Here is a 57,269-nt window from a genome sequence, read left to right as displayed (position 1 = left end):
AGCTGATCGCCCGGCGTCGCGACGGAGGAGAGCTGAGCGCGGGCCCTCGCGCTCCCGAACAGCCAGGGGAGGTTCGGGATGCGGTCCCCGGCCATCTCGGCGAATTCCCCCTCGGTGGAGGTGTTGCGGAGGTCCTGATAGGTCGCGCTCGCCTCGACGCTGAAGTAGGAGCCGGGCGACACCCAGCCCGCTTGCCCCTCGATCCCGAGCGCGCGCACCGAATGCACGTTTTTGTGCTGGAAGTACATGTTGCCCCCGCGGAGGTAGACAAAATCCTCGGCCCACCGGGCGAAGACGTTCACCTCCCCGCTGAACGCGCCGAGGCCGTTCTTTCGGCGGGAGAGCGCGAGTCCGAGGTTTCCATTGTGGCTGGTCTCCGGCTTGAGCTCGGGGTTCGGCTGGATGAGGATGCCGTTGCCAAAGATCTCGTCGGCGCCCGGCAGGCGCGTCGCGGCCTCGTACGACACCTTCGCGTAGAGCCAGTCGTTCAAATGGAGCCTCACCCCATCGCCGGCTCCCGCCCGGAGCGCGTCCACGGTCACAGGGACGAGCGCGTTGCCCGCGAGCACCTGATCCGACGCGGCGTGCATCAGGTAGCCTTTCACGAAGGCGACGTTCTGCAGGCGGTCCCCGAGGAAGCTCGCGTCAAACTCGAGGCCGCCCACGAGCTTGAAGAGATCGCGGCGGGTTGCGAGGGGGTCGGGCTCGTCGGGTGCGAGCTTCGCGCGCTCCACCCCCGCGCTTGTAACGAAGGTCGGCGAGACATTGAGCCGGAGAGCGCGCTGCGGTCCAGCGTGCCACGTGAGGAGCCCCCTGCCGAGAAAGCTCTCCTGCCAGATCGTCTGGTTCCGGGCCCGCCCATCGATCTCGCCCGCCCTGCGCCGCCCCCCCACGACGCGGCCCTCCCAGTCGTAGACGGCGCTGGAGATGTCCCGGAAGTCGGTCACGCGTCGCGAGCCGCTGGCAAGGAGATCGAGGTCCAGGCCATGCCACAGGGCCTCCGGCTGCGTGTAGCGGAGCGTTGCCCCGTAAAGCCCCTCGCCGTAGGTGACCGCCCCATACGGCGTCGACATGAGCACGTTGTGCTGCAGGTCCTTGTCATAGTGGGAGGCGAACGCGCGGAGCGTCAGCCGCTTCACCCATGCGCGATCGATGAGGCCCACGTCGAGCGAAGCGCCGCGCGCGCCGTAGGCATCGTGTCCTCGGCGCACGGTCGCCGATCGAGGGCGTCCTGTCGCCTCGTCCGGGATCTCGGCGTGGGTGGGATAGTCGTTCCGTGTCGAGTCGATGAACGCGCTCGCGGCAGCGAAGAAGCCGCTCTCCTCATGCCGGTAGCGAGCGCCGACGGTGGCACGGTAGGTCACGAACGAGCCAACCTGGTACGATGCGTCGCCGCCCGTGTCGTAGTAGCTCTTTGGAGTGATCAGATCGACCGCGCCGCCGAGCGCGTCGGCTCCGAAGCGGATCGGGACGACCCCTCGGTAGATCTCGATGCGTTCGACGAGGTTGACCGGCACGCCGGTGATCCCGAGGGCGAGCCCCGCGAGCTCGAGCGGCACACCGTCCAGAAAGACACGGATCTGGTCGTTGTAGAATCCGTTGAGAGAGAAGCGCGCACTGGTGCCGAGCCCGCCTGCGCGGGCGACGCTCACGCCTTGAGCCTGGTTCAAGACCTCGCCCATGTCCGCCGCCCGGCGCTTGGTGCGCGCGACCTCGAGGATCGAGACGGCCTCCGCGGACTCTCGATGCTCCTGCACTTCGCCCTTCTTCGCCCTCACCGTGACCTCTATCGGAACGGCAGCGCCTGGCTCCGCGGCGTCACGCGCGGGTCCGGCCGGTTCGGGTCCAGGTGCAGCCTGCGCCAGCGCGACCCGAGCCGGGAGCGAGGCAGACACCGCAGCGATCACGACACAAGCACGGGGAGACAAGGCGTTCCTCTCACGAGAGACGGTAGCACGATCTATAACAAACGTAACACGCAATAATATCGGTCATGGCGACGACCGCAAAACAAGGCAAAGACAGATGATTTTCCGCTCCTTCTGAGCGGCGGACATGGACGCACGTCGCGCGTGCCGCTCCATCCGGACGGCCTCTCGCACTCGGGGATCCTCTTGAGGCCTCCAACAAAGCTGCCAAATCCGCGCGAGCGGCTGTGTCGAGCATCACGGCCCCGGCGCGCACGCGCGCGCAACCATCCAGGCGACGCCCGTCATGCCGTGATGATATTTTTGGCCAGTGTGCGCCTCCTCGTTTGCGTCGTCGTCTGGGGCGGGATCGAACCGCTCACGCCGAATTCGCGAGAGAGAGGCCTGTCGACCGCGTAGAGTACGCTGGACCCATCCAGCGGCGCGCATCTTCGTGCTCTACGGGCTCATCCACGTCGTTCGGCGCGCTGCGGCGTACCTTCGCACGCCTCACTCGACTGCCTAGCGGCTGAGCCCGTATCCCACGAATCTGCACCCCACTATAGAAGAAGGCTTGGACAGACGCTTCGCCCCCGCGGGCGACTGGAAGACAACGCGGGGACGGGTCGGAACCGAGCCGGGCGCAGGACTACGCCGGATTCGGACCTACCCGCCTCCCTCGAGGCTTCCAGGTCGAACCGGCGTCGGATATCTCCCCGACGACCGGGCGCTGGTAGGTCTTCGGGCTCGTGAGCGTTCCGGCTACGCCGGGTTCCTACTGTCCACCGCTTCCCAGCCCGAGGGCCAGTGCTCGTCGTGGAGGTCGCTCTCACTTACCGCTGCGGGGCAGCCCCGGATTTTCACCGGGTTCCCTTTTAAGCCCGAGCCGAAGCTCAGGCACCAGCACGGGGCGGAGGATATCCTGATGCGCCTTGCACGTCAACCATGATCTCGGGCGGTCCAAGATCTCGGGCCGTGCAGCCATTGAGGAGGACGGCGCCACGTCCGGGCGATCGAGCCAGGAGCTCGGGCTCACCTGAGGAGGCCTCGACCGGTGTTCGCATACCGAGCGGGTCGTCGCGCAATGACAGCGGCAGCTCCCGGCTGCAACGCGGACATGCGGCGTACGTTTCTCTGTTCGTAGGCCGCAATCTATTCTAGAAGCCGCGCTGCCGCCCCGCCGCGGCAACGTGCCGTGCTCCTTCGCGTTGCGGAAACGCGACCTTGCCCTACGTCCCGAGGCGAAATGACATCGGACACTCCAGGCCGCATCGAGCGGTGGCTTCGTCACCCGTATGCCTTCAGAGCGGTTCTTTTCGTTGCGTTCGCATTGGCGCTGCCGTCCATCGCGATCGGCTTCCACACCGACGATTACATGATCCTCGGCTTCCTCGCGAGGTCATATCCTGGCAGTCCTCCATGGTACGATCTCTACAACTTTGCCCCTAGCGGCGCGCGCGACACACAGGCGCTCATCGAGGCATCAGGATTGCCCTGGTGGACACATCCTGAGCTCAAGCTCCACCTGTTCCGTCCCCTGGCGAGCGCCCTGCTCACCATCGAGCGCCTCGTCTTTGGCAGCGCTCCGCTCGGCTACCACCTCGTCTCTATCGCGCTCTATCTCGCGCTGATCGCCGCCGTCGGACGGCTGTTCCGGAAGGTGCTGCCGGGCGCGACCGCCGCCCTTGCGCTGCTGCTCTTCGCCGTCAACGAGGATCACGCGACCCCGTTCGGCTGGATCGCCTGCCAGCATCTGCTGCTCGCCACGCTCTCGACGGTGCTCGGGCTGCTGGCCTGGCTTCGTTACAGCGAAGAGGGGTGGCGACCGGGGCGTTACTGCGGCCCGCTCGGCATCGGCATCGGGCTCCTCGGCAGCGAGGCGGCGCTCGGCGGGGCGGCTTACTGGGTCGCCTATCAGCTCGCGGGTCCGGCGCGGCCCGGCTGCGTGGCCAGGTGGCGCGCTCGCCTCCTCCGCGCGTCTCCGGTGCTCGGCCTCGTCGCCTACTTCGCCGCCTACCGCGCGATCGATGGCGGCGCCGCGAACAGCAGCATGTACGTCGACCCGCTGTCGAGCCCCGGTGAGTTCGCGCACGCTGCTGCCGAGCGCCTGCCCATCCTCCTCGGCAATGCCGTGGCGCTCGTGCCCAGCGGCCTCTCGATCACGCAACCTAAGGTCCCTTTCATCCTCGCCGGGCTCACGGCCACCGCGTGCGTCGCGCTGCTTTACCGCGCGTGCCTACCCTTGATCCTCGACAAGGAACGGGCCGCGCTGCGCTGGCTCGTCCCGGGCGCCGTCATGGCGCTCGTCACGACCCTCGGAGGCTTTCCTGGAGCGCGCCTCCTCTTGCCGTCGAACATCGGCTTCGCGCCCTTGTTTGCCGTGCTCCTCGCGCGGGGACTCCGCCGCGGCCCTTCGCCCTGGACCTCGTCCTTGGGCCGCCGCGCCGGCGCCGCGCTCCTCGGTGTCTTGCACCTCGCGCTCGCGCCGTGCCTGTTGATCATCGGCACCCGCGCGCATGCCCAGCTCGCGCGCAAGGTCGAGGACGCCGCCCGCAACGCGGAGATCGGCGCCGCCCCCGGACAGCGAGTCTTCGTCGCCGCTGCGTCCGATCCCATGGCGGCCGAGTATCCGCGGGCGGTGTTCGCCGTAAGGTCTCCGGGCGTGCTCTCCTGCTGGTCGAACCTGTCGATGGCCAAGGTCGCACACCACCTCACGCGCACGGGCCCCTCGTCGTTCACCCTCACGCCTGTCTCAAGCACCCTGCTGACCGGACCGTTCGAAACGGTCTATCGCTCTCCCGGCTCGCCGCTCCACGGGGGCGAGCGGCTCCTTCAGTGCGGCGCCACGATCCGGGTCTCGGCCGTCGAGGAAGGGAGACCGTCACAGATTGACGTCGACCTGGGCGCTCCGCTTGAGGATCCGGGGCTCGTGCTCTTGGCATGGCGCGAGGGGAAGCTCCGCCGTGTCGCGCCGCCCCCCGTCGGCGCCACGGTGGAGCTCCCGTGGTCTCCAGGACCGCTCGGGCTCTAGCGGAGCTGCACGACGTCGTCCGTGCGCCAGCGTCGCCTACTCCCTGAACGGGATCGGCGAGAGATCGGCGAGCAGGCGCGATAGGCACGCACGGGAGATGTACGCGGCGAAAATCCAACGCGACGCCGCGTCATGTGCTCGACCGGCACGCTTCCCGCCAGGCAGCGCTTCACGGCAGACGAGCCAGCCGATCGCCCGGAGGTGGGCTCGGCACCGCGCGCGTCCCGCGCTCCGCCGCCACCCACGCGGCTCGCAGGCTGCTTGCAAGTTTTCCTCCCCCCTCCATCGGCGGTCCCATCCGCTTCAGCGCCTCCAGGCGTGCAGCCTCCAGCCTCGACCGGCGCGGCGCCGTCGCCCGGCGCTTCTCCACGAGCTGACCGAGCACCTGCTCCGCGCGCTCCCACTGCGCCGCCGCCCCCGGCGCGTGCGCGATCCTTCGCACGGCGTTCCAGGGTGCTTCAAGCTGATCACAGAGGTTGCCGATCTCGGGGTGCAGCCGTGCGATCGCGCGCAGGTGACACCGGGTCTGCTTGTTCATCTGGAAACACTCTTCCAGGACGTGGCTCGGCGCGCGGACAACTCCGCACGCGAGCTCGTACCAGCGCCGCGAGCTCATGCGTCTACAAAAGCACCGAACCACAAACCTGCCAGGGCGAGGCCTTCATTTTCCGTTCAACTTTAAAGAGCGTTAAAGCACAGTACAAGAGTCGGCGCCTGGCGAGGGCGGCGGCATTAAAGTCTGATGTAGCGTGCGACCAAGAGGACGCCGGTTCCCAAGTGGCACCGTGACCTGACTGGCATTCGCAGGGCCCGATCAGGTGACCTCGGTGTGCGCGGTGACCCCTCCGGCGATCCCACGGCCCGGCCGTCGAGCGGGGCCTCGCCCAGCGCCCCGGCCGCGAGCCGCGCTGCCGTCCACCTGGGCGAGCTCCGCCTTGCGCCAGCCTCCCGCCTGGACGAGCTCCGCGGCCCGTGCGCCGAGTTCGCGCCCCGCGGCGTGCTCGGCTCCATGCCCAGGCCGCCGCCCCGACGTCCGCCGGGACGAGCTCGCGCCGTGTGGCTCAGGCCGCCCCGCGGTCGTGTCCGCCGCGCGCCGCCGTGTTACAGACGTACGCGACAAAACGGAAGTCAGCGGCTTGCCGGAGACCATCAGCCGACCCCGCGCAAAATTACCAAATCGACCCCTTCGCGCCCCCCCGAAATCGGACCCTCGGGCGCTCCCTCGAAGCGGTCTAACTGCGCGTCACCAGAGCGGTTTCCACACCTGACCAGATCCCGGTAACTCGCGACGAGATACCAGGTCGTCAGAATTACCATTTCGGGCCTCCTCACGGGCTCTCGTTCAGGCTCCACCCCGAAACCGAAACCCCGCGACAACGGAGGTTCGATGTGGCAGAAGCGGCTACCCTCGCGCCGTCGGCGGATCCGGCCCTGTGGTCGTCGGGCCGCGCTGGCGGGCGACGCTACTGCAGAGGCGGCATCGTGCGCAGCCCCAGGCGTTCGGCCGTCAGCACGCGGTGACCGCGACCTGCCGGCGCGCTCCGACGAGCCCGCCGCGTGCGGAACGGCCACGCACGGGCGACGTCGTGCAGTTCCAACCCCGGCAGCGAGAGAGCCGACGACGTCCTCAAGAACGAGGTGAGGATCTGGCGCGCGCAGTGAACGGTCGCGCTCGGGCGTGTTGGATAGAGCTCGTCACGTCGAAGGGTGGAGGCATGAGCGACGTGACCTCGCGCTCGACACGCTACGCGAGGTCACGTCGCGCCCTCGCCGCTGGTTTTGCCCACCGGTGAGGGCGACGCAAGAACGAGCGTGAGCGGGTGGTGGCCTCCTTTGAAGAAAACTGGCCTCGTTTGATTCCCGCCCTCGCGTGACGGCCTAAGTTCGGCCGCAAGTAAGTGCAGCCGGCGACGACGGCAATCGTCCGGGCTGCGTGGCCGAACCCCGTCACCCGGAATCCGACGATGCAGTCGTACCTGATCCCACCGGATGGTGGGCAAGGCGGACGTGTACCCACACGCCGCGGTCCCCGTTCCACGTCCTTGACCGATGCGGAGGCGATGCGCCTCCGTGCCGCCCTACGCAACTTGCGCGGGCTGTTCGGCAGCTGGCCATGCCTGGCTGCCACCATGGCCGTCCCGAAGACGACCATCACCAACTTCGTGTACGGCTCGAACCCGGGCACGACGCACGGGCTCGCCGCGAAGGCTGCGCGCGCCGCAGGGACCACGGTCGAGCGGCTCTTGGGCCGCCCCGTCGCAGCGGATCGCTGCCCGACATGCGGGAGGAGCGGGTGAAGAACCGGCGGAAGGGGGCCGGACGCCCGCCTGCCACACGACATCCCCGGAAGAAGCCGACGACGGCCGCGATCCTCGCGGAGCGCGGCATCGTCCTGGCGACGCTCGCCGGTATCTCGAAGCGCGACCGCCGCGACGTGGAGGCCGAGGTGTTGCTCAACGCCTGGAACGCCATCCGCCGGGGGATGTACCGGCCCGACCCGAGGGGCAAGCCGCGCGACGCGCTGAGGAAGTGGCTCCACGGCATCGGGCATCGCATGGCGCCTCGCCTCGCGCTACGTCAACAGCGCGTACGTGCGCCGCGCTCCACCCGTCGCCGCTCGGCATGCTGCGCGTCGGCGTCGACCTGCACGCCCAGATCGAGGCGCGCGAGGTGCTCGACGCCATGGCCGAGCTCCCGCCCTGGCAGGTCGACGCGCTCCTCTCCGTGGACGACCCGGAGAGCATCTCGGCCTACGCCCGGCGGCACCGCATGAGCCCTCACACGGCGCTCAGTCGGCTCCGCATCGCGCGGGAGGCGCTCGCCCTCAAGCTCCGTAGCTGGAGACGCTGAGCAAGCCCAGGAAGCGGCGCCGCCAGCCGGCCGCGAACGTTACGCCACGTCTAAGCTCTCAGAATCACAGCACAATCTCGTGGCTGTTAGCCGCATCTAATATGAGCATTGATGCTCATAACCCGACTAGGGTATGATGCCCTAGTCGGCGCCGGCTCCGCCGCGCCCCTTGACGGGGGGAGCGGCGTGTGAGTACCGTGCCTTCATGCAAGTCGCCTAGGTGGCGGAAAAAGACGAAAGCCAGCGGGTCGCAACCGCTGGCTTTCGCCCCGACACCGAAGCGTCGTCACGGTGGATTAGGCCCCACCGAGATCAGGCGTATATCTAGCTTGCGCTAGATATAAACGTCAAGGGGCTTGATCCGCTTTTGCCAGCGGAGCAATCGTGGCCCCTCGACATCGTAAGAAGTCGGTCCATTCACAGACCTCGACTGATCATCATCCTCTCTTCAAGCTCCCGTTCGACGCTTCGAACGAGTCACGTGGCGAACCGCCGCACGTGGAGCACCGGCCAATGAAGCAGCTCGTTCTGCCCATCTTTGGTCCGGGCTGCCCTCCACCCATCGATCCGAGCCTGCGTCACGTAGCGCGACCGCGACACTATCGGTGTCGCTAGTCGTCCAGGTCGCCGAACAACGACAGCTGCCCCCCCCGCCTCGGCTTCGGGGCGGGGGGTGGCTCTGAGGGCGGCTCCGGCTCTGTAGGCGCCACAGGAGCAGCCGGCGCGCTGCCGACCAGCCGGAGGAAACCTCGACCGTTTGGCAGGGCCCTGGCGGCCGTCGTGGGCGCTCCGGCGGGCGGCTCGGGCAGCTAGGGCGCCCGAGGCTGCGGCGGCTCGCTTGGCGCCTCGGAGAGCGCCGCAGTGACGAGCTCCTCCACGCTCCAGACGTGATCGGTCAGCCCCGCCTCCATGGCGGGCGTCACGCGCAGCGCTCCGTGCGGGCGGCAGAAGTTGTAGAAGGCCATGCGCAGCGCGACGGCCGCCTTGCCTTTCGTCGTCGAGCTGGCACAATATTGCTCAATTGTCAATTCATTGTTCTCGTAAGAAATCTTACCGTCCACGGTGTCGCGGCCTACCCTGCGAGCTCTGCGACGTTGACGGGTCGCTCACACTGCGTGAGAAACGGCCTCGGGCCCCGAGATTGTTCCGGTGGAGAATGCAGCATGGCTGACAGCGAGAATATCAACCTCTTCGAGCCTCTCTACTTCGAGCGCGACCAGAGCGACTCGCTCGCGTGGTCAGAATCCAAGCTCATGTCGCACCTCGGCTACCGCGACTCCCGCAGTTTCCGTAAGCTCATTCAACGCGCGATGCAGGCGTGGGTCGCAGTAGGACGCGACACGTCGAAGGAATTCGTGCAACTCGAGGACGGAAGCTACATGTTCACTCGGACCGCGTGCTTTATGATTACTGCGGCCGCAGACCGGAAGAAGCCACAGGTCGAGCTGGCGCTCGCCCACTTCGTCGATGTGAATGAGATGGTCGCCGGGCGCTTCCAATCTGACCCCGGCGCTATCGACCGCATCGTGCTCCGCGAGGACCTGGCCGATGGGATGAAATCGCTTTCGCACACCGCGAAGTTACACGGCGTGATTAAGTTCGATCGCTTCATGGATGCTGGCTACAGGGGCATGTACAATATGCCGCTGGCGCAGCTCACGGAGTACAAGGGGCTCACGAAAGGCGAAACGTTGATCGACCACATGGGTCGCACCGAACTCGCCGCGAATTTTTTCCGCGTGACGCAGACGGAGGAGAAACTACGCACGGACATGGTCCACGGGCAGCAGGATGCCGAGGACGTGGCCCATAAGGTCGGTGCTGTGGTCCGATCCGCGATGAGCCAGGCCAGCGGGACTGTGCCAGAGGACCTTCCCGTCCATGAAAACATCTCGACCGTACGCAAGGGCCTTCGCGACACCCACAACGCTCTAAAGAAGCACGATCGCAACACCACAAAAAGGAAACGAATGATCGACGCTATACCGGAGTACGGCGACGCGCCCGATGCTGGTTTTACGCGCGACCCGGAGGAAGACGACGAGTGACCACTGCGTAGCGGCAGCAGAGGCGACCGACGCCGCGCAGCCCGCGCCTGTTCGGTAGCCTGCGCCGCGTCATCGCACCACCCCCCCCGCGCAACGGTGCCATCCGGCTGTGACATACCCCGTCCTGTCGGCATCTGCCGCGCCCCGATCCGAGCGGTTTTCCCCGGGAAAACAGCTACAATCCGAGGACCTTAGACGAAAACGCCCCGGACGCATGAGGCGGTTGTCGTATGCTTTCAGCAAAAGCCCCGAGCACCACAGGGCGGCCGTTGCCCTGCACTACACCTATTTCAACCTGTGCTTGACGGTGCGCACGCTGCGCGTGACCCCGGCGATGGAGGCGGGTCTCACCGGGCACGTGTGGAGCCTGGAAGAACTCCTGGACGCCATCCTGTCCGAGCCGCCCGGCGAGAAGCCGCAGCGGGAGCCCTTGGAGCACCGGCAGCCTGATGCGCCCGCCAGGGCGTTGCCCGGCGGCCGCGGCTTCTTGCGGCTCGTCACCGCGCCGACGCCCTCACTCCGCCGTCCGACCGTCCAGCCGGACCCGCCGCCCGTCGCGCCGGTTACGCCCGCTCAAGACGCACCTCCGGCCGGCTCGCCGCAGATGGATCTCTTCTCCTGGCGATCGAAGCCGAGGGCCCCCGAGCAGCTCTCCCTGTTCCCCGATCCGCCTCCTGAATGAAGGCCAGTTTTGAGGAGTGGCCTTTGAAGGCCACCACCCGTGAGCGCGTCTGCTCGGCCTTCGAGCGCGTCCCGTCGCGGCGCCGTCGGCTGGCTGCGTTGACGGCGCGCTGACGGCCGCGCGCCTGGAGGTGCACCACGTCGACCTTGCGCCAGCGTCGTCCTCGAGCGCAGCGCCGTCGGCCGGCTGTGTTGACGGCGCGCTGCGGGTCGTACGCTTGGAGCTGCACCACGTCGTCCGCGCGCCAGCGTCGCGCGTCAGCGCGGGCCGACGGAGATCTCGCCAGCTTCTCGAAGCATAATTATGTTGCGCAATTCATCGATGGCTATCGCCCGTCGCTTGTAAAGCGTGGAGAGAGGCACCCCTGCCTCTTGGGCTATCTGCGTCATCGAAGCTCCGTCCAGGTCGTGTGCCACGAGAACAAATCGCAGTTCTGGATCGAGCTCATTCACTGCGTCCCTCGTGCGAATCCTGACGTGATCGAACTCCATCACAGCGGCAGCATCCGGCGCTGGATCAAGCACCTCGATCACATCGACCAACTCCTCCTTGCGGTGTCGCGCACGCTGGTGGTAGTGGGAGGCAACGTGTACGGTGATCGCGTTCAACCAGCGCGCCGGCCTGCCGAGCTTCGGATCGAACCTGGGCCAGCTCTCGCACGCGTTGAGCCAGACCTGCCCTGCGACGTCGTCACGGTGGCACCGAGGGACCCCCAGCCTCTCTAACCAGCCCCACACGGCACGAATCAGCATCGGGCAAAACAAGCTCGCGTACGCCGCAGCGCGCTCGCCTTCATTCGGACGATCCATGGCTTTACCCCCTTAGGCGATCGCCCCCTATGATGAATGCGAGGCACGGCTACGCTCACCCACGGCTCCCGACTCCCGGAAGTGTCGTGTTCAGCGGAGAGCGCTCTACGTCCTCCCAATCGGCAGCCGTTGCGGAACCCGGACCCCCTTCGTCACGCTGTACCGGGAAGCTCGTCAGCGTCGCAGCGCGCCGGGCGGGCTCAGTCCCCGTGGCGACGCGGACAGGGAGCGGCGACCGAAGCCGCGGCAGTGGAGGCGGCGGGAGCTTCGCCCGCGGGCTCCTGGCCGCAAGCTCGGGAGACGGCACCACAGGTGGAGGAACGTCGAGCGCGCGGGGAGGTAGCGTCGGCGGTTTCGAGCTCTGCGCCGGCGACGAGGCGGGACGCGCCGAGCTCTCGCGCTTGGTGACGGGCTCGCCGACCTGGATCACCACGGTCTCCTCGGCGTCGGTCCGGTGGTCGTCGTGCAGCTGCCAGAGGCGCTCCCAGTACCGAGCAGGCGTGCCGGTGAAAGCCTCCAGCTGCCGGGCAAGGCCGGGCGTCATCGGGAGGTCGCTCCTCAGCAACCGTTCCACCTCCCTCGGCTCCAACCCCGTGCTCTCGGCCAGCTTCCTCCTCCATGAAGGCATCGTCGCGCAGAACGACTCGAGGACCCTTCCTGGCCAGGGGACGGGGCGCGCACGGGCGCCTGTCAGCTCCGCGAGCGCCGCGTCGACGTGACAGTCCAGAAGGCGCCGGTATCGGTCTCGCTCACCCGCTGCCTGCTCCTTCGCATCGGTGAGGGCTGCCTCGTCGTCGTCATGCGCGTGCTCGCGCGCCTCGCGAAGCCCGCGCTCGCGTCCGAGCGCTTCGCGCGCGGTGACCGCGAAACCGATCGCGACGCAGGCTATCATCGCGAGCCCGAGCGGCGAAATGAGCCACATCGCACCAAGTAGATCCTCCATCGTATTCATCGCGTTTCGTCTCCTGGACGTGAACGTCCCTGTCTGGACGCAAGGCAGATCTCGGCCTTGTGCCGTCCGACGACACCACCTGCGTCACCGCCTGCTGGCTGTCGGAGGGACGCCGAGGACTCAGCGAATCTGCGCTAGGAGTGCTTCGCGCTCCGCGGCGAGCTGTCCTTGCGGGAACTCCCGCGCGTGTGTCTCAAGCAATCGGCGCGCCTCTGCGACCGCGTTGTGGTCCTCGATGGCCCTTCGGGCCTCGTCGATGAGGCTCTGCTCGCGCTGGCTGACGGCTGGGACCGCGGCGCGGACGGGGAGCGAGGTACGACGAACCGGCGCGCCTGACGGAGCAGGCGCCCGTGCGTCTCGGTCCTGCGCCGGCGGCGCGATCTCCTGCGCGGTCGGCGTGGCCGAAGCGCGCAGGGGAAGTTGGGCCGGAGGCGGCGCGATCTCCACGATTGCCGGAGCGGGCGCAGGAGCGTGCACCACCGCCGCCCGCAACCACGACGCCGGGTTGAACGAGTCCGGCAACGCCGCGACGACGGCGCCGGTCAGCACGACGATCGCCCCCTGCACCAGGATCTTGATGCCCAGGCGGCCTAGCTTGCTCAGCCACCCGTCGCGGCAGCGCAAATGGAAGGCGAACGGGACGCACGCAGCGTCGTCCCATCCGTGCGAGCGCTGCCGCACCCTCCGGCGTTCCACGGCCGCGTAGAGGTCCTCCAGCGCTCGGCGGTAATGTGTCCTCACCGTCTTCGGATTGATCCCCAGCTCGGAGGCGATCTCGACGAGCGGCACCTCCTCGATCGCGTGCTTGATCAAGACGTCGCGGTACTTGGGGTCGACCTGGTTGATCAGGTCGTGGAGGAGCGCCTCCCGCTGCTGCCTGCGGAGCATCTCTTCCGGAGTCGGCTCCTCCGCCTGAAGCTCGTGGTCGTCGAACGAGGTCAGGACCTCCCCCCGACGGCGTGCGTTCCGGACGTGGTTCCGCGCCTGGTTCAGGACGATGGTGGCACCGTAGGACGCGCGGGCCTCCCCGAGCTCGACCCGCTGAGCCGCTTCCAGTTCCCGCAGCAAGGCGTCCTGCGCGAGGTCCTCCGCGTCTCGCGCAGGGACCCCGAGGCGCCGCGCGAGGCGCCGGAGGAACTCGAAGCCGGTGGGGGTGCTGGCTGGCTCGCCCATCACCGGTAGAACACCTGAGCCACCTGGAGGGCTTCAAAAAAATGCAGGGCGGCCCCAGCGTCCGTCGGACCATATGCGACATGTAGGACGCGGCGTTCGCGACTGCACGAGCAGCGGTGGCCCCATTCCCCGATCGACTGGGATTTTCTCATCCGAACGTTCAGGTTTCGACATTTTCAGCGCCGTTGACGCGCCACGGCTGGCGTAAGTACCGTCCGTGTATGCGTTTTGTCGCGCAGTCGCTCTGGAGTTGCCTGCTGGTCGGCGTCGTGACCGGCAGTACCTGTCCGGTCCGTGCGGAGGACCGCAATCCATCAACCGTACGGAGCGACGATTCGAGCGTAAAAGACCATCTTCGCCGCGCCCGACGAGCTCGGGCATCGGGAAAGTGGACCGAGGCACGCGCCGCCTACAAGGCGGCCTTCGAGGCGATCGACTCGACATCTGTCACAGAGAGAGAATCCGCCGAGATCGCTGGAGAGCTGGGCCTTTGCGAGCTCAAATTGCACAAATTTCGTGATGCGGCAGAACACCTGGCTTGGAGCCTTGAGCGGCACAAGGCGCTTTCTCCTGAACAGCAAAAAGGATTCGCTGATGGACTGGCCAAGGCCGTTCCGTTCCTCGCCACCCTCTATCTGTCGGTGGATCCGCCGGATGCCGAGGTGTTCGTCGACGACAAGCCCATCGGCTTACCCAGGCGGACCTACAGACTGTTCTTCGAGCCTGGCAAGCACATGGTGCGGGCCCGAGCACCGGGCCGCGAGGAAGGCTCCCAGACGCTGGACGCGCAGGCGGCGACCGAGCCGATCATGACGATCCAGTTACCGCGCTCGGCCGTGAGCGGTACGGGCGAGGGCGAGGCAGCGGGCCCAGCGAAGAAAGCGGCCACGGACGCGCAGGCGGCGAGGACCTCCACGCAGGCTCCGGCGCCGTCGGCTACCTGGCCGGGGACGGTGCGAATTGGCGGCGTCGTGCTCACGACGGCGACGGCGGCGGCCGGCGCGGTCTTCCTCCTGCGCGCTCACGTGGTGCACACCAACCTAGGCGAGGCCAATACTGTACGTCGCGAGCAGGGGTGGACGTCTGACGCCTGCCGCCAAGCGAGCGCGCCGGGGGCGTGCGCCGACATTCATGCCCAGGTCAAGGAGCGGGACCTGTTCGCCACCCTTGGCAAGGTGTCGCTGGCGACAAGCGCCGTGTTCGGGATCGCGACGGCGGCCTCGTTTCTGACGGAAGTTGCGATCTTCGGGGACGCGCGACCAGCGGAACGGCTCCGCATCGTACCCATGGCGACGAGCGAGCGGGCAGGTGTGATCCTCGAAGGAGCATGGTGAGGGGGAGGGACATGCGTCGCATATTGAAATCGCGAGGTCGAGAGCTCCTGCGTTCCCTCGCGCCCATCATGCTCGGCATGGCCGGCGCCTCCGGCACGTCTGGGTGCTATTCTGACGACTGTGCAGAGAGCTTCCTGTGCGAGAGCCCTCCTTCCCAACCGGGGCCCTGTGACGGCAATCCAGCCACGGCGCCGGCCCTGGATGAATGCGGCGTTTTCGTCAGCGAGCAAGGCGACGACAACAGCCCTGGCACGAAGGATGCTCCTGTGAAGACCTTGCAATACGCGGTCGGGCTCGCGGCGCATGGGCGAGGCCACGGCGAGCAAGCGACCCGGCGCGTGTACGCTTGCGGCGGGAGGTTCGAGGAGGCGATCGCATTGTCCTCGGGCGTCGATCTCTGGGGCGGGCGCCTCTGCGGTGGCGGCGGGTGGTGGTATGAGGGATCGTTCGGTCGCCCGGATCACCCGACGATCATCGCTCCGCCGGTGGGGATCCCGCTGCGGGTGATCCAGGGGGAGGGAACGTCGACGATCTTCGGCGTGCGCGCCGTGGCGGCGGATGCGTCCGCGGACGATGGAAAGTCATCGATCGCGATGATCTTGAGCCATGGGGCCAAGGCAAGGGTGGTGTCGAGCGATATCATCGCGGGGAGCGGTAAGCATGGGGAGGCGGGCAAGGACGCGCACAGCTATCGAGCGACGGATGGCGTGGAGGGGAACGATGGCGCGTCTGCCTGCACGGCGGACGCCGCCGTGGGCGCCCTGCCGGTTGTCAACTTCTGCGAAGACGGCATCGAGTCGACGGGCGGATATGGCGGCGACGGCGGACTTGACGGCGGCGGCGATGGCGCGCCAGGAAAGCCTGAACCCGCGGAAAATCCGCAAGGCTTCGGGGCTGCGGGGCTCGGCGCGGGCAGCGAGATTTGCTCAGCTGGAACTGACGGCGCGCCCGGTGCCAGCAGTGGCCGCGCTGACGGCGCGGCAGGTGAAGGCTATCTCGATATCCACGGATGGGTCGGCGTCCAGGGTAAGGATGGGATGAAGGGCGGCGCCGGCCAAGGGGGGGGTGGCGGCGGCGGGAGCAAGTCGCGCGGACCCATGGTTGCGTGCCCTGGAGGCCGCCCTCAAAGCGGTGCGGCCGGCGGCTCGGGGGGAAGCGGGGGCTGCGGCGGCGAGGGAGGCAGGGGCGGCGGCTATGGCGGCGCGAGCATCGCCATCGTTGCGCTGGAGGACTCGGAGTTGGAACTCGACGCCACGAAGGTTGTCGCGGGCAACGGCGGCGATGGCGGGGTCGGCGGAACGGGCCAACCAGGTGGCGTTGGGCTGAAGGGCGGTCGCGGTGGACGCGGCTATGGCGACATGTGGGACGCGTGCAGCGGCGGCCGTGGAGGCGACGGCGGCCACGGCGGTGATGCCAGCGGTGGGCTCGGCGGCGCTGCCATCGGCATCGCGTACGTGGTCCCCCATCTGTCCATCCTGCCCGGCACGACCTTCGAGGTCGGTGCCCCCGGAGGCGGCGGCTATGCAGGAAACGCCGCCTCAGGCGACGAGGTGGGCAGAGGCGCGCGCGGCCCACGGGGTCAACTCTATCGTTTCGGTGCAGCCAACGAGCCACCCCGTTGAGTCGCGCACCGCGGCGCCGCCGTCGAGGAGTACCGATGATGTCCAAAGGCACGATTGTCCTGTTCCTTGCTCTTCTTCTCGCCACGGTCGGCTGCGGGAGCGCGCCAGGCCCGATGGATTCCGATCGACCGCCGTGTGCGCTCACATCGTCGTGCCAGGACGAAGCACCGCCGGAAGCCGTCTGTCTCGAGCACCTTGCGGCCGATCGGTTCGACGACGGCTGTGGCGTGTTCGTCACCGGGCCCTTCTTTGGCGGCGACGATGCGAATCCAGGCACGAAGAACAAGCCGGTCCGCTCTCTCCATCGTGCGATTGCCCTGGCACGCGTCGGTCGAGGAAGGGTGTTCGCGTGCAACGACGCCTTCGAAGGAGCCGTCGTCCTACCGTCCGGCGTGGACCTCTACGGGGGCCTTGATAGCCAAACATTTGAACGCTTCAAAGAGGATGTTACGACCAGCATCACTGTCCGGGAGCGCCCATACGCCATTGTTCTGACCATCGAGCCGGCGGGCGCCGGCGACACCGGGGCGGCGGATGGAGTCTCGACGCTCGACCACATCGACATCTCGGACGGGCTCCATATCGGGATGCTCATTCAATCGGGCACCGCGGTGGAGGTTACCCGGAGCGAGATCCGCTCAGCCTACGGATATGGGCGCGGCCACGGCGAGCGCTGGCCAGGGCTCAATCAGGCACCCGACGGGCCGCACGGCATCTACGGCGGGGATGCGTGCTCGGCAGGCACCGTCGCCGGCGGGCCCGCGGTGGTGAACCCGTGCGAGGGCGGGATCCCGAGCGTCGGTGGCAAGGGAGGCGACGGGCGCGCCGACGGCGCTGGAGATGGGGAGGCCGGCGAGCCCGTACCCGCGCCGGACCCCGGCCACGATGGGCAAGGAGGACTCGGCAACCGCGCAGACGTCGGTTGCTACGATGGCTTCAACGGGAAAAGCGGCATGTGGGGCGCCGCCGGCGCACCTGGCGAGGGCATCGGGCGACTCACCGAGACCGGATGGGAGGGCGATAAGGGAGCCGAGGGCGGCCGCGGCATGCCGGGCCAGGGCGGCGGCGGGGGAGGCGGGCGTCGCGGCGGACTCGCCGTGTGCGACGTGGCCTCCAAGGGAGGTGCCGGCGGCGGCTCCGGCGGCGCGGGGGGCTGCGGCGGTCGAGGCGGCCGAGGGGGCGGGAACGGCCAGCCGAGCATCGGCATCGCCGTCCTTCACGCCAAGCTGACGGTCCGCGACAGCGTGATCGGGACGCTGGCTGCGGGGCCGGGCGGCGATGGCGGGGAGCCGGAGCAAGGCGGCGACGGCGGCAGGGGCATGCCAGGCGGGGCCGTGGGGGACGGCACGTGGTCGTGTGGCGGCGGCGAGGGAGGCCGAGGAGGCGACGGCGGCTACGGCGGACCCGGGCGCGGCGGCGATTCGATCGGCATCGCCTACCTCGACGAGGACCAGCTCACGCTGGAGCGCGTCAGCTACGAGCTCGGACCGCCGGGCAAGGGCGGCGTGAGCTGGGATTGGTCTGGCGACATGATCACGGGAGAGGACGGGAGAGCCGTCAAGACTCTCCGGTTTCCGGAGTAGGATCAGCGCGCATCAGGCCAACGCTGGGAGCCAAGTGCTGCACTTACGCCGCTGGCGGTCCTCCGTAGCCTAAGGAACGTCCGAACTGGGGGTGGCCAGGCGTCCTACGCGGGCGCCGCGGATGTATCACGGCGAAATCCTGCTGCTCGCGGCGCGCCTCGACGCGCGCGAGCGCTGGTCGCGTTCTGTGCGTCTACCGTAGCTCCCCCTCCGTGTCGCCTCCACGCGTGGTGTCGGCGGAGCGCCCGAAATTACCAAATCGGGCCCGTCGCAACCCGCCGTTTTCCAGGCAGTCCTCCGGCAAATTCGTGTCGAATTACCGGCGACGCAGAATTACCGTTTCGTGCCACTTCCGGAAGCGTCGGTCACGGTTGCGAACGACCCCAACACGGATGGAGGTACAGCATGACACGAGCGGCTCTCGCGCGTGCCTCGGCACCCCTTGCCCTTCGTCAGGCGGACAACAGCATGCGCGTGATCGAGAGGACATTCCCGGAGGTGTCCGCCAGAGGATCGTGCCCACCGAGGGGGCTTGCCCAGCCCGCCACGGCAACGGCGACGCTCGCGATCCCACTGGACGGGCTCACGCTCACGGCGCCGCAGCCGGAGATGCTCTCACAGAGGAACGTCGAGTCGGTCACCGGGATCCCGGCACGCGTCTTCCTCGACACGATTCGCGGGCTGGGCTTCCCGCTGCCCGTCACGAGGCTTGGCAAGCTGCGCCTGGTCCAGCGCGAGGCGTTCATCGCCTACCTCCAGGCGCTGGCCAGTGACCCGGTATCACGGCGTGCCGCGGAGGTGGATGAGCGCACGCGGGTTGCCGCCGTGCTGGCCTCTGCCGGCCTCGAATCCGCCCCATGTCCGCGCACCGGCCAGGCGAGCGCTCCGCCCGCAAGAACAAGCCGTGCTAGGCTGCCGCCGAAGTAGAGCGGGCCCGCTCGGCGCTGGAACGCCGGACGGGCCCTTGATCGACCCCCGCATCACCGGAGACCGACCCATGACCGACGTAGCCCACCGGCGGGCGCGCGCCAAGCGCTCGCCTGCCCTCTCTTCCTCTTCCCCTCCCGCAGCGGCATCGACCGAGCGGCGCGCGCGTCCGAGGCGCTCGGTTGGGCGCCCCTCGCAACCCGAGGAGGGAGCCACCCCCGACACGGCCGCGCAGGGCTCGGCGAGCTCGGCGGAACGCTCGCTGGCCGAACTCCACCCAGCGGCAGGAGAGAAGCGCGCCAATGGCTCCGGATCCGTCCGGTTGCGCGGAAAGACATGGACCGCGCGCCTCAGCCTCGGCGAGGCCGGTCGACCCACGTTCAGCCTGCCGACGTGCCGGACCGAGCACGAAGCAAACGCGCGCCTGGAGGTGCTGGCCGACCTCGCGGGGCGCTTGCTCGCTGCCGGTCAGATCGTGCTCGGCATACCGCTGCTGGAGCACGCTGCGGCGCGCGAGGGCAGCGCGCTCCGTGATGTCCGGCTCGCGATCGACCAGCTGTGCAAGGGCGAAGTGCGTGCTCGAGCAACCGGAGAATCCACGTTCGGCGAGTTCGCTGAGCGAGTTCTCTCTGGCAGCCTGACCGAGCAGTACCCGGATCACGTGAAGGCAATGCGGGGCGTGAGAACCTATCGACACAGGCTGAATCACGTGCTCGACGTGCTTGGTCCTGTCCCTCTCGTGCGCTTCACGCTCGACCACGCCGATCACGCGATGTCACTGCTCCCGGGACACCTGGAGCCCGGGTCGCGCAGAAACATCGCGAAGGTCATCCATCGTATACTCGCACTGGCCACCTATCCTGCGCGCCTTATCGGAAGCAATCCTTTGCCGCGCGGATGGATTCCGAAAGTTGATGGAGAAAAGGCGAAGGGATATCTCTACCCTGACGAGGACCATCGCCTCATGCAGTGCGAGGACATCCCGCTGTGCATTCGGATCTATTATGGCTTCCTCATTCGCGAGGGAATGCGCGCTGACGAGGCCGGCAAGCTGGAATGGTCGGATTTGGACCTTGACCGGGGAGCCGTTGTTCTCGACGAGAACAAGACGGACGATCCTCGCGCATGGGCGCTTTCACCCGATGTTGTGCGGGCGCTCCGGAAGTGGCGAGAGATCGGTCCGGAGAAGGCACGCGTCTTCGTAGGAAATCTGGGCACATCCTTGCCCGGGCACAACGGAGCGAAGGACTTTAGAGCGAACCTTCAACGCGCTGGCATCAATCGACCTGAGTTGTTCGAGACCACTGCCTCTAGGTTGAACATCCGCTTGCACGACACCCGTGCAACCTTCATCACCATCAGGCTTTCCACCGGTCGCACAGAGACGTGGATCTCCGATCGGACCGGGCACAAGTCGAGCAGCCAGATCCACCACTACAAGCGCGCCGCGCGCAAGGTCGCGGAGCTCGGCCTGGGCGACTTCGCCCCCCTGGATGAAGCGATCCCCGAGCTGACCGACAAGGGCGGCTCGGTAGCGGGCGGCGGCCCAGTGTCCGAGGAGACGGGCTCAGTGAGCAGCGCGATCTCCATCGCGGCCGCGCCGCTCCACCGGGCGCTGACCTGGGGCGACGTTGCCGTCCCTGCCACGGAAGAGGCGGATGCGCCCAAAGGCGGCCCGTTGGGCCCGCGTTGGGCCACGCATCAAGAGGACCCGGTCGCCAGCGAGCCAGAACCTATCGAAATTTTTGTTCTTTCTTCCGATCCCGCGTCGCCGCCAGGGAAGAACCATAAGGTCCCAGCGGGCTCCACGTCTCAGGCGCGCCTTGTGTGGCGCGCGACGAAACGTCCCAGATGGCATGGCCCGAAGGGAGACATGCCGGGCGGTGGTGCATGCGCAAGCTCCACGCTCCCGCCTCGGCGGATGGCCGAGCGCCCACCCGCGCCCTGCCGCGCGGAGACCCCCTCCGGCGCGTGCAGCCGGGATCTCCGCCCTCCCCTCTCCCCTCGCCCGAGCCTCAGTCCGGCATCGCCCGCGGCGCAGGCGGCGACGCGCCCTTCATCGTCTTCTGGTACTCGAGCGCCTGCTTCGCGTAGTCGTCCCGCTTCATCTTCGCGTACGCCTTGGCGAGCTCCCCGTAGATCTCCGCCGCGTCCCCCGGCTTCGGCCCGGACAGGAGCGCGCTGTTCAGCTCGTAGATCGCCGACACGTGCCGCCCCGTGCGCGCCAGCGCCCGCGCATAGAGCCGGTGGATCTCCGGGTTCGCCACGTCGACGAAGATCGCTCCCTCGCCGACCCTGCGCGCCTCCTCCCACGCGCCGCGCTCCACGAGCAGCCGGAGCAGCCGACGCCAGACCCGGCGATCGTGCTGGTCGAGGAGCGCGAGCCGGCGCAGCGCCGAGAGCTCGCCCGCCGCGTCCTTCTGCCGGCGCGCGAGGTCGTAGAGCCCCTGGAGCGGCTCGGCCTGCGTGGGATCCTGGCGCGACGCCGCCTCGAGGTTCGCCTTCATCTTCGCCGCGTCCTTCTTCAGCTCGGCGAGATCGGCGAGCTTCATCCGCACGACGTAGCCGTCGTTCCCGTCGGCGATCATCTTGCTCAAGAGCCTCGCCGCCTCGTCGGGCTTCTTCTCGGCGAAGGCCGCCCGCACCTTGAGGTAGGTCGCGTCCGGCTGCTTCGGGTCGACCCGGAGCGCCTCGGCGAGCACCGCCTCGCCCTCCTGGCGCTGCCCGTCCTCGAACAGCGCGAGCGCGAGCTCGACGAGCCGCTTCGCGTCCTTCGGAGCGCGCGCCGCCGCCTTGCGCGCCTCGTCGAGCGGCGGCGCATGCAGATCCGGGACGTACTGCTTCTCGTAGCGCTCGAGGCGGGGCTTCAGCCACGCGCGGAAGCGCCGGTCGAGCTCCTCCGCGCTGATCCCGAGCGACTCCTTCACCACCTCCTGCGTCCGCTTGCCCGCGGCCCACCGGGGCAGCATCGAGACCACCTTCGGGAAGCCGAACTCGCCCGCCATGAAGACAACGATCTGGCTCGCCGCGAAGTAAGCCATCGTCACGTCCTCGATGTCGTCGACGTGCGTGAACGCACGGTTGAACCCGTCGACCGCCGGGATCCTCCCGCCCTTCAGGGCGGCGAACAGCGCCGGATCTTCCTCGCGGTGCCACTCGGGCCGCCGCACGATCGTCTCGTACTCGCTGAGCCCCTCGGTGAACCAGCGCGGGACGTGGTTCTTCGACATCTGGATCGCGAAGACGTGCCCGAGCTCGTGCCACAGCACGTTCCCCCAGTTGAACTCCCCCGCCGCCGGGCTCAACGCCGCGAGCGTCTGGCCGAAGCAGACGCCCTGGATGCCCACGTTGGGCAGGCCGCTCGTCCTGACGCTGAAGTTCTCCGTCGACGCGTAGAGCTCGATCGAGACCGGGACCTTCGGCGTGAAGCCGTAGCGCTTCACCATCGAGCCCCAGGCCTCCTCGAGCATGCGCGGCACGTACCGCTGGAGGATCGCGCGCTCCTGCTTGTGGTAGCGGACGCGGAACGTCTGCCCCTCGACCGTCACGTACTGCGCCGCGATGTCCTTCTCGTAGAGGTTCAGCGTGTTGAAGACCCGCACGTTGAAGCGGTCCTTGTCCCACGCCTTCTGGAGCGAGAGCACGCCGCTCTTCTCGTCGCCGGCGCGGATCAGGTTCAGGCCGAGCGTGGCGTGCGCCTTCGCGTCGTTCGGATCGACCTGCGTCGCCTCCCCCATCATCTTGACGATGTCGTCGTAGCGATGCTCCCACTCCGCGAACTCGCCGACGATCTGGAAGAACCGCGAGAACTCCGGGTTCAGGCCGAGCACCTTCGCCTTGATGGCCTCGAAGCCGGCCGCGTCGTCGGCGAGGAAGCGACCCGCCGCCTTGATCGAGAGCAGCGCGAGGTCGTTCGGGTTCACCTTGAGCCCGCGGTCGGCCGCGGCGTCCGCGGCGTCGATGTCCATGTCGCGGAGCGCGAGCCCGGCGCGGACGAAATACGCCTCGGCGAGGTTCGGATTCACGGAGAGCGCCTGCGCGACCTCGCTGTCGGCGCCGCCGAAGTCCATCGCGCTCTCGAGCTTGACGCGCGCCATGGCGACGCGGCAAAGCGGATCCTTCGGGGCGAGCTTGAGCGCCTCCTTCACGACCTGACCGGCGTGGCCGGGGTCGTATTTGTCGAGGAACAGCTCGGCCCGCCAGAGCAACGTCTCGACCCGCTGCTTGCCGCCGACCTTCTCGGCCGCGTTGAACGCGTCATTCGCGTCGCGCGCGCTCCGGAGCAGGTGCGCCGCGCGCCCGACGAGCGACAGCCCCTCCGCGTCGCTCGCGGTGATCTTGTCGTCGTTGTAGTCGTCGATGATCGTCATCAGCGGCGCGCGCGCCTCGCCCCGCTTGCCCGACTCGATCAGGAGCTCGCCGAGCACGAGCCGCGCGCGGCGGGCCTCGTCCTCCCGCTCCACCTCGCGCACCGCCGCGATCGCCTCGGCCATCTTCCCGCGGCGCGCGAGCGCCTGGGCCCGGAGCGGCGCGGCGGCGATCCGCGCCTCCTTGCCGAGCGCGGCGGCGGCCTTCGCCGTCTTCGCCGCGTCGTCGTAGCGGCCCGTGAGCAGCTCGATCCGCGCCTTCGCGAGCAGCGCCGCGGCGCGCTCCTTCCCGCCCTGGAGGCCGAGGACGACCTTTTCGGCCTCGGCATAGTCGCCCTGCGCGAGGAGCGCCTCCGCGCGCGAAAGAGAGGGGGACGGCTCGCCGGAGGCGGGAGCGGGGGCCGCGCAGGCGGCGGCGACGAGGAGAGCGGCAAGAGAGCGGCGGATCGAGTGGTTTCGCATGTCACCCCGTGCGCAACCGTGCGCGACCGTTCGTCAATCGTGCACGACCGCACGCAAACGAACGCAAACCTACGCAAACTTACGCAAAACGAACGCAAACCTACGCTGAGACGCGGCGCCCGGTCGAGCCGGGTGAGGCCATCGTAACCGACGCCACCGGCGCGACCGAACGGCGAAAGGCCGAGCATGAGCGAGCGCGCGAGGGCGCGCCAGGGCGCGCGCTCCGGCGATCGTGGTATGCGGGCGTCCATGGCAAGCAAGCTCGCCGGGCGGGTCGTTCTCATCACGGGCGCGTCGTCGGGGATCGGCGAGGCCCTCGCCCGGGAGGTCGCGCGGCGCGGCGGCCGGGTCGTCCTCGCGGCGCGGCGGGCCGCGCGGATCGAGGCGCTCGCGACGGAGATCCGACGGTCCGGCGGCGAGGCGCTCGCGGCCCCGTGCGACGTCACGCGCGACGGCGACGTGGAGCGCGCCGTCGCGCAGGCGAGCGAGGCGTTCGGGCGGCTCGACATCGCCATCGCGAACGCCGGGTTCAGCGTGGCGGGGCGCGTCGAGGAGCTCGCGCTCGACGATTTCCGCCGGCAGTTCGAGACCAACCTGTTCGGCGCGCTGCGCACCGTGAAGGCCGCGCTGCCGGAGCTCAAGCGATCGCGCGGCGGCGTCGCGCTCGTCGGCAGCGTCCTCGGCTACCTCGCGGTCCCCGCGGTGGGCGCCTACACGATGAGCAAGTTCGCGGTGCGCGCCCTCGCCGAGACGCTGCGCGCGGAGCTCCACGCCGAGGGCGTCGCGGTCACGCACGTCGCGCCGGGGTACGTGGCGAGCGAGATCCGCCAGATCGACAACGCGGGCAACCTGCACGAGGGCGCCCCGGATCCCGTGCCCCGCTGGCTCGTCATGCCGGCGCAGACGGCGGCCCGACAGATCATGGACGGCATCGCCGCGCGGCGCGCCGAGGTGATCGTCACCGCCCACGGCAAGCTCGGGGTGTCGCTCTCGAGGCACGCCCCGGGGCTCCTCCGCGCGACCGTCTCGAGGCTCCCGCGCAAGCGCCGCGTCAGCAAGCGCTGAGCCGGCGCGGCGCCGCCTACGGCGCGGCCGGCGCGATCTCGCGCCGGACGAGCACCTCCAGGGCGTCGATGAAGCGCGGCCGCGTGTTCACGGCCGGCGCCCGGGAGAGCCGCGCGAGGCCCGCCTCACGGGCGAAGACCTGCGCCTCCACGTCGAGATCGTAGAGGGTCTCGACGTGATCCGCGACGAAGCCGATCGGCGCGATCAGCGCCTCCCGCACGCCACGCGCGGCGAGGCCGTCGAACGTCGACCGCAGATCCGGACCGAGCCAGGCGTCGCCGGTCATGCCCTGGCTCTGGAAGGCGACGAGCACCGGGTTCCCGCGGGCGGCGATACGGCGCTCCACCTCGGCGGCCATCGCGCGGAACTGGCGCTCGTACGGATCTCCGGCGGCGATGATCCGCTGCGGGAGGCTGTGGGCCGAGAGGATCACCGCCGCCTTCGCCCGGCCCTCCTCGGGGATGCGCGCGAGCGCCTCGTCGATCACCTCGACGAAGGCGTCGATCAGCGCCGGCTCGAGGCCCCACGCGGGCACGCACCGGACCTCCATGCCGTCGAGCGCGGCGGCCGCGTCGCGGACGACGGCGTGGTAGACGTCGACGGACTGCGGCGCGAGCGGCAGCGAGACGACGCGCCTCACGCCGCTGCGGTGGAGCGCGCCGAGCACCTCGGCCGGATACGGGTGCCAGAGGCGCCCCGCGATGGCGACCGGGAGACCGAGCCTCGCGGCGAGCGCGTCCGCCTGGGCCTGCGTGATGCGCATGAGCGGCGAACCGCCGATCGCCTGGAAGCGGCGGCGCACCTCGTCGATCACCTCCGGCGGGGCCGGCCTGCCGCGGCGGATATTGGTGACGAATGCGGGCAGATCGTCGAGCCGCTCGACGGTACCGTGGCAGCTGAGGAGGACGGCGGTGGTCACGGCGCTACTCTACATCGGCGCCGCGCGAGCAGCGCAGCCCTCGCCGGGGCGTGAGGGCGCCGCCGCTCGCTGCGCTGGCTCAGTCCGCGTCCCAGGCGACGACGACGCGATCATGGCCGATGAGGCCGTTCTTCTTGCGGGCCAGGTGCTGCGCGACGACCCGATCGCCGGCCGCATAGACGCGCACCTCCATGTACGCCAGCCCCTCGTCGGTCTCGATTCCGTCCAGGATCTCCGTCGAGTCGAGCTGGCGCTCCCAGCCCGAGACCGGATCGCGGAAGAGGTCGCTCTTGAGCCGCTCCAGGATCGCGTGCCTCCCGCTGGTGACGCTGGGGTGGGCCGGCGGATCGCGGCTGCTCACCTCCTCGATCACGGCGTCTTCCGCGTAAATCCGGGAGAGGGCCTCGATGTCCTTGCCCCTCAGGGCACGGGTGATCTCTGCGAGCAGCCCACCGTTCACCCGCTGGGCCGAGGGTCGCGTCCGCGCCGAGCCTTCCATGCCCGCTTGCATGGGACGCAGCGGCGCAGGCGTCGAGCCCGTGCCAGGGCCGCGCGGCAACGGTGACGGTGATGAAGCGATGAAGCGCCGCATCCCGGCAGCGACATCGGGGCCGCGACGCGACCGTCACGGATGCAACAGACGAGCGCTGAGCTCGGTGGGCAGCCCTCCTCCACATGGCCACAAGCCGAGATCGCGCGGCTGGCGGCGAGTTGCAGCGCCAGGACGGACGTGATGAATAAGGAAGGTTATGACGCAGCGCCGCACGGTCGTGCTCGCCGATCTCCATCTCGTGCGCCAGACGCCGCGCGACGTGACCGCCGATCTTGCCCGGTTCGTGGAGGCCCACCGGGGGGCACGCATCGTGGTCGCGGGCGATCTGTTCGATCTCTCCTCCGAGTCGCCCTGGATGCCCCGGCCGCGTGCGCTGCGCGAGGCGCTCCTCGCGCACCCGACCGCGCGGGCGGCACTCGCCGAGCACCTCGACCGCGGCGGCGAGCTCTGGCTGGCGGGTGGCAACCACGACGCCGAGGTCGGGGCGCCCGACTTCCCTGTGGCGCTGGCGGAGGCCCTCGAGGTGACCGGCGAGGCCCGGTCGCGGATCCGCACGACGCCCTGGTTCTTCCGCGAGGGGGCGATCCATCTGGAGCACGGCCACCTGTACGATCCGGACAACGCCCCGGCTCACCCGCTCGTGGTCGGCGAGCGCAGCCTCGGCGTTCACTTCGTCGAGGAGTTCATCGCGCCGACCGGCGCGCACCGCTATCTGCAGGCGAACGATCAGACGCCGCTCAGCTTGTTCCTGTCGGCGTTCACCTGGTACGGCCCTCGCGCGCCCTACGTCATCTACCGCTACTTCCACGCGGCGATCGGCGCGATGTTGAAGAGCGGCCCGCTCTACCGCGCGGGAGGCGAGGCCACGGTGGGCGCCGCGGCCATGGAGCGCTTCGCGCACGAGCTCGGGGTGCCGCGCGCGATGGCGGACGCGCTCGTCGGCCTCGGGGCCACGCCGACCCTGGAGAGCGCGGCGCGCACGTTCACGCGCCTGTACTTCGATCGCGTGATCGCGACGCTGTCGATGGGCGCCGGGATCGCGGCGCTCGGGCTCGGCGCGCGGGGGACCGGCGCCGCGGCGCTCGGGCTCGGCGCGCTGCTGATGGGCGCGAGCTGGGCGAACGGGCACAACCGCTACGCCGGCACGGTCGCCGAGCGCCTGGCCGAGAGCGCCGGCCGCGTCGCGAGGACGACCGGCGCGAAGCTGGTCGTCTTCGGCCACACGCACCGCGAGGCGCTCGGCGACGGCTACGCGAACACCGGGAGCTTCTCGTTTCCTCGCGCCGCGCCCGGCCGGCCCTACGTGGAGATCGAGGGGCCGCCCGACGCACCGCGCGCGATGACCCGCTTCTGGCGAGCCGTGGCGTGACTCTGCGCTCGCTCTAGCCTCCGCTGGCGTGCGCGGTGAGCGCGCCCTCGACGAGGTCGAGCGCGAGCGGGACGTCCTCTTCCGGGATCGGCGCGCCGCCGAGCATCGCCGCCAGCAGCCGCTCCCTCGGCTCCGGCCGCAGCACGACAGGTCCGCCGCCACAGGCCCGGCAGACGAGGCCGCCGCGCGCCGGGTCGGCACAGGCCGACTGCGTCGTGTCGCAGGCGCGCCCGCAACGGACGCACTGCATGAGCTCGAGGCCCCAGCCGAAGGCGACGAGCAGGCGCAGGCCGGTCTCCGCGAGCAGCGCCTGGGGAGGGGCCGTGGACACCTCGTCGAGGCGGTCGAGCAGCTGGTTCAACTCGCTCCACGCCGCCTGCTCGGCGGTGTGCGCCGGCGCGATCTCCCGCACCCAGCGCAGCGCGCGCCCGGCCACCTCGAGGCGCCCGAGATCCCCCGCGAGACGCAGGCGCGGGCGCTCGATCGCCGCTTCCGTGAGCTGGGCGAGCTCCGCGCCCGGGCGGATCTCCAGGGTCACGCGGAGCAGGTGCATCGGCTCGAGCGCCGGGAAGCGCTTGGCCGAGCGGCGCGCGCCGCGCGCTGTGGCAGAGATGAGCCCCCCCTGCTCGGTGAAGAGCCCGACCAGGAGGTCGGCTTCACCGAAAGGTACACGCCGGACCAGAAGTGCCCCGGTCCGGAGGCGCTCCGTCCGCAGGCGAACCGATCGAGGCATGGCAGGTACCGGCGGTTATGGCGCGAACCGCGCGCGAGCGCCCGGCGAAAATTTGGCCCTCAGGCCGAGAGGGAGGTACGAGCCCTCGCGAGCGTGCCCTCCGACAGCTCCGGCGGCATGTCGTGGCCGCGGGGCCTGAGCACGATGCTGAGCGCCAGCGTGAAGAGGATGAGCAGCAACACGAACGCGATCGCGACCCCGAAGCGCCTGCTCTGGGTGCGGCGCGCGGGCGCCGCGATGGGCAGCGGTGTCACCAGCGCGATCCGGCGGCTCGCCGTGTATCGGGCCAACACCTCCTCCATCGGGAGCGAGACCGCGCGAGCGTACGCCTTCAAGAACCCCCGAACGAACACCTCGCCGGGCAGGTCGTCGAAATGATCTGCCTCGATTCGTTCGATGGAGATCACCGGGATGCGCGTGGCGCGGGCGACTTCCTCCACGCTCATGGCTCGGGCCTCACGCGTGCGTCTCAGGTAGCGTCCGATCGACTCCATCCCATTCCACCCATCGTCATTCGGTCGTCACTCTACTCACCCTGAGAACCGTTGCTCAACCCCCTAGCGCGCCCCGCGGTACTTCTCGGACAGCGGCGCGCCGAGGCCCTATTGCAACGTCTGTAACTGTGCAGCGCAGCGTTGCCCCACGGGCGTCGTCGCGTTGATCTCCCGGCACCGCTCGAGATCGGCGCGCGCGTCGTCCACGAGCCCCCTCTTCTCGGCGATGCGGGCGCGCGCGTCGAACGCGTCCTGCAGCCGCGTGCACTCCGGCTGGTCGGTCTCGACCGCCCTCGTCAGCGCCTCGCGCGCCAGATCGAGCTCGCCTCGCTTCTCGTAGGCGAGGCCGAGCCGGTACTGCCCCACGCAGAACAGCGGCTGCGCGGCAATCGCGCGCCGTAGCGCGTCGATGGCCTCGTCGTTCCTGCCCTTGAGCAGGTACGCCCAGCCCAGGTTGCCCCACGACTTCTCCGGCGAGGCGTACAGGATGTCCTCGGTCAGCGGCTTGAGCACCGCGATCGCCTCGTCGTAGCGCCGCTGATGCACGAGGATGACGCCCAGCGCGTTCTTCGCGTCCCGCATCTCCGGGTTCGCCTCGAGGGCCCGCCGCGCCATCTTCTCGGCGCTGTCGAAGCGGCAGTCGCTGGAGTGAGCATCACCCGCGCAGAAGCCGAGCAGGATCAAGGCGCCGAGATAGGACGCCTCGGCGTTGTCCTCGTCGTGCGAGAGCGCCTGCTCGACGTGCGCCAGCGCCTCGCGCAGGCGGCCGCGCTGGAACGAGTCGCGCGCGAGATCATATTCCGCGAGCGACCGCGCGTCGCTCGTCTGCGCCGAGGGCTGCGCGCCGCCGCCGCACGACACGAGCGCGAGCGGCGCAACGAACGCGAGGGACGCAAACGACAACAGCGACCCCATCGACACGACAGCAGCCGCGCCGCGGATGCACCCCGCGCGGGTCGCTGCTGTCCTGTGTCGCTGCGAGGTCATGTGCGATCTTGAATCCGCTGCCGAACGATGCCGCGGCGCGGCACATTGTCAGGACGGGACTTCGCCTGCCCTGCGGGGACCCCTGAGTAAACCAGGCCGCTTGTCACGTCAACCTGCGAATCTCCCGGGAAGACGCGGCGCGTTCTCGGGATCCCGATTCGGCTTCCAGCAGTTATCAGGTCGGCGTAGGATGGTGGCGCAGGCGGTTCCTGCTCGTCACTGTTCGCCACGGATCTCGTCCTTGAGACCCAGCAGGCCGAACAACCTCCGCAGCGCTTCGATATCGGGGATCTCGAGGCGCTCGTCAGCGACGCGCAGGTACTGGCCCTCCCGGAGCTGCTGGACGGCACGCTTCACCGTGTCGACGTCGAGGCCGACGCGGGTGGACAGCTCCATCGGCGAGATCGCGAACGAGGCGCCGTTCGAGGCGGCGCCGCCGGTGGCGCGCGACTGCTGAGCGAGCTTGAGGAGCGCGTTCACGACCTTCGACTGCGTGTCGGTGAGCATCATGATCTCGATCTGGTCCTCCGCGTCGCGGAGCCGACCGACGAGCTGCTTGATGATGCGCATCGCGACGGCCGGGTTGCGCTCGACGAGGTTCTGCAGCGTGCCCTGATCGAGCGCGAGCGCGACCCCGCGGGAGAGCGCGATCGCCGTCGACGAGCGCGCCGCGCCGCCGAGGAGCGCGGATTCGCCGAACAGATCGCCGGGCTTCAGGACCATCAGGCTGCGCTCGGCGCCGCGGACCTTCTTGATGAGCCGGACCCGGCCTTCCTCGAGAAGGTACGCCTCGGTCCCGGGCTCGCCCTCGCGGAAGATGACGTCGCCGGCCTCGAACGGGCGGCCAAACCGGGCGCGGAGCCGCTCGGGATCGGGCCCCGCCTCGGCCGACTCCAGGGGGGCGGACAGGGCGACGGGCTCGTCGCGCGACGCGGCGGGGGCGGAGGGAGAGCCAGCGGGCTCCGCAGCCTCGGCGGGCGGCGGAGCGCGCTCCGCGTCGCTGGGGCTCGAGGCCTCGCGCTCCGCGTCCGGTGCGACGCCGTCCCCTTCAGGCGAGCTGATCATCGGGGCGGAGTGTATCCCAGCTCGGCCGGCTTCGCGTCCGGCGCGCGCACATAGAGCGGCTCCAGGAGCGCCGGATCGTGCGGGGACGCCGCTGGCCCGCGCTCGCCGCTCGCGGCGGCCGCCCGGAGCCGGTCGATCGCGAGGCGTCCGATCCATGTCGCGTCGGGGAAATCCAGGGCGTCGCCCCGCGCGGCGAGCGGCCGGAGCGCCTCGATCTCCTCGGCGACGGCGCCGACGACGACGATGCGGCGCCCCGCGGCGAGCTCGGCCACGACATCGAACGCCGCGTCGCGCGGCAGGTGGCGCGGCGGGATCGAAGGCGCCGCCGCGGGCGCATCGAAGGCGGCCAGAAAGACCTCCCCCTTCTTGGCGTCGATCAGCGGGACCAGGAGATCGCCGGGGCTCGCCGCGCCAGCAGCGAAGGCAGCGGCGGCCATCGCCTCGAGCGAGGTGACGCCGGCGACCGGGACGTCCAGCGCCAGCGCGACGCCCTTGGCCGCCGCGACCGCCACCCGGACCCCGGTGAACGAGCCAGGCCCCACGTCGCAGCCGAGCGCCTGCAGCGCCGCGGCCGGTAGGCCTGCCGCGGCGAGCACCTCGTCGACGGCTCCGAAGATGCGCTCTGCGTGCCCGTGCAGGTCGGCGTAGGTCATCGCCGCGAGCAGCCGCGCGCCGGCCGCCGGCGCCGCGGCGAGGCCGGCGGTGGAAAGCGCGCCGCCCCGCGACGCCGCCGCCTCGGCGTGCAGGACCACGTCCGCTGCTTCGAAGAGGGCGGCGCTGCCGCGCGGGGTCGAGGTCGAGAGGGCGAGGAGCTTCAAGGCGCGCTCGGGAACGTTGCAGCCGCGATGCTGTCTGGCAGAACCTCGGGCCAAGGGCAACGAGCTTCGGCGAGGCGCTGGGGCCGCTGTCCGTTCGACGGGGCCAAAGAGCGGGGTGCGAGCCGATGCGCGATCAACGAGCGATGCTGCCGGCGCTCCTCGTATCGGCGCTCGTCCATCTGGGCGCGTGGAGCTCGGCGCGGCTCGGACCGGAGGTGCCCGCCAGCGATCCCGCCGAGCCAGCGGCGGAGCGCGAGCCGATCGATCTCTGGACCGGGCTCACGGCCGCGCTGCCGGGCAGCGGGGGCGCGGCGCGCCCGAGCGACGCTCGCGGCGGGCGCGACGAGACCGGCGAGCGCGGCGAGCCGACGAGCATACCAACGGCGCGCGCTCCGGCCGATGCCAGCCGGCCGACGGCGCCTGCAGAGGCCGGCGGCGAGCCGGCGCCGCCCATGGCGGCCGCGCCGCGCGGCCAGGAAGCGCCTCGGCCGAATGCGACGCCCCGGCCCAAGGCGACGCCCCGGCCCGCAGAGCGACGCCGGGAGCCCGCGGCGAACGGGGAAGCCGGCGCACCGGCGCGCTCCGCCGCCGCGCGGACGAGCGCTGGCGCTGGAGAGGACGGCGAGGGCGACTTCGGGGCGGCCGGCGTCAGCGCTGTGCGCAACCTCGGGCGCGCCTTCACGAGGGCCATTCCGCCCGCGTGCCAGGCGGATCCGATCTGGGCGACGCTCCCGCCCGGAAGCGCGGGGAAGGCGCGCTTCGTGATCGACATCGACGACGCCGGGCACATCGCGACGTGGCGTCCGGAGCCCGGCGGGGAAGAGCCCGCGCGACACCTGAGCAACCTGGCGAAGCGGACGATCGCGCTGCTCGGCGGCGGGACGTTTGCAGTGGCGCGGGGCGCCGTGACGGCAGGGAAGCAGACGCTGGAGGTGAGCGCCGTCGTCCGCGTCGGCGAAGGCGCGGGAGAGACAGGCGCTCCTGCCGATCTGGCGTGGCGCTTCGAAGGCGGGCGCGGCAAGGCGTCGTTCGTCCAGCCCGGCGGTCGCCTGGTGGAGGTCGTCGTCCAGGTGGTGCGCACGGAGGCCGCGCGAGGCGCGCCTCCTGGCTGAGCGGCCAGCGGGCCGCGCGTGCGCCGCCTCGTCCGGCCCACGGAGCAGCTCGGCCGCGGCGCGGAGCGCTTTCCAGCGGCCGGTCCTTGCGCGCTTGCGGTCGCGCCTCGAGGCTCTACGTCCGGCCCGTGGGACGGCTCCGCGCTGCCGCATGGGCGTGTGTCGGGTTCCTCGGGACCGCACCGCTCGCTGCCTGCGACGACCGGGCAGCCGCGCTCTCGCCCCCTCCATCGCTCCGCGGCGTGGCGAGCGTGCCGTGCTCGGTCCTGCGCGCGGAATCGCCGCCCGAGCCGTCAGCGGCCCGCGGTGCGATGACCCTGCCTGCGCTGATCGAGCACGTGCGGCCGGTGGTGGTGACCATCACTACCCTGCGCGCGCCCTCGTTTCCAGACGGGCGCGCGGGCCCGGCGCTCCCGTTCGAGGGCCGTGTGCAGCGGGTGGAGCGGGCGATCGGATCCGGGTTCGTGATCGCCGAAGAGGGGCTCGTGCTGACGAGCGATCACGTGATCGGCGACGCGTTCGGCATCGAGGTGCAGCTCTCGGACGAGCGCGCCTTCGAGGCGACCGTGGTCGGGCGGGATCCGACGCTCGACGTGGCGCTGTTGAAGCTGGTCGGAGCGGGGTCGCTGCGGGTCGCCTCCCTCGGATCGAGCGCGCCGGTCCGGCCTGGCGACGGCGTCATCGTGATCGGGAGCCCGTTCGGGCTCGGACCGACCGTGACCCGGGGCATCATCAGCGCGACGTCGAGGCCCATGGGCACGGGGAGCCTCGACGGCTTCCTCCAGACCGACGCCGCCATCAACCCGGGAAACAGCGGCGGGCCGCTCTTCGACGCCACGGGGCAGGTGATCGGCATCGCGACGGCGATCCACGCCGATGGCCGCGGCATCAGCTTCGCCCTGCCGATCGACGAGGTGCTCGAGATCCTGCCCGAGCTGCGGGAGACGGGCCGCGTGGACCGAGGGCGCATCGGGATCAGCTTCCAGGAGGTGACCTCGCAGCTCGCGCGGGTGCTCCGGCTGCCAGGGCGGATGGGCGCGCTGATCACGGAGGTCGAGCCGGAGGGCCCCGGAGCGCGGCTGGGCGTCAGGCCGGGCGACGTGATCACGTCGGTCGAGGGGCGCCGCGTCGAGCACGCGCGCGAGCTCGCGCGCATGCTCCGGCGAGCCAAGCCAGGAGACGAGGTGGAGCTGATCTACAAGCGCGACGGCGCGGACCGGCGCGCGACGATGAAGCTCGATCCCTCGGCCCCCCACGAGCCGTCGTCGAGCTGGCGCGCGCTGGAGGATCGCGCGCCGAGGGGCGCCGAGCAGCCGCCGTTCGGCGTGCTGGCGAGCGACGCCCTGGGAGGAGCGCGCATCGAGTCGATCGCGCCTCGGAGCCCTGCGGCTGGCCGCCTGGAGGTGGGCGACGTGGTGCTCGACCTGAACGGCGCGCCGGTGCGGGGCGGCGCCGACCTGACCGCGCGCCTCGGCGCGGCGGCACACCAGGATCTCCTGTTGCGGGTACGGCGCCACGGGGCGCCCCGCTACCTCGCGGTCCCGGCGCGCTGAGCGGGCGTCGGTCCAGCGCGCTGAGCGCGGGCGACACACTCACCGAGCGCTGGCCACACGCCCGCCGAGCGCGGGCCACAGGCTGGAGAGCGCGGGCCACATGCCGGAGAGCGCGGGCCCACGGCTCACCGAGCGCGGGCTACATGCCCGCAATGGACGCTGCTACGTTACGCCGCATGGGAGCTTTGGCAGGCGCGAGGTGCCCGATTTGCCGCAAGTCGGCGGGGCCCAGGCCCGAGAACCCGGTCTTTCCGTTCTGCTCGCCCCAGTGCAAGCTGGTGGACCTCGGCCGTTGGCTCGACGGTGGCTACCGGGTGCCTGGCCCGCCCGTTTCATCCACAGGGGACGCCGAGATCCTGGAATCAAAGGGACGAACCGACGGGCTCGACGGGAACATCCAGGAAGAGGACGAATGATCGCTCGTCGCGCGCTTTGCCTGCTCACCGTTCTCACGTCGGCCTCCATGACGTCCGCGGCCCTGGCACAGCAGGGGCAGCCGCTCCCGGGGACCTCGCCGAGCGTCGGCGCCAGCGCCGCCTCGCCCTCCGGCGCCGCGGCCGCGCAGCCGAACCCGTACGATCCATCGATGCAGGCCGGAGGCCTGGCGCCGCCCCCTCCGATGACCACGCCCGAGCCGGAGCCCGCCGCCCCCGACGGCACAGAGCAGCGCCTCGACGAGGCCAAGGAGCGGGACTCGGGGCGCGGCCTCGAGATCGTCTGGCTGAACGTCGAGGGAGGCTACGAGAACGTCGGCCTCCAGACGTTCAACATCGACGAGGACGACTTCACGGCCGGGTTCGTTTCGAGCGCGGCCAACGGGGGCGTCATCGGCGCGGGGGCCGGCGTCAGGCTCCTGTACTTCACGCTGGGCGCCCGCGGACGGGTCGGGTTCTTCAGCGACTGGCAGCTCTTCACGCTGGGCGGCGAGGTCGGCATGCACCTGCCGCTCGGGAAGCTTGACCCGCACGTCGACCTGGGCTTCGGCTATGCCGGCCTCGGCAGCGTCAAGAGCGCGGTGAGCGGCGCGGCCGACGCCATCGCGATCCGCGGCTTCTACGGAAGGGTCTCCGGTGGGCTCGACCTCTACCTGTCGCCGGTCTTCTCGATCGGCGCGAACGCGAGCTGGGAGCTCCTGGCGCTGACCAGGCCGGGGCTCTCCGCGGCCGCGATCGAGGGGATCAAGGGCGGAGCCGCCGCGCCCCAGCAAGCCAAGGCCGATCTGCTCGCGGCCGAGGGCTCCAGCGTGGGCTCGGCGCTCGCCCTGACCGCGGTCGCCGGGCTCCACTTCTAGCCGCAGCGAAGCCAGCCCCGCCGCCCCGCCCCTCGCCCTCATGAACGCCGCCGCCGCGCTCCTCTGGCTCGCCACCGTCGCAGCGCCGCTCGGAGGGATGGCCGCGCTCCTCATCTGGTCGCAGCGCCTCTATGGCAGGCGCCGGTTCGCGGTGGGGACGGCGCTGCTCGGCGCGCTCGCGTTCGTGCCCGCGCTGCTCATCGAGACGTTCCTCCAGCGCTGGCAAGGCCTCGACAAGTCCGCCAGCGCGCTCGACGCCGTCACGCTCGTCTACATCTTCGTGGTCACGGCGCCGCTGGAGCAGGGCCTCAAGGTGGCGGCCGTCGCGCCGATCGCGCGGCTGCGCGCGGTGGAGGAGCCGTTCGATGGGCTCGTGTACGCGGCCGCCGCGGCGCTCGGGTTCGTGTCGGCCCACAACGCCGTGTACCTGTGGGGCCGGCCGCTGGAGCCGCTCGACATCGCGCGGGCCCTCCTCGCCGTGCCGGCGCACATCTTCTTCGCCTCGCTCTGGGGCTACGCGCTGGGCCGCGAGCGCACGCGGCCGCTGGGCGGCCGTCGCTTCAACGCCGCGTGGCTCGGCGCGATGGTGCTCAACGGCGCCTACGACTACATCGTCTTTGCGTGCCGCCCGGTCGCGCTCGTCATCGCGGCGCCGGTGCTCCTCGGCACCGGCCTCGTGACCTTCCTCGCCGCCCGCGACCTGCTCCGCCGAGGCGCGTCGCCGCACAGCTCGCAGCGCAGGGAGCGCCGCTTCCTTCCGCGCATCGCTCCGCCGTCGCTCGGAACGTTGCGGGAGGCGCTCAGGCGCACCGAACGACCGGTGACGCTCACGTGGATCGCCTTCGGCGCGCTCGTCACGGTCGGGGTGATGACGACCGCGCTCGCGATCGCGATCGCGCTCGGCCATCGCTTCGGCGTCGACTTCGCGGCGGTGGACCGGGGCGACGCCTCGACCGCCGCGGCGGCGCCGCTCCTCTTGCTCGTCGCAGCGGCGATCGCCGCCTTTCCGTTGGCTGGTTATCTGGTCGCCCGGGCCTCGTCGACGGGCAGCGTCCTGGAGCCGGCCGCCTCGGCGGCGCTCGCCATCCTGGGCTCTCTGGTGCTGCTCGGCCTCGCGGCCCCGGTCGCCGTCGTGTTCGCGGCCGCGCTCGCCCCCATCGCCTTCAGCCTCGCGTGCGCGGGCGCCTGGATCGGCACGACGCGCTGAGCGCGGCGCACGCTCGCGCCTGGCGCCAGAAATCCTGCCAGTTCGCCGGGCGCCGCGACGAGCCTGCGCGATCGCGACCTCGTCTCCGCAGCGCCGCCCCGCGCCGCCGCAGCGCTGGCCGGAGCTCGTGCGACCAGCAGACCTACGCGGTCGCCGCCTTCGCCGCCGGCGGGTGCTTGGCTACCTCGTCCTGGAACCTGCGCAGCAGCTCCTGCGCTGCGGGCGACAGGTTCCGCGGCACCTCGACCTGGATGACCACCTGGAGCGCTCCGCGGCCGCGACCGTCGATCCGGGGCGCGCCCTTGCCCTTGACCGAGATCACCTCGCCGGGCTGCACGCCCGCCGGGACCTCGACGTCGACGACCGTGTCGTCCGGCAGGTCGATCTTGACCGTGCTGCCGAGAGCCGCATCGGCGAAGGAGATGGGCGCCCGCGTGATGAGGTCGAGCCCGTCGCGCTCGAAGCGCTCGTCCGCGGCGAGATCGACGTCGACGTACAGATCGCCGGGCGGCGCGCCCTGGGCGCCCGGCATGCCCTGGCCCGGCACCCTGAGCCGCTGGCCGCCGTCGATGCCGGCCGGGAAATTGACGACGACCTTCCGCGTCTTCTCGACCGCCCCGAACCCCTTGCAGGTGGCGCACGGCGTCTTGATGACCGACCCCTCGCCCGAGCATTCAGGGCACGTCTGGGTGAACATCACGAACCCGCGCGAGGTCGAGACCTGCCCGGCGCCGCCGCACGTGCCGCACGGCTTGCGTTTCGTCCCTGGCTTCGCCCCCGAGCCGGAGCAGTCGTCGCACGCCACCGGCGTCCGCAGGACGACTTCCCGCTTGCAGCCGAGCAAGGCGTCCCGCAGCGAGAGCCGCTGCTGAACCCGGATGTCCTGGCCGCGCGCGGGCCCGCGCCGCCGGCGCTGCCCGCCGCCGAAGCCGCCGAAGAACTCCGAGAAGATGTCCTGGAAGTGGGAGAAGATGTCGCCGTCGGCTGCGCCGCCGATCCCCTCGAGGCCGGCGTGCCCGAACTGGTCGTACCGCCTGCGCTTCTCCTCATCGGAGAGGACCTGGTACGCCTCGGTGGCCTCTTTGAAGCGGGCCTCCGCCGACGCATCACCGGGGTTCCGGTCCGGGTGGTTCTTCAACGCAGCCTGACGATAGGCCTTGCGAATGTCGTCAGGCGTCGCGTCTCGCGCGAGGCCAAGAACTTCGTAGAAGTCGCGCTTTTCACTCATGAATCGTGGACCGCCGCGTCGATCCTGCCCGACAGCGGGCACAGGCGCCGGCTGACCATAAGTCGTCGTGCGCGCCTGTCAACGCGTAATACAGCGTGAACGCCCGCAGTGGCTGAGCACCGGGACTTCTTCCGTGCGGGCTGCGGCGCTGCTACTGGCCCCGGCGCTGGAACGCGGGCGTGTCCCAGTCGGAGTCGAGCGGAGGGACGAAGCTCGCGCGGTCGCGCGGGCTGCCGCCTGCCGCCTGGACCTGCGGCGCGGGCCGGCGGGTGGTCGGATACGCGACCTCCTCGTGCCGGTGCGGCTGGCGCTGCGTCATGGGCATCGGAGGAGCGCTCGGGGCGGAGCGGCCCGACATCGGCCCGGCCGCCGCGGCCAGCGACGCTCCGATGGAGTGCGCGGTGGCGCGAGGCTGCGCGGCGCTCGCGAGCTGCTGCGGGACCTCGGCGACGAGGTGGTCGAAGCCGGTCGCGATGACCGTGACCTTGATCATCTCGCCCATGTTCTCGTCGATCGTCGCGCCGAAGATGATGTTCGCGTCCTCGTGCGCCTGCTCCTGCACGAGCGTCGCGGCCTCCTCGATCTCGCGCATCCGCATGTCGGGGCCGCCGACGATGTTGATGAGCACGCCGGTCGCGCCCTCGACCGAGATGTCGTCGAGCAGCGGCGAGCTGACGGCCATCTCGGCGGCGAGGCGAGCGCGGCCCTGCCCCTTCGCGCAGCCGGTGCCCATGAGCGCGCGGCCCATGTTCGACATCACCGTCTTCACGTCCGCGAAGTCGACGTTCACGATCCCGTTCTGCGTGATGAGATCGCTGATGCCCTTGATCGCCTGATAGAGCACCTCGTCCGCCTTGCGGAACGCCTCGACGAACGAGAGGTCCTCGTCGCCCAGCGAGAGGAGCTTCTGGTTCGGGATCGTGATGAGCGTGTCGACGTGCTCCGCGAGCATCGCGAGGCCGAGCTCGGCGCGGCGCGAGCGCTGCTTGCCCTCGAAGAAGAACGGCTTCGTCACGACGCCGACGGTGAGGCAGCCCTCCTCGCGCGCGAGCTGCGCGATGACCGGCGCGGCGCCCGTGCCCGTGCCGCCGCCCATCCCCGCAGTGACGAAGACCATGTCCGCGCCCTGGAGGCACTCCTTCACCCGCGTCACGTCCTCGAGCGCCGCCTTGCGGCCCTTCTCGGGATCGGCGCCCGCGCCCAGACCGCGCGTGACGCTCGCTCCGATGTGGAGCTTGGTCGGCGCGAGGCTCGATCCGAGCGCCTGGGCGTCCGTGTTGACGACGATGAACTCCACGCCCTCGAGGCCGAAGTTGATCATCGTGTTGACTGCATTGCCGCCAGAACCGCCACAACCGATGACCTTGATCCGGGCGTCGTACCCGGTGTGCTCGTCGGCAAACTCGATGGAGAAACTCATGAACTCCTCCCGGGGAAGTACAGCTAGCCGCTCGGCCCGGCGCCGACCCCTACGGAGGTCGAGCGGCGCGGAACCCTCAGTGCGCGAGGACGTCCTCGCTCCGGACGGCATTCGGAGGGGCGCCTCTTCCCCTTCGAACACCGCGCTTCAAACCCTCTTGACTTCAAATTCAAGAGGGATCGCCAGTGCGTTATCGGACCCTCTCAAACCCAATTCTCTAACAACTTTCTCTTGCCACGTCATGCCTAGAATGCTGCTCGAAGCCAGTTCCAGAACCTCCCGCTCGACCTCTTTTCAATCGTCATTTCTTCGACGACATCACGACGCGACTCGCGCTCGCGGAGCTTCTCGCGACGGATCTCCGCGCGCCCGGCGTGGCCGGCGTCGAGCGTCACCGGCGTGAGCGCGCGCGCCTGCGCGAGTGCGTTGGCGCCGTACTGAACGAGGCCCACGCCCGTCGCGTACTGCGGGCCGGCCACCAGCTGCGTGATGCCTCGCACGCCGACCGGCACGCCGAGGCGCACGGGCATCCCGAGGATCTCCTCGGCGAACTCTGTCATCCCTTCCATGAGGACGCCGCCGCCGGTGACCACCGCGCCGGCCGAGAGCTGCTCGAGCATCCCGGTGTCCTCGATCCGCTTGCGGATGACCGCGAAGATCTCCTCGACGCGCGGCTCGATGATGTCCGACAGGACGCGGCGCGCCGCCTTGCGCGGCAGGTGCCCGCCGACGCCGGGGACCTCGATCTCCTCCTCGTCGCCCACCATCCGGCCCAGGGCGCAGCCGGCGTTGCGCTTCAGGCGCTCGGCCTCGCCCATGGGCGTGCGCAGCCCGGCGGCGATGTCGGCCGTCACGTTGTTGCCGCCCGCCGGGATCACGCTGGCATGCGCGATTCCGCCGTCCACGTAGAGGAGCAGGTCCGTCGTACCGCCGCCGATGTCGATGATGGCGACGCCGATCTCCTTCTCGTCCTCGGAGAGCACCGCCTCGGCGCTGGCGAGCGGCTCGAGCACCACGTCGGCGACGGTGAGGCCGCAGCGCTCCGCGCAGCGGACGACGTTCTGCACGCACGAGGTCGCGGCGGTGATCAGGTTCACCTTCACGCCGAGCCGGACGCCGCTCATCCCGACCGGGTCGCGGATGCCGTCCTGGTTGTCGACCGTGAACTCGCGCGGCAGGACGTGCAGGATCTGACGATCGGCGTCGACAGGGATGGCCCGCGCGCCCTCGAGGACGCGCTCGACGTCCAGCCGCGTGACCTCGCCGCCGGAGACCGCGGCGACGCCGTCGGACTGCTGGCAGCGGATGTGGCTGCCCGCGACGCCGGCATACACGGTGCGGATCTCGACGCCCGCCATCGTCTGGGCGGCCTCGATCGCCTCGGCGATCGAGCGCACCGTCCAGTCGATGTTGCTCACCACGCCCTTCCGCAGGCCGCGGCACGGGACGTTGCCCACCCCGAGGATGGTGATCCCATCAGCGTCGATCTCGCCAACGACCGCCGAGACCTTGGTCGTCCCGATGTCGAGTCCGACGACGATCTCAGTAGTCTCCATCCGGCTCTTCATTGCGTGCACCACCTCATGCGGGGACGAGCCCCATGCGCGTGTAAGGCGGGCACGACGCTGCCATGAGCCAGCAGCACCGGCCAAGTTTTGCTCGGCGATCGCCGGCGCGGAGAGCGAGCCCGACGGCGCTCATCTCATCCTCACCACGACGCGCTCGGGGTGCGCGTCGTTGTCGAGGAAGATCACCGACGCGTTCGCCTTTCGCTGGGCGAGCTCGGTGAGCACCCGCGACGCCTGGGCGACCTTGTCCCGGTAGGGCGGCTGCCCGAGGTGGAGCGAGATCGCCTCCTTTCCGATAGTGACGACGATCGACCCGTCCCGCTCGACGTGGAGCTCCTGGGTCGGATAACGGCGCGCGACGCCGGCGCGCTCCAGGTCCTCGACCACGTCGAGCAGGCGCCGGACCGCGATGACGACGCCGGGGCGATCCCGCGCCACCTGTTCGCCGGTGATCCCCGTGACGATCGGGAGGTCGACGGGGTCGTCCCCGGCGAGCTCCTTGAAGAGCTCGCCGTCGCGCGTCGCGAGGTAGAGATCGCCGCCGATGGCGACGAGGGCCTGCGCCTCCCGCTCGACGACATCGACGTGGATCGTCGAGGGGAGCCTGCGCGTGACCGTCGCCTTCTCGATCCAGGGGTCGGTGGCGATCGAGGCGCCGGCGAGCTCGAGATCGAGCGTGAAGATGTTCTTGCCCACCTCGATGCCGCCGGAGCTGGCCACCTGCTCAGCGGTCCGGCGCTGGACACCGTCGACGAGCACCGTGCGCACGGCGAAGCGAGGGCTCGACACGATGTAGCGGCGCGCGCCCCACGCGACGGCGGTCGAGGCGACGAGCACGACGGCGGCGCCCGCGAGCAGCTGCAGGGCGCGGAGGTGGCGCGCGATCGGACGCCGAGGGCGCGCCGCGGGGGGCGCGCCGTCCTTCGCCGGCGGGCGCGGCGGGCGCACGGAGACGCTCGTCGCGGGCGGGGCCGGCGACTCGTGCGACGGCGGGGTCGACGCGCGCACGCGCTCGTTCTTCGGCGGCACCGCCGCCACGGGCTCGGGCTTCGAGCCGCGCGCGGCGGCCGCCCGGACCGACGGCGCCGCGGGCACCGACGGCAGCGAGCGGCGGCGGTTTGGCGGGGGCGCGCTGGGACGCTCGGTCATGAGCTGCCCTCCTGCGGCGGCGACTTCGCCTCGAGCCGCGCCTTGAGCCCCCGCACGCACGCGTTCACGTCGCCCGCGCCGAGCGCGATGACCACGTCGCCGGGCCGGGCGATCTTCTCGATGGCCTCCGGGAGCTCGGCCTTGTCGGCGATGAAGCGCGCGTCGTGATGGCCGTGCTCCCGGATCGACTGGACGAGGCGCTCCGCGGTGACGCCCGGGATCGGCGGCTCGCCCGCGGCGTAGATGTCCGTGACGAGCAGGACGTCGGCCTGGTTGAAGGCGCGCGTGAACTCGTCGAAGAGATCGCGCGTGCGGGTGTGCCGGTGCGGCTGGAAGGCCACGACGACGCGGTGATCCTCGCCGGGGAACGCCCGGCGTGCCGCGTCGATGGTGGCGCGAATCTCGGCCGGGTGGTGGCCGTAGTCGTCGATCATCGTGACGCCGCCGACCGACCCGACGACGGTGAAGCGGCGAGCGACGCCGCCGAACGTGGCCAGCGCCTGCTTGGTGACGTCGAGCGGCACCTCGAGCTCGTCCGCGACCGCGATCGTCGCGAGGCAATTGAGGACGTTGTGCGCGCCCGGCATCTTCACCGTGAAGCCGCCGAGCGGCTCCCCCCGGCGGTACGCGTTGAAGCTCGTCTCGAGGCCGCGGAACTGGATGCCGCGCGCCGAGTAGTCCGACTGCGGCGAGACGCCGTACGTGACGTGGCGGCGCGGGATGCGCGGGAGCAGATCCTGGACGTGCGGGTGGTCGAGGCAGAGCACGGCGAGCCCGTAGAAGGGGACGCGCGCGGCGAACTCGACGAAGGCGTCCTTGATGCGCTCGTGCGTGCCGTAGTGATCGAGGTGCTCGGGGTCGATGTTGGTGACCACCGCGATCGTCGGGGTGAGCCGCAGGAACGATCCGTCGCTCTCGTCGGCCTCGGCGACGAGCAGGTCACCGGCGCCGAGCCGCGCGTTCGTGCCGAGCGCCGCCATCTTGCCGCCGACGACGACGGTGGGATCGAGGCCGGCGGCGCGCAGGACCGTGGCGACCAGGGAGGTCGTGGTGGTCTTGCCGTGCGAGCCCGCGATCGCGACGCCGTACTTCACGCGCATCAGCTCGGCGAGCATCTCCGCGCGCCCGATCACCGGGGTGCCGAGCGCGCGCGCCTCGGTGAGCTCGGGGTTCTCGGGGCGGATGGCGCTCGAGTAGACGACGACATCGACGCCGCGGACGTTCTCGGCGCGGTGGCCGATGTCGATCCGGACGCCGAGCGACGTGAGCCGCCGCGTCGTCGAGCTCTCCTTGAGATCCGAGCCGGAGACCTCGAACTCGAGCGAGCGCAGGATCTCGGCGAGGCCGCTCATCCCGACGCCCCCGATGCCGACGAAATGGACGTGGCGAACGCGACCGCGGAACATCAGCCTGCCTCCTCCCAGCCGAGGCCAGCGCCGAGCGGCGTGGCCTGGTTCGTCACGGCGCTGCGCTGCGCCTCGCCAGCGCGCGCCGCGCGCCCTCCGAGGGTGGGGAAGCGCAGCGCGCGGTGGCGCGGAGCCCGCGCGAGCTCGAGCAGATCGGCGGCGACGCGCGCCGCGGCGTCCCGCGTGGCGAAGGCCGCCGCCGCGTCCGCCATACGGGCGCGGAGCGCCGGCGCGGCCGCGAGCCGGGCGATCTCGTCGGCGAGGCGCAGCTCGGTGGCGTCGCCCTGGGCGATCGCGACCGCGGCGGAGGCCCGCTCGAGGGACTGCGCGTTCCTCAGCTGGTGGTTGTCGGCCGCGAACGGGTACGGAATCAGGATTGAAGGGCGCCCGACAGCGCAGAGCTCGGCGAGCGTCGACGCGCCCGCGCGGGCGATCACGACGTCGGCCGCGGCGAGCGCCTCCGCCACGTCGTCGATGAACGGGACGACGCGCGCGCGCCCTGCCAGGCCGAGCTCGGCGTAGAGCGACCGGACCGCGGCCTCGCGATCCCTGCCCGTCTGGTGCACCACCTCGAGGTCGACGCCGCGCTCGCGGCCTCGCGCGATCGCGCGGGGGACGACGTCGTTCAGCGCCAGCGCGCCCTGGCTGCCGCCGAGGACCAGCAGGCGGAGCGCGCCTTCGCGCGGCGCGTACGGGGCGCGGGCGAAGGCGCGCCGGAGGGGGACGCCGAAGAGGCGCACGGTGCTCGGGCGCAGCGCGCGCGCCGTCTCCGGGAAGGCGACGTACGCGCGATCGACGATGGGCGCGAGCAGCCGGTTCGACAGCCCGAGGACGCTGTTCGGCTCCAGGATCGCGACCGGGACGCCGAGCGAGCGGGCCGCGAGCGAGACCGGTCCGCCGGCGTACCCGCCGAGCGAGAGCGCCACGCGGGCGTCGAGCCGCTCGACGAGCCGCCTCGCCTCCGGGAGGACGCTGCCCGCGCGGGCAGCGCCGCGCACGAAGCCGGAGAGGCCGCCCCCGCGGAGCGGCAGGACGTTGAGCAGCTCGAGGTCGTCGCCGCGCTCGCCCATCACGCGCACCTCGATGCCGCGCGCGGTGCCGACGTAGACGACGCGCGCTTCTTCGTCGCGCGCCGCGGCGCGGACGGCGTCGCCCACGGCGATCATCGGGAAGACGTGGCCGCCGGTGCCGCCTCCGGCGATGAGCACGGTCACCATGCGCCGCCCTCCTCGGCCGACGCGGCGACCACGGCCGACGCGCTCGGCGCGTGCGGGACGGGCGAAGCGCCCGCCTCGCCGCGCCTCTCGGGGGCCACGACGGTCCGCGATCGGCTGATGCTGAGCAGGATGCCCGCGGCCGCGGCGTTCACGAGCAACGAGGAGCCGCCATAGCTGAGGAACGGCAGCGTGAGCCCCTTCGTGGGGAGGATCGCCATCGCGACGGCGAGGTTCGTCATCGCCTGCACCCCGAAGAGCGTCGCGATGCCGAACGCCATGAAGCTGCCGTAGTCGTCGGCCGCCTCGAGGGCGATCTTCACGCCCCGCGAGACGATGACGAGGTAGGCCGCGCACAGGCCGAGGATGCCGACGAAGCCGAGCTCTTCGCCGACGATCGCGGACACGAAATCGGTGTGCGCCTCCGGCAGGTAGAGCACCTGCAGCCCTCGCCCGAGGCCGAGGCCGAAGAGCCCGCCCGAGCCGAAGCTCATGACCGACTGGAACGGCTGGTAGGCGAGGTCCGCGCGGTTGTTGTCCATGTCGATCCACGCGAGGTAGCGCGCGTAGCGGTACCCGCTGAAGCGAACGAGCGCGGCGCCGGCGAACGCCAGCAGCATGGAGAACGCGGCGATGTACGGGACGCGCGCGCCCGCCACGAACAGCAGCGTGAAGGTCAGGAAGAGCAGCACGACCGCGCTGCCGAAGTCGGGCTGCTTGAGGCAGAGGAGCATCAAGAGCCCGACGACGAGGAGGTGCGGGAGGAAGCCGACGGAGAACGACTTGATGCGCTCGGCCTTCTTTGACAGCGAATAGGCGAGCCAGAGCACGATCCCGAGCTTCGCCACCTCGGCCGGCTGCACGTGGACAGGGCCGAGCGAGATCCAGCGGTAGGCGTTGCCGGCCTTGTGGCCGAGCCCCGCCACGCAGGCGACGAGCATCCCGGTGACGGTGATGAGCACCGGGTACGTGAGGACCTTGAGCCGGCGGTGATCGATGCGGCTCGTGATCCACATCGTGGCGATCGAGAGGACCGCGTAGACCGCCTGACGCTTGAGGAAGAACTGCGCGTCCTTGTAGCGGACCGTCGCCTCCACGGCGCTCGCGCTGTAGACCATCACCACGCCGAAGCCGATGAGCGCCGTGACGACCGCCGCGAGGAGGGCGTCGACCGGCCCCGACGGGCTCGATCGCACCTTCCAGAAGGCCTCGGCGGCCGCCGCGATCCCGCCCGGCGCCGCCTTCTCCTGGTCCGGGGGACCGACGTGCCGGTTCTTGGGTGCGTCGGCGCGCGCGCCGAACGCGCTGCTCCACGACGTCACGACGCCACCTCCCCTGCGGCCCCGCCGGAAGCTCCCTGGAGCTCGCGGACCGCGCGGACGAAGGCGTCGCCGCGGTCCTTGTAGTCGCGGAACATATCGAAGCTGGAGCACGCGGGGCTGAGCAGCACCGCGTCGCCCGGCCGGGCGAGGGAGCGCGCGGCGAGGACCGCCTCCGCCATCGAGCCCGCCCGCGCGATCGGCAGGACGCCGGCGGCCGCGGCGGCGATGCGGTCCGCGGCCTCGCCGAGGACGACGAGGGCGCGCCCCCGCTCGCGCAGCGCGGACACGAGCGGGGCGTAGTCGCCGAGCTTGTCGCGCCCGCCCGCGATCAGGACGGCCTTCGCCTCGAGCAGGCCGGAGAGCGCGGCGACGGAGGCGCCGACGTTGGTCCCCTTCGAGTCGTCGTAATAGCGGACCCCGTCGACGTCAGCGACGAGCGCGGTCCGGTGCGCGAGCCCCTCGAAGCTCGAGAGCGCGTCGCCGATCGCCGCCGCGGGGGCGCCGAGCGCGGCGGCGAGCGCGACGGAGGCGCAGGCGTTCGCGAGGTTGTGCGCGCCCGCGAGCCGCACGCGATCCAGCGGGTAGCGGGCGCCGGCGACGCGATCGACGATCGCGCCCCCCGCGGCGCTCACGTCCGCGCCGGCGTCGCGCGCGCTGAACGTCACGACGCGGGCGCGCCCGCGCGCCGCCTGTCGGGCGACGAGCTCGTCGCCGAAGGGGACGACCGCGACGTCGTCGGGCGTCATGCGCTCGAACGGGTTGCCCTTCGCGTCGGCGTACGCCGCGAAGCTCGCGTAGCGATCGAGGTGATCGTCCGTGATGTTCAGCAGCGCGTGGGCGCGCGCGTGCAGCGTCGGCACGCGCTCCGCCTGGAAGCTCGAGATCTCGAGGACGAGCACGTCCCACGTCTGGTCGACGACCTCGGCGAGGGGGGTCCCGAAGTTGCCGCCGACGAACGTGCGGAGACCGGCCCGATCGAGCATCGCGCCCGTGAGCGCCGTCGTCGTGCTCTTGCCGTTGGTCCCGCCGATGAGCGCGACGGGCGCCGACACGAAGCGCGACGCGAGCTCGAGCTCGCCGATGACCTCGCGCCCGGAGCGAGCGACGGCGTCGAGCGCGGGGAACGACGGCACGCCCGGCGACACGACCACGAGGTCGGCGCCGTCGAACAGCGCCGGATCGTGCCCTCCCGGCGCGAGGACGACGCCCTCGCCCTCGAGGGCCACGGCCGCGGCGGAGAGCCGCTCGCGCGGCGCGCCGTCGTTCGCGATCACGCGCGCGGCGCGCGCGTTCAGGAGGCGCGCGGCCGCGACGCCGCTCCGGCCGAGACCCACGACGATCACTGTTCGCCCGCGGACGTCCATCATGCCCTCACCGCAGCTTCATCGACGCCAGGGACACCAGCGCCAGGAGGATGGAGATGATCCAGAAGCGGACGATGATCTTGGGCTCCGCCCACCCCTTCTTCTCGTAGTGGTGGTGGATCGGCGCCATCAAGAAGACGCGCTTGCCGGTGAGCTTGAACGAGAGGACCTGCGTGATGACGCTGACCGTCTCGATGAAGAAGATCCCCCCGAGGATGATCGACAGGAGCTCGTTCTTGGTGAAGACGGCGAGCATCCCGAGCCCGCCTCCGAGGGCGAGCGACCCGACGTCCCCCATGAAGACCTGGGCGGGGTACGTGTTGTACCAAAGGAACCCGATCCCCGCGCCGATGACCGAGCCGCAGTACACCGACAGCTCGCCGGCCGACGCGATGGCCGGGATGTCGAGGTAGGTCGCGAGCGAGAAGCTCGCGATGGAGGCGCCGACGATGTACGCGAGGATGAGGTAGGTCCCCGCGTTGATGATCACCGGGCCGATCGCGAGGCCGTCGAGGCCGTCGGTGAGGTTCACGGCGTTCGACGTGGCGACCACGACGAAGACGGCGAACGGGATGTAGACGTAGAGCGGCAGCTCGATCGGGTACTTCGAGAACGCGACGAACGGGATCGCGAGGCGCGTCCTGATATCCGCCCAGTCCGGCGGGAGCTTGGACGCGAGCAGGAACGTGTAGGCCACGGCCGCGCCGCCGATCAGCACCTGCCCGATGAGCTTGTAGCGCCCGGGCAGGCCGCCGCTGTTCCGCCGCTTGATCTTGAGGAAGTCGTCCAGGTAGCCGATGACGCCGTAGCCCGCGGTGACGGCCGTCGTCGCGAGGACGAAGGGGTTCCTGAGGTCGGCCCACAGCACGGTGGGGAGCAGCAGGGAGAGCAGGATGAGCGCGCCGCCCATCGTCGGCGTGCCCGCCTTGATCTTGTGCGTCTCCGGCCCCTCGGCGCGGACCACCTGCCCGATCTGCTTGCGCCGGAGCTCGCGGATGAACCACGGCGCGAGCACGAACGTCAGCACCATGGCGGTGATCGTCGCCATGATCGTGCGGAACGGGATGTAGCGGAGGACGTTGAGCCAGCTCAGCCAGCCGTAGTGGAACTTGAGCGGGTAGAAGAGCTCGTAAATCACCCCGCACCTCCGTGCGACGGCCGCTCGCCGAGGGCGCGCGCGCGGCGCGCGGCGAGCGCGCGTCGCGCCTCGTCGCGATCGTCGAACGGCAGCGTGACGCCGCCGATGATCTGGTACGGCTCGTGGCCCTTGCCGGCGATGAGGACCACGTCCCCCGGCTCGGCGTCGAGCACCGCGCGCTCGATCGCGCGCGCCCGATCGAGCTCGACGACGACGCGCGCGCCCCCCGCGGCGAGCCCCGGCAGGATGGCGTCGGCGATCGCGCGCGGGTCCTCGCTCCGCGGGTTGTCGTTGGTGACGATGGCGACGTCGGCGGCGCGGCCGACCGCCTCGCCCATCTGCGGCCGCTTCAGCGGATCGCGGTCGCCGCCGCACCCGAAGACGCAGAGGACGCGCCCGCCGCCGAGGGCACGCACGCTCGCGAGCACGCGGGCCAGCGCGTCCGGCGTGTGCGCGTAGTCGACGAGCACGATCACATCGTCGGCGCCGGGGGTATCACAGCGCTCCAGGCGGCCCGCGACCTGGATCGGAGACGAGAGCGCCGCGGCGGCGTCGCCGACGTCGAACCCGAGCAGGTAGGCCACGGCGAGGGCGGCGAGCAGGTTCGACGCGTTGTGCGCGCCGAGCAGGTGGGAGCGGATGGTGACCTCGCCGACGGGCGTGCGGGCGCGGATGAACGTGCCGCTCGCGCTGTGCGCGAGCTCGACGGGGGCGATCTCCGCGGCGTCCGGGCCCGCGCCCACCTCCGCCGAGTAGCGCGCGAGCGTCGCCGCGGTCGGGCGCGAGAGCCCGCCGGGGGCGAGCATCTCGACGAGCTGCCGCCCGAAGGGATCGTCGACGTTGATGACCGCGGCGCCGGGGCCGAGATCCACGAACAGGCGCGCCTTCGCCGCCGCGTACGCCTCCATCGTGCCGTGGTAGTCGAGGTGATCCTGCGTGAGGTTCGTGAAGACGGCGATCCGGAACCGGACCGCGTCGACGCGCTTCGCCGCGAGCGCGATCGACGACACCTCCATCACGAGGTGCGTCGCGCCGCGGGCGACCATCGCGGCGGCGACGCGGGCGAGCTCGTCCGCCTCGGGGCTCGTGTGCGAGGCGTGGACATCGAGATCGCCGAAGCGGTAGCCGAGCGTCCCGACGATCCCGGCCTGGCCGCCGCACCGATCGACGCAGGCCTGGACGAGGTGGGCCGTCGTCGTCTTGCCGTTCGTACCGGTGATGCCGACGACCTCGAGCGTGAAGGTCGGGTGTCCGTAGACCACGGCGGCAGCCTGGGCGAGCGCGAGCGGCACGTCGGGGACCTCGACGCGCGCGGCGCCGAGCGTGTCGGCCGCGCTCCCGCGGGCGACGATCACCGCCCGCGCGCCGCGCGCCACGGCCTCGGGGATGAAGCGCTCGCCGTGAGCGCGCGCGCCCGCGCGCGCGACGAAGATGTCCCCCTGCCCCACCTTGCGCGAGTCGAGGTGCACGCCCGTGACGACCATCTCCTCGGCGCCCGCCGGAGAGAGCGCGGCGCCCGGGATCTCGAGCAGCACGTCGCCGAGGCGGAGCGCGAGCTCGACCTCGGCCAGGCTGGCTTCCTTGTGATCGTGCTCCGTCATGTGGGGGGCTCGAAGATGAGCTTCAGGGGCGCTCCCTTGGGCAGCACGGTCCCGGGCGGAGGCTCCTGGCGCGCGAGCCGCCCCGTGCCCTCGACGCTCGGATCGAGCCCGAGCGCGGCGGCGCTCTTCACGGCCTCGCGCTGCGGCAGCCCCGTCAGATCGGGGACGCGCAGCTCCCCCGCCTTGAGCGGCGCGGACGGCGTGACCACCCCCGTCGAGATCGGCGCGGCCGCGGCGCGCGCCTCGCTCAGCACCTGGTAGGTGCTCGCCGCGAGGTCCTCCCCGGCCTGCTCGCTGATCTCCGACAGCTTCATCGGCACGCTCCCGCGCGGGGTAACGCCCAGGTAGCGCAGCGCCATCTCCCCGATCCGACGGAAGACGGGCGCCGCGACCGAGCCGCCGGCGTACGTGCCGCCCATCGGCTCATCGAGCACCACCGCGATGGCGATCCGAGGCCGCTCGGCCGGGACGAACCCGACGAACGACGCCACGTAGTGGGTGTCGGTGTACTTGCCCGTCGCGGGATCGATCTTCTGCGCGGTGGCCGTCTTCCCCGCGACGCGGAACCCGGGGATCGCGGCCTCGACGCCGGTCCCGTCCCCCTCCGTCACCGCGACGAGCATCTCCGACATCATCCGCGCGATCGGCGCCGGCACCGCGTCGCGGCGCACGCGCGGCGACGGCTCCGACAGCGTGACGCCCGTGCCGTCGGTGACCCGCTTGATCAAGATCGGCTCGAGCAGCCGCCCGTGGTTGGCGACCGCCGCCGTGGCCATCGCCAGCTGGAGCGTGGTCACGCTGATCCCCTGCCCGAACGAGGCCGCCGCCGTCTCGACCTGGACCCACGGGCGGCCGCGCGGCCGCAGCACGCCCACGGACTCGCCCGGCAGCGGCACGCCGGTCAGGTCCCCGAAGCCGAACCGCCGGAAGCCCTCGTAGAGCCGCTGCTCGCCGAGCCCGAGCGCGATCTTCGCCGTGCCGATGTTGGACGACTGGGCGAGGATCTGCGGCACCGTCAGCCACTTGTGAATGTGCGTGTCGTGGATCACGACGTTGTCGATCGCCATGTTCCCCTCCTCGCAGTAGATGGTCGCGCTGGGGGAGACGCTCTTCGCCGCGATCGCGCTCGCGATGGCGAACACCTTCATCGTGGAGCCGGGCTCGAAGCGATCGACGACGCAGCGGTTGCGCCGCGACCCCGGATCGCTCTGCGAGTAGTCGTTCGGGTTGAAGCCCGGAGCGCTCGCCATGGCGAGGATCTCGCCGCTCTCCGGATCGACGACCACGATCGATCCGCCGAGCGCCTCGTAGGTCTTCATCGCCGCCTCGAGCTCGCGCTCGGCGGTGAACTGGATGCCCTTGTCGATCGTCAGGTGGACGTTGTGCCCGGCGAGCGCCTGCTCGTCCTCGATCCCCTCCGAGAAGATGAGCCGGCCCGAGCGATCGCGGAGCCCGCGCACCTCGGACGCGTTGCCGCGGAGCTCGTGCTCCAGGCTGAGCTCGATCCCCTCCTTGCCCTCGCCGTCGGTGGCGACGAAGCCGAGCAGCGGGCCGGCGAGCTCGCGGTTCGGGTAGAAGCGGCGCCCCTCGCCCTCGATCACGAGCCCGCGCACCGGGTAGCGCTGCGTCCTGTCCCCGAGCGCGCGGACGTTCTCGACCTCCTGCTCGGAGATGCGGCGCTTGAGCCAGGCGAAGCGGCGCCGACGGCCGAGCTTCTCCACGACCTCCTCGATCGGCAGCGAGAGCGCCTGCGCGATGCGCTCGGCGTACTGCTGGATCCGCATCGGGACGTACTTCTCCTCGATGCCGCGGAGCATCTCGACCGCGTCCACGGAGACGCTGGGCACCTCCACGCTCTCCGCGAGCGGCGCGCCGTTCCGGTCGTAGATGGTGCCGCGCTTCGGCGTGATGTGGAGCCGCCGCTGGCGCTGCCGCTCGGCGAGGTCGTACCACGCGTCCCCGTCCTCGACCTCGATGCGGTAGGCGCCGGACACGACGCCGCCCAGGCCGAGCGCCATGAGGCCGCAGAGCAGCCCCATGCGGATGCGGATCCACCGCGCGCGCCGGGGATCGAGGTTCTTCACGGCTGCCCTCCGCTCGGCGGCGCGCGGCCGGACTCCTCGCCTTCGGGCTCGCGCTCGCCGGGCGGCGCCGAGTAGCCCCGCACCGGGATCACGCGCTCGGGCGGGGGCGGCGTCATGCCGAGCAGCGAGCGGGCGACCATCTCCACGCGCTGCGGCGTCTCGTAGCTGGCCGCCTCGAGCGAGAGCACCCGCTTGACCTCACGCAGCCGCGCCTGCTCGGCGCGCGCCCGCCCGAGCTTGTAGCCCAGGTCGACCGTGCGCCCGCGCAGCGCGAGGTGCACGACGAAGGCCGCCACCGTCGCGGCCACCGCGAGCGTCCACAGCATGAGGAACGGACGCTGCTGCGTCACGCGAGCGCCTCCGCACCGCCCACACGCCGCGCGGCGCGGAGCTTTGCGCTGCGGGCCCTCGGGTTGCCTTCGACCTCGTCGTCGCCCGCGGTCACCGGCTTCTTCGTCAGCGGCTCCCAGACCTCCGGCTCGCGCAGCGCGCGCTTGACGATGCGGTCCTCGAGCGAGTGGAACGAGATCACGGCGAGCACGCCGCCCGGCGCGATGATCCTGGGCGCCGCCTCGAGCAGCGCCTCGAGCTGATCGAGCTCTCCGTTCACCGCGATGCGCAGCGCCTGGAACGTGCGCGTCGCCGGATCGACGCCGCCGATGCGCGCCGGCCCGACGGCGCGCACCACGGCGCGCCGCAGGTCGAGCGTCGTGACGAGCTCGCCGCTGTCGGCCGCCTGCTTGATGCAGCGCGCGACCCTCCGGCTGCGGCGCTCCTCGCCGTAGCGGTAGATGAGATCCGCGAGCTCCTCGTCGCTGAGCCGCTCGATGAGCTCGAGCGCCGTCTCGCCGCGGCTCGGGTCCATCCGCATGTCGAGCGGCCCCTCCGCGCGGAAGCTCATGCCGCGGCCCGGGTCGTCGAGCTGCATGGAGCTCACGCCGATGTCGGCCAAGAGGCCGTCCACCTGCGGGACGCCGAGGGCCGCGAGGTGCCGCTCGATCTCGGAGAACTCACCGTGAACGTAGGTCACCCGATCCCCTGCGCGGGCGAGCCGGGCGCGCGCGATGGCGAGGGCGCGCTCATCGCGATCGATCCCGATGACCCGGGCGCCCGGCGTCTCGAGGATCGTCGCGGTGTGGCCGCCGGCGCCGAGCGTGGCGTCGACGTAGACGCCCTCGCTGACCGGCGAGAGCGCGGCGAGCACCTCGCGGCCGAGGACGGAGACGTGCTGCTCGCCGCGCGGGCGCGGCGGCGGAGGAGGCAGGTGCATGGGGACTACATTGACGACGTTCATAGGCGGAACTGCTCCGCGATTGCGTTCTTGAAGCTCTGAAGCTCGACCTCGCTCATCTGCTGAGCGGCCTTCCACCGTTCCTGCGACCAGAGCTCGATCGTCTGGCCCATGCCCGCCCACAGCACGTCCTTCGTGAGGTCCGCGTGCTCGCGGAGGGACGGCGGGATGAGGATCCGGCCCTGTTTGTCAAGGTCACACTCGACGGCCGCGGACAGATAACGGCGCCGGAATGCGACCACGTTCGAATCAAATTGCGGAAGTGCTGCAATTTTTGCCTCCAGCTCTTCCCAGGCCTTCATCGGGTACGCGTGCAGGCAGGGGTCGAAGAGGGCCGGGGTGATGACCATCCGCAGGTCGTTCGCGGCCGCGAGCACGTCGCGAAAGCGCGAAGGAAGGCTCGTGCGCCCCTTCGCGTCGATCGCGTGCTCGAAGTGACCGCGAAACATCGTGCTCATCGACCCCAGCTCCGGCTGGTCCGTCCCGCCGAGGGGTTGGCGACGCGTTGCTCCAACGGGCGCACGCCGCGTCGTGACATTCTCTGCCACTTCTTCCCACGAAGCTCCGCCACGCTACGGAGTGAGGTGCCGAGTGTCAACAGTTTGGGAGATTTCTGGACCTCATCCGCCACCTATGTAGGACATAAACCTTCAAAGTCACACCCAACAAAACAGCGCGATTTATCGATAAATGGCCCTCGAGCAGGTCCGTGGGAGGAAGTGGGGAGCCGCTCGGAGGTGGGCTGGAACGCGTCGGGCGGACGCTGGCAAGACAGAAAGCAAGCAAGACGGATCGCCGCCCTGAGCACATCGATTCGCGGCCGGGCGAACGGGTGCGTAGCCGGGTTACCGGGCGGGCTCAGCGAGCCTGTGGCTGAGGGGAAACCGGGCGGGGGAGGCGCGCGGTGGAGGAGAGTGGGGAGGCGCCCCGCGGTGGAGGAGAGTGGGGAGGCGCCCCGCGGTGGCGGTCAGCTGTGGGGGGTCACGTTGGTCTGAACCCACTCCACGATGCTCTTCAGGGTGGTCCCGGGGGTGAAGACGCCCTTCACGCCGGCGTTCTGGAGCCGCGCGATGTCCTCGTCCGGGATGATGCCCCCACCGAACACCACGATGTCCTCGGCCCCGCGGCTCCGGAGCGCTTCGATAACCGCGGGGAAGAGGGTGTTGTGTGCTCCGGACATGATCGACAGCCCCACGGCATCGACGTCCTCCTGCACAGCGGCGGAGGCGATCATGTCGGGGGTCTGGTGCAGGCCCGTGTAGACCACCTCGAAGCCCGCATCGCGGAGTGCCCTGGCGACCACCTTGGCGCCGCGGTCGTGGCCGTCCAGGCCGGGCTTCGCCACGAGGATTCGGACTTTGCGCTCTGCCATGAGCGCGTCGATTACCGCCTGCCTGGGCAGACGTAAAGCGAAGCGCCCGATCGAGCGGCCTTCGCTCCGCAGGGGTGCATCCTTGCTGAGCAGCGGGCTTACTGCGCGGCGAAGACGAACGGAATCGTCACGGGGGTGGAACCCGAGGAAGGAGGGAACCGCCAGGACTTGATCCGGGAGGCGATGCAGCTCGACAGGCCGGGGTAATCCTTCTCCGACCCGCCGGCCGAGACCGACTGGACGGCGCCCGACGCGGCGATGACCACCGAAGCGGAGACCCTGGCGGTGCTGGCCGCGTTGCTGGCGCGCGCGTCGAGGGCGGGCTGCCAGCAGTGGCGGCGGACGCTGGGGCGGTTCGACTCGACGACGCCGGAGATCTCCCCTTGGGAAAGCGGGGTCAAACCGGCGCCGCCCCCCTGGCTGCCCGGCCCTGACGAGGGGCCGGGGACCCCGGCGCCGAACCCTGACCGGTCGAGCTGAGCAGAGGCCGGTGGAGCGACCGGTTTGTCCGGCGGAGGGCGCTGGCTCGCGACGCCGCCCGCCTTGCCCGTCGAAGCGACCTCTGGCCGGGCAGAAGCCGTCTCGGCCGGCGCAGGTGCGTCCGGTTCGACGCTCGGCGGCGGCGGCGGGGCCGCCGTGGGCAAATCGGCCGGCTGGCTCTGCGGCGGGGGGGCCGTCACGACCTGCACGGGCTGCTGCGGCTTCGGGGAGAGCAGGACGAACGCGGAGACGCCACCGAACGCCGCTGCCATGGCGATGAAGGCGTATGCGAGCGGGCTCATGCCCGATCGGCGCCTTGGCGCGACCGTCTCCACCAGGCTGCCTGGCGTACCCACCAGAGGTGCGGGCTCTACGGCGGAGATGGCCCCTGCCGCGGCGGGTGAGCCCCCCGCGGTCGGCCTTCCGCCTGCTGGCGCCGTCGCAGAGCGGGCTACCCCAGCGGCCAGGCCACCCGCGGGCGCCGCCGCAGAGGGCGACCCGCCCGCGGCCAGGCCGCCGGCCCCACGGGCGAGCTCGGTCGAGGCGGACGCGGCCAGCTCGGGTCCGGGCGCGAACGCGACGGGGACCGTCCGATCGGCCGCGAAGGGATCGGCGAGCATCTCCACCGGCGCAGCGCCCGCGGCGTGGGTCCGCCCGGCGCCTGCCGACGCTCCTGGCCATGCGGCCGGCGCGCTCGCTGCTGGCGCAACCGGGGTGACGCGCGCAACGGACGCAACGGACGCAACGGACGTAGACGTAGCCGATGCGACCGGCACGGGAAGCGGGGCCGACACAGCGGGCATCCCCGCCGCGGTGAAGGCGGCGACCGCCGGGGCCTGCTCGTTCAGGCCAGGAGGGTCCGGCTCGCGCGTCGCCGTGCGCGCGGGTACGGCCCCCGCGAGCGCAGGGCCCCTCGACGAGGAGGGCGCCTTTGCCGAGGGAGACGCGTGCGCCTGACCGACAGAGGAGCCCGTGGTGCTGATGCGGCGCGCGGGCGTGGACAGGCGGGTGGACTGAGCCTGCGTGACGATCTCGAGCAGCTCCGGGAAGTTCTTGAGGGGCAGCCACTCGTCGAAGCCCTCGCGCCAGACGAGCGACTCGCCGTCCACCGCGCCGGCAAGCGCCTTGTCGCGAATGACCGAGAGGCGCACCGGGCCGAGCGGGACGCCGCCGACCCCGACGTACCAGTCCTCGCTCGCCGTGGCGCGCACGGCCGGCGCCTTCCCGAGCGGGCGGTCATTGGACATCGCGCGCGTGAACGCGCCGGCGGCCCCCGCCGGCGGCGCGGGCTCCGCCGCCCTGGCGGCAGGCGCAGGGGAACGAGCCGGCGCCGCGGGCGCAGGCTGGACAGCCCGGGCTGCCGGGGAGGCTTGCGGTGCGGTCGCCGGGCGCGGGCTCGACGCCGGTCCAGGGACGGCGCGCGGCGCGACCGGGGGTCGAGGAGCGCCCGCCGGCCGCGGCAGGGCCTGGGACGCCGGCCGGGGCGGCGCAGGCGCGGCGCCGTGGCCCAGGGACGAAGCCAGCGGCGGCTTCAACGGGCTCGCCGCGCCGTCCGCCGCCGGCGCCTCGTCGCTCGGAGGGGCGACGTGCGCATCGTCGCCCGCCTCGCGCGGCGGCTCGACCGGGAGAGCACGCGCCACGGAGCTCTCGGTGACGCTCGCGCTGACCTGGATGAGGTGCCCGCATCGCCGGCACTGCATCCGCACCATCTTGCCGGCG

General features: G+C 71.0%; 45 protein-coding genes, 2 pseudogenes and 1 riboswitch (2 of these 48 cut by a window edge). Of the genes and pseudogenes, 18 read left to right on the top strand and 29 right to left on the bottom strand.

The window, feature by feature from the left end:
• Positions 1 to 1,778 carry the 5' portion of a TonB-dependent receptor domain-containing protein gene (locus WMF11_RS09460; protein WP_437977234.1) on the bottom strand. Its footprint begins 253 nt before the window's first position, so 1,778 of the gene's 2,031 nt are visible here — the first part of the coding sequence; the start codon lies at positions 1,776 to 1,778; the stop codon falls past the left edge of the window.
• Positions 1,779 to 2,622: 844 nt separating this feature from the next.
• Positions 2,623 to 2,827: riboswitch (cobalamin riboswitch) on the bottom strand.
• A 326-nt stretch (positions 2,828 to 3,153) separates the two neighbouring features.
• Between WMF11_RS09460 and WMF11_RS09455 the strand changes: the two genes are divergently transcribed.
• Positions 3,154 to 4,938, top strand: a complete 1,785-nt coding sequence (locus WMF11_RS09455) for a hypothetical protein (RefSeq protein ID WP_437977233.1) — start codon at positions 3,154 to 3,156, stop codon at positions 4,936 to 4,938.
• Between the two features lie 169 nt (positions 4,939 to 5,107).
• On the opposite strand, the gene WMF11_RS09450 is transcribed toward WMF11_RS09455, so the two are convergent.
• Complete coding sequence (locus WMF11_RS09450; protein ID WP_437977232.1) at positions 5,108 to 5,554, bottom strand: hypothetical protein; 447 nt, start codon at positions 5,552 to 5,554, stop codon at positions 5,108 to 5,110.
• Positions 5,555 to 7,067: 1,513 nt separating this feature from the next.
• Here WMF11_RS09450 and WMF11_RS09445 point away from each other — a divergent pair.
• A complete protein-coding gene (locus tag WMF11_RS09445; RefSeq protein WP_437977231.1) occupies positions 7,068 to 7,235 on the top strand; it encodes a hypothetical protein in 168 nt (55 codons plus the stop codon).
• Positions 7,236 to 7,560: 325 nt separating this feature from the next.
• Complete coding sequence (locus WMF11_RS09440) at positions 7,561 to 7,788, top strand: hypothetical protein (RefSeq protein ID WP_437977230.1); 228 nt, start codon at positions 7,561 to 7,563, stop codon at positions 7,786 to 7,788.
• 611 nt (positions 7,789 to 8,399) lie between these two features.
• On the opposite strand, the pseudogene WMF11_RS09435 reads toward WMF11_RS09440, so the two are convergent.
• Positions 8,400 to 8,774: pseudogene (locus tag WMF11_RS09435) on the bottom strand (IS1 family transposase); the annotation flags it as partial.
• A 177-nt stretch (positions 8,775 to 8,951) separates the two neighbouring features.
• On the opposite strand from WMF11_RS09435, the gene WMF11_RS09430 reads away from it, so the two are divergent.
• Together WMF11_RS09430 and WMF11_RS09425 are read left to right on the top strand one after the other, a co-directional pair.
• Positions 8,952 to 9,836 carry a hypothetical protein gene (locus WMF11_RS09430; protein ID WP_437977229.1) on the top strand — a complete coding sequence of 295 codons (885 nt, stop codon included), beginning with the start codon at positions 8,952 to 8,954 and terminating at the stop codon, positions 9,834 to 9,836.
• A 214-nt stretch (positions 9,837 to 10,050) separates the two neighbouring features.
• A complete protein-coding gene (locus tag WMF11_RS09425) occupies positions 10,051 to 10,518 on the top strand; it encodes a hypothetical protein (RefSeq protein WP_437977228.1) in 468 nt (155 codons plus the stop codon).
• 257 nt (positions 10,519 to 10,775) lie between these two features.
• Here the strand turns inward: WMF11_RS09425 and WMF11_RS09420 are convergent, their stop codons facing one another.
• Positions 10,776 to 11,327, bottom strand: coding sequence for a sigma-70 family RNA polymerase sigma factor (locus WMF11_RS09420; RefSeq protein ID WP_437977227.1), 552 nt, complete (start codon positions 11,325 to 11,327; stop codon positions 10,776 to 10,778).
• Between the two features lie 799 nt (positions 11,328 to 12,126).
• Here WMF11_RS09420 and WMF11_RS09415 point away from each other — a divergent pair.
• Positions 12,127 to 12,261, top strand: coding sequence for a hypothetical protein (locus WMF11_RS09415; RefSeq protein WP_437977226.1), 135 nt, complete (start codon positions 12,127 to 12,129; stop codon positions 12,259 to 12,261).
• Positions 12,262 to 12,399: 138 nt separating this feature from the next.
• On the opposite strand, the gene WMF11_RS09410 is transcribed toward WMF11_RS09415, so the two are convergent.
• Positions 12,400 to 13,452 (bottom strand): sigma-70 family RNA polymerase sigma factor, encoded by a 1,053-nt coding sequence (locus WMF11_RS09410; RefSeq protein WP_437977225.1) that lies wholly within the window; start codon positions 13,450 to 13,452, stop codon positions 12,400 to 12,402.
• Between the two features lie 221 nt (positions 13,453 to 13,673).
• On the opposite strand from WMF11_RS09410, the gene WMF11_RS09405 reads away from it, so the two are divergent.
• From WMF11_RS09405 to WMF11_RS09385, 5 genes and pseudogenes are all read left to right on the top strand, one after another.
• Positions 13,674 to 14,786, top strand: coding sequence for a tetratricopeptide repeat protein (locus WMF11_RS09405; RefSeq protein ID WP_437977224.1), 1,113 nt, complete (start codon positions 13,674 to 13,676; stop codon positions 14,784 to 14,786).
• Between the two features lie 68 nt (positions 14,787 to 14,854).
• Complete coding sequence (locus WMF11_RS09400) at positions 14,855 to 16,408, top strand: hypothetical protein (protein WP_437977223.1); 1,554 nt, start codon at positions 14,855 to 14,857, stop codon at positions 16,406 to 16,408.
• Positions 16,409 to 16,446: 38 nt separating this feature from the next.
• Positions 16,447 to 17,991: a hypothetical protein gene (locus WMF11_RS09395; protein WP_437979294.1), complete on the top strand. Its 1,545-nt coding sequence runs from the start codon at positions 16,447 to 16,449 to the stop codon at positions 17,989 to 17,991.
• Between the two features lie 468 nt (positions 17,992 to 18,459).
• On the top strand, positions 18,460 to 18,918 hold the full coding sequence (locus WMF11_RS09390; protein ID WP_437977222.1) for a hypothetical protein: 459 nt from the start codon (positions 18,460 to 18,462) through the stop codon (positions 18,916 to 18,918).
• A 70-nt stretch (positions 18,919 to 18,988) separates the two neighbouring features.
• Positions 18,989 to 20,308: pseudogene (locus tag WMF11_RS09385) on the top strand (tyrosine-type recombinase/integrase); the annotation flags it as partial.
• A 625-nt stretch (positions 20,309 to 20,933) separates the two neighbouring features.
• Here the strand turns inward: WMF11_RS09385 and WMF11_RS09380 are convergent.
• Positions 20,934 to 23,747 carry a tetratricopeptide repeat protein gene (locus WMF11_RS09380; protein WP_437908107.1) on the bottom strand — a complete coding sequence of 938 codons (2,814 nt, stop codon included), beginning with the start codon at positions 23,745 to 23,747 and terminating at the stop codon, positions 20,934 to 20,936.
• A 249-nt stretch (positions 23,748 to 23,996) separates the two neighbouring features.
• Here WMF11_RS09380 and WMF11_RS09375 point away from each other — a divergent pair, with 249 nt between their 5' ends.
• Positions 23,997 to 24,812, top strand: a complete 816-nt coding sequence (locus WMF11_RS09375; protein WP_437908106.1) for an SDR family oxidoreductase — start codon at positions 23,997 to 23,999, stop codon at positions 24,810 to 24,812.
• A gap of 16 nt (positions 24,813 to 24,828) precedes the next feature.
• Here the strand turns inward: WMF11_RS09375 and hemH are convergent, their stop codons facing one another.
• Together hemH and WMF11_RS09365 are read right to left on the bottom strand one after the other, a co-directional pair.
• Positions 24,829 to 25,731, bottom strand: a complete 903-nt coding sequence (hemH, locus tag WMF11_RS09370; protein ID WP_437977221.1) for a ferrochelatase — start codon at positions 25,729 to 25,731, stop codon at positions 24,829 to 24,831.
• Positions 25,732 to 25,810: 79 nt separating this feature from the next.
• Positions 25,811 to 26,242, bottom strand: a complete 432-nt coding sequence (locus WMF11_RS09365; RefSeq protein WP_437551164.1) for a hypothetical protein — start codon at positions 26,240 to 26,242, stop codon at positions 25,811 to 25,813.
• 238 nt (positions 26,243 to 26,480) lie between these two features.
• Here WMF11_RS09365 and WMF11_RS09360 point away from each other — a divergent pair, with 238 nt between their 5' ends.
• Complete coding sequence (locus WMF11_RS09360; RefSeq protein WP_437551162.1) at positions 26,481 to 27,653, top strand: hypothetical protein; 1,173 nt, start codon at positions 26,481 to 26,483, stop codon at positions 27,651 to 27,653.
• A gap of 13 nt (positions 27,654 to 27,666) precedes the next feature.
• Here the strand turns inward: WMF11_RS09360 and recO are convergent, their stop codons facing one another.
• The 5 genes from recO to tsaB form a co-directional block, all read right to left on the bottom strand.
• On the bottom strand, positions 27,667 to 28,386 hold the full coding sequence (gene recO, locus WMF11_RS09355) for a DNA repair protein RecO (protein ID WP_437977220.1): 720 nt from the start codon (positions 28,384 to 28,386) through the stop codon (positions 27,667 to 27,669).
• A 59-nt stretch (positions 28,387 to 28,445) separates the two neighbouring features.
• Positions 28,446 to 28,880 carry a helix-turn-helix domain-containing protein gene (locus WMF11_RS09350; RefSeq protein WP_044964367.1) on the bottom strand — a complete coding sequence of 145 codons (435 nt, stop codon included), beginning with the start codon at positions 28,878 to 28,880 and terminating at the stop codon, positions 28,446 to 28,448.
• Positions 28,881 to 28,988: 108 nt separating this feature from the next.
• Positions 28,989 to 29,867, bottom strand: a complete 879-nt coding sequence (locus WMF11_RS09345) for a tetratricopeptide repeat protein (RefSeq protein WP_437551158.1) — start codon at positions 29,865 to 29,867, stop codon at positions 28,989 to 28,991.
• A 216-nt stretch (positions 29,868 to 30,083) separates the two neighbouring features.
• Positions 30,084 to 30,932, bottom strand: a complete 849-nt coding sequence (locus tag WMF11_RS09340; RefSeq protein ID WP_437908099.1) for a Crp/Fnr family transcriptional regulator — start codon at positions 30,930 to 30,932, stop codon at positions 30,084 to 30,086.
• On the bottom strand, positions 30,929 to 31,750 hold the full coding sequence (tsaB, locus tag WMF11_RS09335; protein WP_437977219.1) for a tRNA (adenosine(37)-N6)-threonylcarbamoyltransferase complex dimerization subunit type 1 TsaB: 822 nt from the start codon (positions 31,748 to 31,750) through the stop codon (positions 30,929 to 30,931). Before tsaB ends, WMF11_RS09340 begins: the two co-directional genes overlap by 4 nt.
• Before the next feature lie 125 nt (positions 31,751 to 31,875).
• On the opposite strand from tsaB, the gene WMF11_RS09330 reads away from it, so the two are divergent.
• The 5 genes from WMF11_RS09330 (at position 31,876) to WMF11_RS09310 (ending at position 36,913) form a co-directional block, all read left to right on the top strand.
• Positions 31,876 to 32,862, top strand: a complete 987-nt coding sequence (locus tag WMF11_RS09330; RefSeq protein WP_437977218.1) for a hypothetical protein — start codon at positions 31,876 to 31,878, stop codon at positions 32,860 to 32,862.
• A gap of 311 nt (positions 32,863 to 33,173) precedes the next feature.
• Entirely contained in the window at positions 33,174 to 34,415 is a 1,242-nt protein-coding gene (locus WMF11_RS09325) for a trypsin-like peptidase domain-containing protein (protein ID WP_437977217.1), read from the top strand.
• Positions 34,416 to 34,558: 143 nt separating this feature from the next.
• Positions 34,559 to 34,831: a DNA gyrase inhibitor YacG gene (locus tag WMF11_RS09320; RefSeq protein WP_437977216.1), complete on the top strand. Its 273-nt coding sequence runs from the start codon at positions 34,559 to 34,561 to the stop codon at positions 34,829 to 34,831.
• The gene (locus WMF11_RS09315; RefSeq protein WP_437977215.1) at positions 34,828 to 35,706 is read left to right on the top strand and encodes a hypothetical protein; all 879 of its coding nucleotides are present in this window, start codon (positions 34,828 to 34,830) and stop codon (positions 35,704 to 35,706) included. Before WMF11_RS09320 ends, WMF11_RS09315 begins: the two co-directional genes overlap by 4 nt.
• A gap of 40 nt (positions 35,707 to 35,746) precedes the next feature.
• Positions 35,747 to 36,913, top strand: coding sequence for a PrsW family intramembrane metalloprotease (locus WMF11_RS09310; RefSeq protein WP_437977214.1), 1,167 nt, complete (start codon positions 35,747 to 35,749; stop codon positions 36,911 to 36,913).
• Positions 36,914 to 37,055: 142 nt separating this feature from the next.
• Here WMF11_RS09310 and dnaJ read toward each other — a convergent pair whose 3' ends face one another.
• The 16 genes from dnaJ to WMF11_RS09230 form a co-directional block, all read right to left on the bottom strand.
• Complete coding sequence (dnaJ, locus tag WMF11_RS09305; RefSeq protein ID WP_437551142.1) at positions 37,056 to 38,141, bottom strand: molecular chaperone DnaJ; 1,086 nt, start codon at positions 38,139 to 38,141, stop codon at positions 37,056 to 37,058.
• A gap of 151 nt (positions 38,142 to 38,292) precedes the next feature.
• A complete protein-coding gene (ftsZ, locus tag WMF11_RS09300; protein ID WP_437298721.1) occupies positions 38,293 to 39,561 on the bottom strand; it encodes a cell division protein FtsZ in 1,269 nt (422 codons plus the stop codon).
• 245 nt (positions 39,562 to 39,806) lie between these two features.
• Entirely contained in the window at positions 39,807 to 41,129 is a 1,323-nt protein-coding gene (gene ftsA / locus WMF11_RS09295) for a cell division protein FtsA (RefSeq protein ID WP_437977213.1), read from the bottom strand.
• A gap of 129 nt (positions 41,130 to 41,258) precedes the next feature.
• A complete protein-coding gene (locus WMF11_RS09290; protein ID WP_437908092.1) occupies positions 41,259 to 42,278 on the bottom strand; it encodes a cell division protein FtsQ/DivIB in 1,020 nt (339 codons plus the stop codon).
• Entirely contained in the window at positions 42,275 to 43,684 is a 1,410-nt protein-coding gene (murC, locus tag WMF11_RS09285; RefSeq protein ID WP_437977212.1) for a UDP-N-acetylmuramate--L-alanine ligase, read from the bottom strand. The genes WMF11_RS09290 and murC overlap by 4 nt, the downstream gene beginning before the upstream one ends.
• On the bottom strand, positions 43,684 to 44,901 hold the full coding sequence (gene murG / locus WMF11_RS09280) for an undecaprenyldiphospho-muramoylpentapeptide beta-N-acetylglucosaminyltransferase (RefSeq protein WP_437977211.1): 1,218 nt from the start codon (positions 44,899 to 44,901) through the stop codon (positions 43,684 to 43,686). The genes murC and murG overlap by 1 nt, the downstream gene beginning before the upstream one ends.
• The gene (ftsW, locus tag WMF11_RS09275) at positions 44,895 to 46,220 is read right to left on the bottom strand and encodes a putative lipid II flippase FtsW (RefSeq protein ID WP_437908089.1); all 1,326 of its coding nucleotides are present in this window, start codon (positions 46,218 to 46,220) and stop codon (positions 44,895 to 44,897) included. Before ftsW ends, murG begins: the two co-directional genes overlap by 7 nt.
• Entirely contained in the window at positions 46,217 to 47,587 is a 1,371-nt protein-coding gene (murD, locus tag WMF11_RS09270) for a UDP-N-acetylmuramoyl-L-alanine--D-glutamate ligase (protein ID WP_437977210.1), read from the bottom strand. The genes ftsW and murD overlap by 4 nt, the downstream gene beginning before the upstream one ends.
• A 4-nt stretch (positions 47,588 to 47,591) precedes the next feature.
• Positions 47,592 to 48,722 carry a phospho-N-acetylmuramoyl-pentapeptide-transferase gene (gene mraY / locus WMF11_RS09265; RefSeq protein ID WP_437551129.1) on the bottom strand — a complete coding sequence of 377 codons (1,131 nt, stop codon included), beginning with the start codon at positions 48,720 to 48,722 and terminating at the stop codon, positions 47,592 to 47,594.
• Complete coding sequence (locus WMF11_RS09260) at positions 48,719 to 50,323, bottom strand: UDP-N-acetylmuramoyl-L-alanyl-D-glutamate--2,6-diaminopimelate ligase (protein WP_437977209.1); 1,605 nt, start codon at positions 50,321 to 50,323, stop codon at positions 48,719 to 48,721. The genes mraY and WMF11_RS09260 overlap by 4 nt, the downstream gene beginning before the upstream one ends.
• Entirely contained in the window at positions 50,320 to 52,407 is a 2,088-nt protein-coding gene (locus WMF11_RS09255; RefSeq protein WP_437908085.1) for a penicillin-binding protein, read from the bottom strand. Before WMF11_RS09255 ends, WMF11_RS09260 begins: the two co-directional genes overlap by 4 nt.
• Entirely contained in the window at positions 52,404 to 52,757 is a 354-nt protein-coding gene (locus tag WMF11_RS09250) for a hypothetical protein (RefSeq protein ID WP_437908084.1), read from the bottom strand. The genes WMF11_RS09255 and WMF11_RS09250 overlap by 4 nt, the downstream gene beginning before the upstream one ends.
• On the bottom strand, positions 52,754 to 53,677 hold the full coding sequence (rsmH, locus tag WMF11_RS09245; protein WP_437555344.1) for a 16S rRNA (cytosine(1402)-N(4))-methyltransferase RsmH: 924 nt from the start codon (positions 53,675 to 53,677) through the stop codon (positions 52,754 to 52,756). Before rsmH ends, WMF11_RS09250 begins: the two co-directional genes overlap by 4 nt.
• A gap of 20 nt (positions 53,678 to 53,697) precedes the next feature.
• Positions 53,698 to 54,246: a division/cell wall cluster transcriptional repressor MraZ gene (mraZ, locus tag WMF11_RS09240; RefSeq protein WP_437977208.1), complete on the bottom strand. Its 549-nt coding sequence runs from the start codon at positions 54,244 to 54,246 to the stop codon at positions 53,698 to 53,700.
• Between the two features lie 419 nt (positions 54,247 to 54,665).
• Positions 54,666 to 55,070, bottom strand: a complete 405-nt coding sequence (locus WMF11_RS09235) for a cobalamin B12-binding domain-containing protein (RefSeq protein ID WP_012234290.1) — start codon at positions 55,068 to 55,070, stop codon at positions 54,666 to 54,668.
• A 98-nt stretch (positions 55,071 to 55,168) separates the two neighbouring features.
• Positions 55,169 to 57,269 carry the 3' portion of a GYF domain-containing protein gene (locus WMF11_RS09230; RefSeq protein ID WP_437977207.1) on the bottom strand. It continues 56 nt past the right edge of the window, so only the last 2,101 of its 2,157 coding nucleotides appear in the window; its start codon lies off the right edge, out of view; it ends in the stop codon at positions 55,169 to 55,171.

The sequence above is a fragment of the Sorangium sp. So ce295 genome (assembly GCF_051527405.1).
GTDB classification, from domain to species: Bacteria; Myxococcota_A; Polyangia; order Polyangiales; family Polyangiaceae; genus Sorangium; species Sorangium cellulosum_B.
Note: the sequence above shows the minus strand (reverse complement) of the source record. Positions and strands in the feature narration are given on the sequence as shown.

Bases quoted from the DNA above. Each gene is read 5' to 3' on its own strand.
- WMF11_RS09455 (WP_437977233.1), top strand. From the start codon at position 3,154: ATGACATCGGACACTCCAGGCCGCATCGAGCGGTGGCTTCGTCACCCG.
- WMF11_RS09450 (WP_437977232.1), bottom strand. From the start codon at position 5,554: ATGAGCTCGCGGCGCTGGTACGAGCTCGCGTGCGGAGTTGTCCGCGCG.
- WMF11_RS09445 (WP_437977231.1), top strand. From the start codon at position 7,068: ATGGCCGTCCCGAAGACGACCATCACCAACTTCGTGTACGGCTCGAAC.
- WMF11_RS09440 (WP_437977230.1), top strand. From the start codon at position 7,561: ATGCTGCGCGTCGGCGTCGACCTGCACGCCCAGATCGAGGCGCGCGAG.
- WMF11_RS09430 (WP_437977229.1), top strand. From the start codon at position 8,952: ATGGCTGACAGCGAGAATATCAACCTCTTCGAGCCTCTCTACTTCGAG.
- WMF11_RS09425 (WP_437977228.1), top strand. From the start codon at position 10,051: ATGAGGCGGTTGTCGTATGCTTTCAGCAAAAGCCCCGAGCACCACAGG.
- WMF11_RS09420 (WP_437977227.1), bottom strand. From the start codon at position 11,327: ATGGATCGTCCGAATGAAGGCGAGCGCGCTGCGGCGTACGCGAGCTTG.
- WMF11_RS09415 (WP_437977226.1), top strand. From the start codon at position 12,127: ATGCGCGTGCTCGCGCGCCTCGCGAAGCCCGCGCTCGCGTCCGAGCGC.
- WMF11_RS09410 (WP_437977225.1), bottom strand. From the start codon at position 13,452: ATGGGCGAGCCAGCCAGCACCCCCACCGGCTTCGAGTTCCTCCGGCGC.
- WMF11_RS09405 (WP_437977224.1), top strand. From the start codon at position 13,674: ATGCGTTTTGTCGCGCAGTCGCTCTGGAGTTGCCTGCTGGTCGGCGTC.
- WMF11_RS09400 (WP_437977223.1), top strand. From the start codon at position 14,855: ATGCTCGGCATGGCCGGCGCCTCCGGCACGTCTGGGTGCTATTCTGAC.
- WMF11_RS09395 (WP_437979294.1), top strand. From the start codon at position 16,447: ATGTCCAAAGGCACGATTGTCCTGTTCCTTGCTCTTCTTCTCGCCACG.
- WMF11_RS09390 (WP_437977222.1), top strand. From the start codon at position 18,460: ATGCGCGTGATCGAGAGGACATTCCCGGAGGTGTCCGCCAGAGGATCG.
- WMF11_RS09380 (WP_437908107.1), bottom strand. From the start codon at position 23,747: ATGCGAAACCACTCGATCCGCCGCTCTCTTGCCGCTCTCCTCGTCGCC.
- WMF11_RS09375 (WP_437908106.1), top strand. From the start codon at position 23,997: ATGGCAAGCAAGCTCGCCGGGCGGGTCGTTCTCATCACGGGCGCGTCG.
- WMF11_RS09365 (WP_437551164.1), bottom strand. From the start codon at position 26,242: ATGCAAGCGGGCATGGAAGGCTCGGCGCGGACGCGACCCTCGGCCCAG.
- WMF11_RS09360 (WP_437551162.1), top strand. From the start codon at position 26,481: ATGACGCAGCGCCGCACGGTCGTGCTCGCCGATCTCCATCTCGTGCGC.
- recO (WP_437977220.1), bottom strand. From the start codon at position 28,386: ATGCCTCGATCGGTTCGCCTGCGGACGGAGCGCCTCCGGACCGGGGCA.
- WMF11_RS09350 (WP_044964367.1), bottom strand. From the start codon at position 28,880: ATGGAGTCGATCGGACGCTACCTGAGACGCACGCGTGAGGCCCGAGCC.
- WMF11_RS09345 (WP_437551158.1), bottom strand. From the start codon at position 29,867: ATGACCTCGCAGCGACACAGGACAGCAGCGACCCGCGCGGGGTGCATC.
- WMF11_RS09340 (WP_437908099.1), bottom strand. From the start codon at position 30,932: ATGATCAGCTCGCCTGAAGGGGACGGCGTCGCACCGGACGCGGAGCGC.
- WMF11_RS09330 (WP_437977218.1), top strand. From the start codon at position 31,876: ATGCGCGATCAACGAGCGATGCTGCCGGCGCTCCTCGTATCGGCGCTC.
- WMF11_RS09325 (WP_437977217.1), top strand. From the start codon at position 33,174: ATGACCCTGCCTGCGCTGATCGAGCACGTGCGGCCGGTGGTGGTGACC.
- WMF11_RS09320 (WP_437977216.1), top strand. From the start codon at position 34,559: ATGCCCGCAATGGACGCTGCTACGTTACGCCGCATGGGAGCTTTGGCA.
- WMF11_RS09315 (WP_437977215.1), top strand. From the start codon at position 34,828: ATGATCGCTCGTCGCGCGCTTTGCCTGCTCACCGTTCTCACGTCGGCC.
- WMF11_RS09310 (WP_437977214.1), top strand. From the start codon at position 35,747: ATGAACGCCGCCGCCGCGCTCCTCTGGCTCGCCACCGTCGCAGCGCCG.
- dnaJ (WP_437551142.1), bottom strand. From the start codon at position 38,141: ATGAGTGAAAAGCGCGACTTCTACGAAGTTCTTGGCCTCGCGCGAGAC.
- ftsZ (WP_437298721.1), bottom strand. From the start codon at position 39,561: ATGAGTTTCTCCATCGAGTTTGCCGACGAGCACACCGGGTACGACGCC.
- ftsA (WP_437977213.1), bottom strand. From the start codon at position 41,129: ATGAAGAGCCGGATGGAGACTACTGAGATCGTCGTCGGACTCGACATC.
- WMF11_RS09290 (WP_437908092.1), bottom strand. From the start codon at position 42,278: ATGACCGAGCGTCCCAGCGCGCCCCCGCCAAACCGCCGCCGCTCGCTG.
- murC (WP_437977212.1), bottom strand. From the start codon at position 43,684: ATGTTCCGCGGTCGCGTTCGCCACGTCCATTTCGTCGGCATCGGGGGC.
- murG (WP_437977211.1), bottom strand. From the start codon at position 44,901: ATGGTGACCGTGCTCATCGCCGGAGGCGGCACCGGCGGCCACGTCTTC.
- murD (WP_437977210.1), bottom strand. From the start codon at position 47,587: ATGATGGACGTCCGCGGGCGAACAGTGATCGTCGTGGGTCTCGGCCGG.
- WMF11_RS09260 (WP_437977209.1), bottom strand. From the start codon at position 50,323: ATGACGGAGCACGATCACAAGGAAGCCAGCCTGGCCGAGGTCGAGCTC.
- rsmH (WP_437555344.1), bottom strand. From the start codon at position 53,677: ATGCACCTGCCTCCTCCGCCGCCGCGCCCGCGCGGCGAGCAGCACGTC.
- WMF11_RS09235 (WP_012234290.1), bottom strand. From the start codon at position 55,070: ATGGCAGAGCGCAAAGTCCGAATCCTCGTGGCGAAGCCCGGCCTGGAC.